This is a genomic window from Amycolatopsis sp. PS_44_ISF1, assembly GCF_032335455.1.
Classification (GTDB): domain Bacteria; phylum Actinomycetota; class Actinomycetes; order Mycobacteriales; family Pseudonocardiaceae; genus Amycolatopsis.
In genome coordinates, this window is the sequence record NZ_JANUXO010000001.1 from 2,969,676 (window position 1) to 3,026,833 (window position 57,158).

At 72.5% G+C, this 57,158-nt stretch carries 49 protein-coding genes and 1 pseudogene (1 of these 50 only partly in view); 22 read left to right on the forward strand and 28 right to left on the reverse strand.

The genetic code is table 11. The features are described from left to right. Positions 1-24 precede the first annotated feature (24 nt). From NYF13_RS13440 to NYF13_RS13450, 3 genes are all read left to right on the forward strand, one after another. Positions 25-903, forward strand: a complete 879-nt coding sequence (locus NYF13_RS13440; RefSeq protein WP_315656671.1) for a LysR family transcriptional regulator — start codon at positions 25-27, stop codon at positions 901-903. Positions 904-1,018: 115 nt separating this feature from the next. Further along, positions 1,019-2,359 (forward strand): M14 family zinc carboxypeptidase, encoded by a 1,341-nt coding sequence (locus tag NYF13_RS13445; protein WP_315656672.1) that lies wholly within the window; start codon positions 1,019-1,021, stop codon positions 2,357-2,359. 113 nt (positions 2,360-2,472) lie between these two features. Beyond that, the gene (locus NYF13_RS13450; protein ID WP_315656673.1) at positions 2,473-3,315 is read left to right on the forward strand and encodes a DUF1932 domain-containing protein; all 843 of its coding nucleotides are present in this window, start codon (positions 2,473-2,475) and stop codon (positions 3,313-3,315) included. Between the two features lie 95 nt (positions 3,316-3,410). On the opposite strand, the gene NYF13_RS13455 is transcribed toward NYF13_RS13450, so the two are convergent. From NYF13_RS13455 to NYF13_RS13470, 4 genes are all read right to left on the reverse strand, one after another. Next, complete coding sequence (locus NYF13_RS13455) at positions 3,411-3,704, reverse strand: hypothetical protein (RefSeq protein ID WP_315656674.1); 294 nt, start codon at positions 3,702-3,704, stop codon at positions 3,411-3,413. A gap of 569 nt (positions 3,705-4,273) precedes the next feature. Beyond that, positions 4,274-5,002, reverse strand: a complete 729-nt coding sequence (locus NYF13_RS13460) for an SDR family oxidoreductase (RefSeq protein WP_315656675.1) — start codon at positions 5,000-5,002, stop codon at positions 4,274-4,276. A gap of 59 nt (positions 5,003-5,061) precedes the next feature. Beyond that, positions 5,062-5,922, reverse strand: coding sequence for a helix-turn-helix transcriptional regulator (locus tag NYF13_RS13465; protein WP_315656677.1), 861 nt, complete (start codon positions 5,920-5,922; stop codon positions 5,062-5,064). Between the two features lie 127 nt (positions 5,923-6,049). Further along, positions 6,050-6,799 carry a LysR family substrate-binding domain-containing protein gene (locus NYF13_RS13470; RefSeq protein ID WP_315656678.1) on the reverse strand — a complete coding sequence of 250 codons (750 nt, stop codon included), beginning with the start codon at positions 6,797-6,799 and terminating at the stop codon, positions 6,050-6,052. A 58-nt stretch (positions 6,800-6,857) separates the two neighbouring features. On the opposite strand from NYF13_RS13470, the gene NYF13_RS13475 reads away from it, so the two are divergent. Beyond that, positions 6,858-7,247 (forward strand): DUF5997 family protein, encoded by a 390-nt coding sequence (locus tag NYF13_RS13475; protein WP_315656679.1) that lies wholly within the window; start codon positions 6,858-6,860, stop codon positions 7,245-7,247. A gap of 136 nt (positions 7,248-7,383) precedes the next feature. Here the strand turns inward: NYF13_RS13475 and NYF13_RS13480 are convergent, their stop codons facing one another. Further along, entirely contained in the window at positions 7,384-7,779 is a 396-nt protein-coding gene (locus tag NYF13_RS13480; protein WP_315657334.1) for an Lsr2 family protein, read from the reverse strand. A 639-nt stretch (positions 7,780-8,418) separates the two neighbouring features. Here NYF13_RS13480 and NYF13_RS13485 point away from each other — a divergent pair. Together NYF13_RS13485 and NYF13_RS13490 are read left to right on the forward strand one after the other, a co-directional pair. Beyond that, positions 8,419-9,306, forward strand: a complete 888-nt coding sequence (locus NYF13_RS13485; RefSeq protein ID WP_315656680.1) for a TIGR03560 family F420-dependent LLM class oxidoreductase — start codon at positions 8,419-8,421, stop codon at positions 9,304-9,306. A 106-nt stretch (positions 9,307-9,412) separates the two neighbouring features. Continuing rightward, positions 9,413-10,285 (forward strand): alpha/beta hydrolase, encoded by an 873-nt coding sequence (locus tag NYF13_RS13490; RefSeq protein WP_315656681.1) that lies wholly within the window; start codon positions 9,413-9,415, stop codon positions 10,283-10,285. 124 nt (positions 10,286-10,409) lie between these two features. Here NYF13_RS13490 and NYF13_RS13495 read toward each other — a convergent pair whose 3' ends face one another. Continuing rightward, a complete protein-coding gene (locus tag NYF13_RS13495; protein ID WP_315656682.1) occupies positions 10,410-11,546 on the reverse strand; it encodes an erythromycin esterase family protein in 1,137 nt (378 codons plus the stop codon). An 81-nt stretch (positions 11,547-11,627) separates the two neighbouring features. Here NYF13_RS13495 and NYF13_RS13500 point away from each other — a divergent pair, with 81 nt between their 5' ends. Next, positions 11,628-12,326: a TioE family transcriptional regulator gene (locus NYF13_RS13500; RefSeq protein WP_315656683.1), complete on the forward strand. Its 699-nt coding sequence runs from the start codon at positions 11,628-11,630 to the stop codon at positions 12,324-12,326. Positions 12,327-12,433: 107 nt separating this feature from the next. Here the strand turns inward: NYF13_RS13500 and NYF13_RS13505 are convergent, their stop codons facing one another. Beyond that, a complete protein-coding gene (locus NYF13_RS13505) occupies positions 12,434-13,507 on the reverse strand; it encodes a YncE family protein (protein WP_315656684.1) in 1,074 nt (357 codons plus the stop codon). 113 nt (positions 13,508-13,620) lie between these two features. Between NYF13_RS13505 and NYF13_RS13510 the strand changes: the two genes are divergently transcribed. Further along, positions 13,621-14,574, forward strand: coding sequence for a LysR family transcriptional regulator (locus NYF13_RS13510; RefSeq protein WP_315656685.1), 954 nt, complete (start codon positions 13,621-13,623; stop codon positions 14,572-14,574). Here the strand turns inward: NYF13_RS13510 and NYF13_RS13515 are convergent. The 6 genes from NYF13_RS13515 to mgtA form a co-directional block, all read right to left on the reverse strand. Continuing rightward, complete coding sequence (locus tag NYF13_RS13515; protein WP_315656686.1) at positions 14,552-15,064, reverse strand: HtaA domain-containing protein; 513 nt, start codon at positions 15,062-15,064, stop codon at positions 14,552-14,554. The genes NYF13_RS13510 and NYF13_RS13515 overlap by 23 nt on opposite strands. Positions 15,065-15,126: 62 nt before the next feature. Next, a complete protein-coding gene (locus NYF13_RS13520; RefSeq protein ID WP_315656687.1) occupies positions 15,127-15,933 on the reverse strand; it encodes a DNA-formamidopyrimidine glycosylase family protein in 807 nt (268 codons plus the stop codon). A gap of 10 nt (positions 15,934-15,943) precedes the next feature. Beyond that, positions 15,944-17,266: a nitrate/sulfonate/bicarbonate ABC transporter ATP-binding protein gene (locus NYF13_RS13525; protein ID WP_315656688.1), complete on the reverse strand. Its 1,323-nt coding sequence runs from the start codon at positions 17,264-17,266 to the stop codon at positions 15,944-15,946. 16 nt (positions 17,267-17,282) lie between these two features. Continuing rightward, a complete protein-coding gene (locus tag NYF13_RS13530) occupies positions 17,283-19,022 on the reverse strand; it encodes an ABC transporter permease subunit (RefSeq protein ID WP_315656689.1) in 1,740 nt (579 codons plus the stop codon). 5 nt (positions 19,023-19,027) lie between these two features. Then, positions 19,028-19,750 carry an MgtC/SapB family protein gene (locus NYF13_RS13535; RefSeq protein WP_315656690.1) on the reverse strand — a complete coding sequence of 241 codons (723 nt, stop codon included), beginning with the start codon at positions 19,748-19,750 and terminating at the stop codon, positions 19,028-19,030. 62 nt (positions 19,751-19,812) lie between these two features. After that, positions 19,813-22,425 carry a magnesium-translocating P-type ATPase gene (mgtA, locus tag NYF13_RS13540; RefSeq protein WP_315656691.1) on the reverse strand — a complete coding sequence of 871 codons (2,613 nt, stop codon included), beginning with the start codon at positions 22,423-22,425 and terminating at the stop codon, positions 19,813-19,815. A gap of 557 nt (positions 22,426-22,982) precedes the next feature. Between mgtA and NYF13_RS13545 the strand changes: the two genes are divergently transcribed. Both NYF13_RS13545 and NYF13_RS13550 read left to right on the forward strand, forming a co-directional pair. Beyond that, positions 22,983-23,291, forward strand: coding sequence for a metalloregulator ArsR/SmtB family transcription factor (locus tag NYF13_RS13545; RefSeq protein WP_315656693.1), 309 nt, complete (start codon positions 22,983-22,985; stop codon positions 23,289-23,291). A gap of 215 nt (positions 23,292-23,506) precedes the next feature. Further along, positions 23,507-23,863 (forward strand): hypothetical protein, encoded by a 357-nt coding sequence (locus NYF13_RS13550; RefSeq protein ID WP_315656694.1) that lies wholly within the window; start codon positions 23,507-23,509, stop codon positions 23,861-23,863. A 134-nt stretch (positions 23,864-23,997) separates the two neighbouring features. On the opposite strand, the gene NYF13_RS13555 is transcribed toward NYF13_RS13550, so the two are convergent. Next, positions 23,998-24,942, reverse strand: coding sequence for a glycoside hydrolase family 43 protein (locus tag NYF13_RS13555; protein WP_315656695.1), 945 nt, complete (start codon positions 24,940-24,942; stop codon positions 23,998-24,000). Positions 24,943-25,242: 300 nt separating this feature from the next. On the opposite strand from NYF13_RS13555, the gene NYF13_RS13560 reads away from it, so the two are divergent. The 3 genes from NYF13_RS13560 to NYF13_RS13570 all read left to right on the forward strand — a co-directional run bounded on the left by NYF13_RS13560 (position 25,243) and on the right by NYF13_RS13570 (position 27,395). Continuing rightward, positions 25,243-26,091 carry a hypothetical protein gene (locus tag NYF13_RS13560; RefSeq protein ID WP_315656697.1) on the forward strand — a complete coding sequence of 283 codons (849 nt, stop codon included), beginning with the start codon at positions 25,243-25,245 and terminating at the stop codon, positions 26,089-26,091. A gap of 293 nt (positions 26,092-26,384) precedes the next feature. Next, positions 26,385-26,726 carry a hypothetical protein gene (locus NYF13_RS13565; protein ID WP_315656699.1) on the forward strand — a complete coding sequence of 114 codons (342 nt, stop codon included), beginning with the start codon at positions 26,385-26,387 and terminating at the stop codon, positions 26,724-26,726. A 321-nt stretch (positions 26,727-27,047) separates the two neighbouring features. After that, positions 27,048-27,395, forward strand: coding sequence for a hypothetical protein (locus tag NYF13_RS13570; protein WP_315656701.1), 348 nt, complete (start codon positions 27,048-27,050; stop codon positions 27,393-27,395). A gap of 303 nt (positions 27,396-27,698) precedes the next feature. Here the strand turns inward: NYF13_RS13570 and NYF13_RS13575 are convergent, their stop codons facing one another. From NYF13_RS13575 to NYF13_RS13590, 4 genes and pseudogenes are all read right to left on the reverse strand, one after another. Next, positions 27,699-28,136, reverse strand: coding sequence for a hypothetical protein (locus NYF13_RS13575; protein ID WP_315656703.1), 438 nt, complete (start codon positions 28,134-28,136; stop codon positions 27,699-27,701). 120 nt (positions 28,137-28,256) lie between these two features. Further along, on the reverse strand, positions 28,257-28,976 hold the full coding sequence (locus NYF13_RS13580) for a 2OG-Fe(II) oxygenase (RefSeq protein ID WP_315656704.1): 720 nt from the start codon (positions 28,974-28,976) through the stop codon (positions 28,257-28,259). Positions 28,977-29,171: 195 nt separating this feature from the next. Further along, positions 29,172-29,759, reverse strand: a pseudogene (locus NYF13_RS13585) (isocitrate lyase/phosphoenolpyruvate mutase family protein); the annotation flags it as partial. A 13-nt stretch (positions 29,760-29,772) separates the two neighbouring features. Beyond that, positions 29,773-29,943: an isocitrate lyase/phosphoenolpyruvate mutase family protein gene (locus NYF13_RS13590; RefSeq protein WP_315656706.1), complete on the reverse strand. Its 171-nt coding sequence runs from the start codon at positions 29,941-29,943 to the stop codon at positions 29,773-29,775. A 216-nt stretch (positions 29,944-30,159) separates the two neighbouring features. Here NYF13_RS13590 and NYF13_RS13595 point away from each other — a divergent pair, with 216 nt between their 5' ends. Continuing rightward, positions 30,160-30,612: a very short patch repair endonuclease gene (locus tag NYF13_RS13595; RefSeq protein ID WP_315656707.1), complete on the forward strand. Its 453-nt coding sequence runs from the start codon at positions 30,160-30,162 to the stop codon at positions 30,610-30,612. Beyond that, on the forward strand, positions 30,609-31,193 hold the full coding sequence (locus NYF13_RS13600; protein ID WP_315656708.1) for a methylated-DNA--[protein]-cysteine S-methyltransferase: 585 nt from the start codon (positions 30,609-30,611) through the stop codon (positions 31,191-31,193). Before NYF13_RS13595 ends, NYF13_RS13600 begins: the two co-directional genes overlap by 4 nt. On the opposite strand, the gene NYF13_RS13605 is transcribed toward NYF13_RS13600, so the two are convergent. The 4 genes from NYF13_RS13605 to NYF13_RS13620 form a co-directional block, all read right to left on the reverse strand. Next, entirely contained in the window at positions 31,171-31,935 is a 765-nt protein-coding gene (locus tag NYF13_RS13605; protein WP_315656709.1) for a MerR family transcriptional regulator, read from the reverse strand. The two genes, NYF13_RS13600 and NYF13_RS13605, sit on opposite strands and share 23 nt — an antisense overlap. 151 nt (positions 31,936-32,086) lie before the next feature. After that, positions 32,087-33,352 (reverse strand): hypothetical protein, encoded by a 1,266-nt coding sequence (locus NYF13_RS13610; protein WP_315656710.1) that lies wholly within the window; start codon positions 33,350-33,352, stop codon positions 32,087-32,089. Next, complete coding sequence (locus NYF13_RS13615; RefSeq protein ID WP_315656711.1) at positions 33,349-33,684, reverse strand: type VII secretion target; 336 nt, start codon at positions 33,682-33,684, stop codon at positions 33,349-33,351. Before NYF13_RS13615 ends, NYF13_RS13610 begins: the two co-directional genes overlap by 4 nt. Further along, positions 33,681-34,352: a YbaB/EbfC family nucleoid-associated protein gene (locus tag NYF13_RS13620; protein ID WP_315656712.1), complete on the reverse strand. Its 672-nt coding sequence runs from the start codon at positions 34,350-34,352 to the stop codon at positions 33,681-33,683. Before NYF13_RS13620 ends, NYF13_RS13615 begins: the two co-directional genes overlap by 4 nt. A gap of 691 nt (positions 34,353-35,043) precedes the next feature. On the opposite strand from NYF13_RS13620, the gene NYF13_RS13625 reads away from it, so the two are divergent. Then, a complete protein-coding gene (locus tag NYF13_RS13625; protein ID WP_315656714.1) occupies positions 35,044-35,643 on the forward strand; it encodes a LuxR C-terminal-related transcriptional regulator in 600 nt (199 codons plus the stop codon). Between the two features lie 52 nt (positions 35,644-35,695). On the opposite strand, the gene NYF13_RS13630 is transcribed toward NYF13_RS13625, so the two are convergent. After that, complete coding sequence (locus NYF13_RS13630) at positions 35,696-36,457, reverse strand: GNAT family N-acetyltransferase (RefSeq protein ID WP_315656715.1); 762 nt, start codon at positions 36,455-36,457, stop codon at positions 35,696-35,698. A 249-nt stretch (positions 36,458-36,706) separates the two neighbouring features. Here NYF13_RS13630 and NYF13_RS13635 point away from each other — a divergent pair, with 249 nt between their 5' ends. The 3 genes from NYF13_RS13635 to NYF13_RS13645 all read left to right on the forward strand — a co-directional run bounded on the left by NYF13_RS13635 (position 36,707) and on the right by NYF13_RS13645 (position 41,568). Next, on the forward strand, positions 36,707-39,736 hold the full coding sequence (locus NYF13_RS13635) for a BTAD domain-containing putative transcriptional regulator (protein ID WP_315656716.1): 3,030 nt from the start codon (positions 36,707-36,709) through the stop codon (positions 39,734-39,736). A 170-nt stretch (positions 39,737-39,906) separates the two neighbouring features. Next, entirely contained in the window at positions 39,907-40,104 is a 198-nt protein-coding gene (locus NYF13_RS13640) for a hypothetical protein (protein WP_315656717.1), read from the forward strand. A gap of 279 nt (positions 40,105-40,383) precedes the next feature. Continuing rightward, positions 40,384-41,568 carry a cation:proton antiporter gene (locus tag NYF13_RS13645; RefSeq protein WP_315656718.1) on the forward strand — a complete coding sequence of 395 codons (1,185 nt, stop codon included), beginning with the start codon at positions 40,384-40,386 and terminating at the stop codon, positions 41,566-41,568. Positions 41,569-41,570: 2 nt separating this feature from the next. On the opposite strand, the gene NYF13_RS13650 is transcribed toward NYF13_RS13645, so the two are convergent. From NYF13_RS13650 to NYF13_RS13660, 3 genes are all read right to left on the reverse strand, one after another. Then, entirely contained in the window at positions 41,571-43,046 is a 1,476-nt protein-coding gene (locus NYF13_RS13650) for a carboxylesterase family protein (protein ID WP_315656719.1), read from the reverse strand. Positions 43,047-43,145: 99 nt separating this feature from the next. Next, positions 43,146-46,676 carry a DNA polymerase III subunit alpha gene (gene dnaE, locus NYF13_RS13655; RefSeq protein WP_396287287.1) on the reverse strand — a complete coding sequence of 1,177 codons (3,531 nt, stop codon included), beginning with the start codon at positions 46,674-46,676 and terminating at the stop codon, positions 43,146-43,148. A gap of 341 nt (positions 46,677-47,017) precedes the next feature. Further along, entirely contained in the window at positions 47,018-47,680 is a 663-nt protein-coding gene (locus NYF13_RS13660) for a DUF4232 domain-containing protein (RefSeq protein WP_315656721.1), read from the reverse strand. A 596-nt stretch (positions 47,681-48,276) separates the two neighbouring features. Between NYF13_RS13660 and NYF13_RS13665 the strand changes: the two genes are divergently transcribed. Continuing rightward, positions 48,277-50,352: a phosphocholine-specific phospholipase C gene (locus NYF13_RS13665; protein WP_315656722.1), complete on the forward strand. Its 2,076-nt coding sequence runs from the start codon at positions 48,277-48,279 to the stop codon at positions 50,350-50,352. 106 nt (positions 50,353-50,458) lie between these two features. On the opposite strand, the gene NYF13_RS13670 is transcribed toward NYF13_RS13665, so the two are convergent. Continuing rightward, positions 50,459-51,235 carry an SGNH/GDSL hydrolase family protein gene (locus NYF13_RS13670; protein WP_315656723.1) on the reverse strand — a complete coding sequence of 259 codons (777 nt, stop codon included), beginning with the start codon at positions 51,233-51,235 and terminating at the stop codon, positions 50,459-50,461. 195 nt (positions 51,236-51,430) lie between these two features. On the opposite strand from NYF13_RS13670, the gene NYF13_RS13675 reads away from it, so the two are divergent. Continuing rightward, a complete protein-coding gene (locus tag NYF13_RS13675; protein ID WP_315656725.1) occupies positions 51,431-53,764 on the forward strand; it encodes a penicillin acylase family protein in 2,334 nt (777 codons plus the stop codon). 63 nt (positions 53,765-53,827) lie between these two features. Here the strand turns inward: NYF13_RS13675 and NYF13_RS13680 are convergent, their stop codons facing one another. Continuing rightward, a complete protein-coding gene (locus NYF13_RS13680) occupies positions 53,828-54,409 on the reverse strand; it encodes a phosphotransferase-like protein (RefSeq protein ID WP_315656726.1) in 582 nt (193 codons plus the stop codon). A gap of 327 nt (positions 54,410-54,736) precedes the next feature. Between NYF13_RS13680 and NYF13_RS13685 the strand changes: the two genes are divergently transcribed. Further along, positions 54,737-57,158, forward strand: partial view of an AAA family ATPase gene (locus NYF13_RS13685; protein WP_315656727.1) — the 5' portion only. 449 nt of this gene lie beyond the right edge of the window; only the first 2,422 of its 2,871 coding nucleotides appear in the window; it begins with the start codon at positions 54,737-54,739; the stop codon falls past the right edge of the window.

A 57,158-nucleotide genomic window follows, 5' to 3' on the forward strand; every position in this document is an offset into this window, starting at 1 on the left:
CTGCTGATCCTTAGCATTACCCTCATGCATCTGGACCTGAATCTGCTGGTCGCGCTGGACGCTCTGCTCGACGAGCGCAGCGTCGGCGCCGCCGCGGACCGGCTCCACCTGTCGCAGCCGGCCATGAGCCGGACCCTGGGGCGGATCCGGCGCGCGACCGGCGACGCGATCCTGGTCCGCTCCGGCCGCTTGATGCTGACCACGCCCTACGCCGAGCAGATCCGCGACGAGGTGCACCAGCTCGTCGTGCGGGCCGAGACCATCTTCACCGCGGACCGGGAGCTGGATCTGGCCACAGTGGACCGGACGTTCACCTTGCTGTGCAACGACATCGTCGCCGGTGCGCTGGTGCCGCGGCTCACCGCGCGGCTGGCCGAGGCCGCGCCGGGGATCGGGCTGCGGGTGCTCGGCGAAGCGGGTACGACCGTCGACGAACTGCGCCGCGGCCACGTCGACCTGCGGCTGAGCGACGAGACCACGCACCCCGCCGACGTGCGCTCGACGACCGTGCTGACCGACCGCCTGGTCGCCGTCGCCCGCCGGGACCTGGACGGAACTCCGGCCGGGTTCACCGCGCTGCCGCACGTGGTCGTCTCCCGCCGGGGGCGCCGGCGCGACCGCGTCGACGAACTCCTGGAAGCGCGGGGGTTCAGCCGGCGCGTGGTGCTCACGGTGCCGACCTTGGCCCTGGCGGTGCAGGCGGTCACCGCGGCCGACCTGATCACCGTCGTCCCGGAGCGGCTGGCGGCCCACCAGCTCGGACCGGACCTGCGGAGCCACCCCCTGCCGGTGCCGGCCCCGGAGGTCCCGGCGGTGATGGCCTGGCACGCGCGCCACGACCGCGACACCGCGCACCGGTGGCTGCGGGCGAGCGTCCGCCACGTCCTCACCTCGGCGGAGTGAGCCGGAGAACCGACTTTCGGGGGTATGGCCGGTTTGTCCAGCGCGGCCACACTGGGCGCAGCAGCAGGTAATCGCGTGAACACGTTCTTCGCCCCTGCGTCCCCGAGGAGTGCCGATGACGTCCAGGTCCCTGTTCCGGATCGCGCTCGCCGCCGGGCTGGCGCTGAGCGGGGTGCTCGCCGGCACCGCCGCCGCGCAGTCCGCCGCCGCGCAGCCCACTGCCGGGGCGGCCCCGGTGTACTGGCGGGTGCCCGCCACCGGCGCCCAGGCCGCCGAGCTGGCCCAGGCGGGCTTCGACGTCGCCGATGAGTCCGCCGGCTCCGCCTACGTGGTCGGTGACCAGTCGGTCGCCGGGAAGCTGCGGGCGCTGGGCTACCGACCGGAGTTCTCCGACACCGTGTACAAGGACCTGTCCGCCGCCTCGCCGAACACGGCCGCGGCGGACACCTTCTACGGCGGCTACCGCACGGTGGCCGCCCACGAGGCGCACCTCAAGCAGGTCACCGCCGCGCACCCCGACCTGGCCACGGAGTACACCATCGGCCAGTCGTGGAAGAAGACGAAGGGCCAGGGCGGGCACGACATGCAGGCGATCTGCCTGACCAAGAAGCAGGCGGGCGACTGCACGCTCAGCACCACCTCGCCGAAGCCGAAGTTCGTGCTGATGGCGCAGATCCACGCCCGTGAGCTGTCCACCGGCGAGCTGGCCTGGCGCTGGATCGACTACCTGGCCGACGGCTACGCCACCGACGCCACGGCCAAGTCCATTCTGGACACCACCGAGGTCTGGGTGGTCCCGATGGCCAACCCGGACGGCGTGGACATCGTCGCCTCGGGTGGGAATTCGCCGAAGCTGCAGCGCAAGAACGCCGACAACGCCCGCGGCAACTGCTCCGGCACGAACATCGGCATCGACGTGAACCGCAACTCCACCTTCCGCTGGGGCGGCGATTCGAACTCCCCGTGCGCCGAGACCTACCAGGGCGCGAGCGCGGGTTCGGAGCCCGAGACCAAGGCGCTCGAAGGGCTGTTCCGGTCGATCTACCCGGTCCAGCGCGGCACCGGTGACAACGACCCCGCGCCGGCCACCGCGCGGGGCACCATGATCACCCTGCACAGCTACGGCAACGACATCATCATCCCCTGGGGCTTCACCCCGTCGAAGTCGCCGAACGACGCGCAGTACCGCAAGCTCGGCGCGAAGTACTCGGCTTCCAACGGCTACCTGGTCGGCACCAACGAGGACACCGTCGGCTACGCGACCAGCGGCACCACCGACGACTTCACCTACGGCGCGCTGGGTGTCGCCAGCGTCACCTTCGAGGTCGGCGGGTCGAGTGGTTCCTGCGGCGGCTTCCTGCCCAAGTACAGCTGCGTGGACAGCACCTTCTGGCCCAAGAACAAGCCGGCCTTCATCGCCGCGGCGAAGGCGGCCGCGGCGCCGTACCAGCAGTGATCCCGCGCTGACCGGGCCCGGTTTAGGATGGACCCGCGCCGTTCCCCGTCCGGGACCGGCGCGGGTCCGATCCACGGTGGATCGCCGGGTGACGGGAAGACGAGGCGGCGGAGATGACGGATCCGGTGCGCCCGACCGTCGGCCTGCTGCACCCCGGGGACATGGGCGCGGCGGTCGGCGCGCAGCTGACCACGCGGGGCGTCCGGACCCTGTGGGTGTCCGAGGGCCGGGGCGCGGCGACGCGCAGCCGGGCGCGGGAGGCCGGGCTGGTCGAAGTGCCGCGGCCGGCCGATCTGGCCGAGTGCGGGGTCATCCTCAGCGTCTGCCCGCCCGCGTTCGCCGCCGAGGTGGCCGGGATGGTCGCGGACACGGCGTTCCGCGGGGTCTACCTCGATGCGAACGCGATCAGCCCACGCCACACCCAGCAGGTCGAGGAGCGGTTCGGTGACCGCGCGACGGTCGTCGACGGCGGCATCGTCGGCCCCCCGCCGAGGCGGGAGGGCGTGGCGCGGCTGTACCTGTCGGGTGCGAGAGCGCCGGAAGTGGCGGGGTTGTTCGAGGGCACGTTCCTGGAGCCGGTCGTGCTGGACGGGCCGGTGGGGCGGGCGTCGGCGCTCAAGCTGGCGTTCGCTGCGTACAACAAGCTGACCTACGCGCTCGCCGCGCAGTCGTACGCGCTGGCCGAGCGATACGGAGTCGGCGAGCAGTTGCGGGAGCTGGCGGGGGCGAAACTCGCGGGTACGCCGCTCGGGCAGCCGGCCGGGATCGTCTCCGCGGGTCAACGGGCCTGGCGCTGGGAGGGCGAGATGGCGGAGATCGCCGACGCCTGCGTCGACAGCGGGCTGCCACCGGACCTGCTCCGCGCGGCCGAGGCGTTGTTCGCCCGGTGGTCGGCTCACCGCGATGATCCGCGGGTCAGTGTCGAGCAGCTCTTGGCGTCGCTGTCGGACGGCTAGAGCGGGTGCCGCGGGTGATCGTGTCGCGGTGAAGGTGCGGGTGAGTCAGAACACCAGGCCGGACGCCGTGGTTTCCGACCGCCGCGGCGGCCCCGTCAGCTGGGCGCGGCCCCCGGAGCCGGCCGCTGGGCGCAGTGCTGGGCCCGCCCGATGGCCTCGGCGGCGGCGGTGGCCAGGCGGGCGATCTCCTCGCTCCAGCGGCGGGCCTCGGCCAGTGCCCGCGCGCCTTCGCCGGCCTGTTCCAGCTCGCGCCAGCCGGTCACGGCGACCGAGCGGCGGCCGGCCAGGGCCTCGTCCAGGACCGCGCGCATGCGGCCGGTCAGCTCGCCCAGGGCGTCGTAGGCCCGCCACACCGCTGTCCGGTCCGCATCAGGCGTCGGGTCGGGCATGGTGACCTCCTCGGAGACCGGGCCGCTGCGGAATTCTCCCGGCGACGCGAAGGGGCGACCGGAGGATCCGGACCACGGGCACCATCGTGACGCCGTTGAGGTGAGCATACCGAGCGCGTCCGCCTCGGACCAGGCACCGCGCGGCGGGCCCCGGGTGGTCCCCGGCACCCCGAACGCCTCGACCACCCGGTTCGGACCGCCCCCTTCGGCCGGACCGGGCCGCGCCGCCGCCGAACGGGCCCAGCTCCGGGACCGATGGCTCGGCCGTTGCGCCGAACCGGCGGATCGCGTCCTTCGCCGGATCGCCCGCCGCCCGGGGCCCTTCTCGGCCCGGTGATGAACCACACCTTGCCGGTCATGACGTCGTTCCGGCGGGCGCACAGCGAGGAGCAGCGGGAGTCCCGCCGCCGGGCGATCCTCGGTGCGGACGCCGCGCCGCCCCGCCGAGGGGCCGGTCGCCCAGGTCACGTCGAGCGAGCTGAGCCGCCACGCCGGGCAAGTCCACCACGTCGCCGAGCTGGCCGGACTGCCGCGCAAACGTTTGCCAGGGCCGGCCGAGACCGCGGGGTTCAGCGCTGCCGGACCGGGCGGACGATCATCTCGTTCACGTCGACCTCCGGCGGCTGGCCGAGGGCGAAGGCGATGGCGTCGGCGATCGCGCTCGGCGGGATCGAGTGGGCGCGGTAGGTGCGCATGGCCTCCTGCGCGCCGGGCTCGGTGATGGTCGACGCCAGTTCCGACTCGACCACGCCGGGGCTGATCGTGGTGACGCGGATGCTCGGATCGACCTCCAGGCGCAGGCCCTCGGTGATCGCCCGGGCCGCGTACTTCGTGCCGCAGTAGACCGCGGCCGTGGGCACGACCTCGTGCGCGCCGGTGGAGGCGATGGTGACGAAGTGCCCGCGGCCTCGCTGCTGGAAGATCGGCAGCACGGCGGCGATGCCGTGGAGCAGGCCGCGGATGTTGACCTCGAGCATCCGGTCCCACTCGTCGACGAGCAGGGAATCCAAGCGGGACAAGGGCATCACGCCCGCGTTGTTGACGAGCACGTCGACGCGCCCGTGCTCGCGCAGTGCGCGGCCGGCGAATTCGGCGAAGTCCGCGCGGTCGGTGACGTCGAGGCGGCAGACCTCGATGCTGCCTCCGTCCGCACGGACTTCGGCGGCGAGTTCGGCCAAGCGGTCTTCGCGGCGCGCGCCGGCCACGACGTGGTGACCGTCGGCCGCCAGGCGTCGTGCAGTGGCCTCACCGATGCCGCTGCTCGCGCCGGTCACCAGGATGACTTTGCCGGTGTTCATGACTGCTCCTTTTCGGGCAAGGCTCTGCCCCGGTGGGAATTGCTGATATCGGAAAAAAATCAGTTCTCGGTGAGCACGGTCTTCCCGGCCGGGCGCGGATCTTCCGCGGCGGCCAGGCTGCCGAGCAGCGTCAGCGCCTCCGCCGAAGGGCTGCCCGGATCGGCTTGGTAGACCACGAGCTGCTGCCCGGGCGCGCTGTTCACGGTCAGGGATTCGTAGTGCAGGGTCAGCTCGCCGACGAGCCGGTGGCGGAACCGCTTGGTCTCCCGGGCTTTCTGCCGGATGTCGTGGCGGGCCCAGAGCCGGCGGAATTCCGGGCTCTTCACCGAGAGCTCGCCCACGGTTTCAATCAGCAGCGGGTCCTCGGGGTCGAGGCCCGCCGCCGCGCGCAGTCCGCCGACCGTGTTGGCCGCGACGCGCTCCCAGTCCGGGTAGAACTCGCGCGCCCCAGGGTCGAGGAACACCAAGCGGACCAGGTCGCCGCCGTGCGGGTGGCCGCTGAACAACGCGTGGCCGAGGGTGTTGCCGGCCAGCACGCTCAGGCAGCGCCCGAGCACCAGCGCCGGGGTCTGCGGCCAGGCGTCCATCAGCTGCACCAGGTGGCGGCTGACGCGTTCCCGTGGCCTGGCCCGCCGCCGCGACGGCCGGGGCCGGGCCAGCTCGTGCAGGTGCGCGGCCGCTTCCCCGTCCAGTTGCAGGGCCTGGGCCAGGGCGTCCACCACCTGGGTGGACGGGTTCCGCTCGCGACCCTGCTCCAAGCGCACGTAGTAGTCGGTGCTGACCCCGGCCAGCAGCGAGACCTCCGCCCGGCGCAGCCCCGCCACCCGCCGCCGCGGCCCGGCCTCCAGACCCAGCGCGGCGGGGTCCAGGAGTTCGCGACGGGCCCGGAGGAACCGGCCGAGGGGGTTCTCGCTGTGCATGAGCCCAGGCTAGGGCGGCGAACCGGGCGGTGGGGTGGTCAAGGTGGCCGCCGCACACCCACCCTCCGGCGCGGTCGGCGGCCCGAATCCGGACCCGGTGCGCCCACCACCTCCGGGCGGGGAGTGGTCACGAGCGGCGGCGGGGCTTCCCGCGCTTGGGGGCGCCCGAGCCGCGTGGCCCGCCCCGGCCGTTCGGCTTGCCGCCCCGGACCGGTTTGGCCCCGGATCGGCGGTCCGGCTTGGCCGGCTCTCCGGCTTGGGCCACCGGCCGGCCGCGGGTGCTGTTCACGGTGCGGCCGCGGACGATGCCGATGAACAGCTCCATCAGATCGCTGGTCTCCTCGTCCGGCCAGGACAGGGCGACGCGGGATTCCGGGGCGTCGGTGAGGGTCCGGTAGGTCAGGTCCTTGCGGTGGTGCAGCCGGGCGAGCGACTGGGGCACGGCCACCAGGCCCACGCCCGCGGCCACCAGCTCGATCGCGTCCGCCGTCGTGGCCGGGCGCGCCCGGGCGGGCCGGCCGGGCGGCTGCGCCCAGTCCAGCGGATCGTCGAGCGGGTGCAGCACGACGTCCTCGGCCAAGTCCGAAACGGACACTTCGTCGGCGGCCGAGAGGAGATGGTCCTTCGGCACCACGACCACCGTCGTCTCGGTGTAGAGGGGGATCGCGTGCAGTCCGGTCCGGTCGATCGGCAGGCGGAGCAGGACCGCGTCGGCCTCGCCTTCGCGGACCAGCGCCGCGGCTTCGGCGGCGGGCGTCGCCACGAGGACCAGCGGGACGCGCGGCGAGCGTTCCTGCCAGATCCGCACCCACTTCGACGGCGTCACCCCGGGCACGTAGCCGAGCTTGAACGACGGGGGTTCCTCCGAGCCTGTCACGAGGCCAGATTACCGGGCGTGATCAGAGGTGGCGCACGCGCTCGTTACCCTGGTCGCCATGACGTCGCCCAAGTCCCCCCAGACGATGAAGCCCGCGACCGCGGCGAAGAAGCTGGACGTGTACCTCGAAGCCACTCCCGCCGAGTTCCAGGCGGGTGTCGTTTCGCGCGACGAGCTGAACGCCCTCCAGGCCGATCCGCCCGGGTGGCTGCGCGAGCTGCGCCGCGACGGGCCGCACCCGCGCTCGGTCATCGCGGCCCGGCTGGGGGTCTCGATCGGCGGCCTGGCTCGCGGCGGGGTCACCGAGGCCCTCACCACCGAGCAGATCGACCAGCTCAAGGCGGCCGGGCCGGACTGGCTGCGGCGCGAGCGCGACACCCAGGCCGAGGTCCGCCGGGAGGCCGCGCGGATCAAGGACCAGGGCGGACCGCGCCGTCCACGTTCCTGAGCGGCGGGAAAAGCGATTCCCGGCGGCGGAAAGCTTTTTCACCAGCGGTGTTCCCGGTCCGGGTGGACTGAACCGGAAAAGCGAGGGGTTCAGCCCACCCGGGCCGGGAAGAATTCCCGGGCGCGCACGCCGGACTTCAGGATTTCGCGCCGGCTTTCTTCGCCCGGCCTCGCCGGCGCGGGGCGGCGGCTTCGCGTTCGCTCTCTTCGAAGGCGGCGATGACCTCGCTGGGAATGCGCCCCCGCTCGGAAACCGACCAGCCGTTTTCGATCGCCCAGGCCCGAACCTGGCGCGAGCGCTCGCGGTCGGCCGGGGTCACGGTCGGCGAGGTCCCGCCCGTCGGCCGGACCTTCCGCCCGCCGGTGCGCCGGGAAGCCGCGATGTACCGGGCGAACTCGTCCCGCAGCGAGTCCGCGTTCTCGTCGGAAAGATCGATTTCGTACTGAACGCCGTCGAGAGCGAACGGCACGGTCTGGTGGGCCACGCCGCCATCGATGTCGTCCACCATCTGGACGAGGACTTTCTGGGCCATACCGGGTTTTTCCTCCTCGGTCATTTCGCCAGTAGCGCGGATCCGCGCGACTTCAGGCGAAGAATAACAGAAATCCACAGTGGTAGATGAGTCCAGCTCTGGAATCCACAGTGGATGCCCATATCGGCAACCGAGCTCGCGCGGTGGGGGCGGCGCGGGTGTCGGTCGGAAGTCCACTCGGTGAGAAGTCCACTGTGGATCTGCTCACGGTGGTCCGGGGAATCCGGCGCGCTCACCCTGGTAACCGTCGCCTCCGTCCGGCCGGTTGCTCCATTCGGCCCAATCCGCGGTCCGGCCGAGCGGAAGGACCGCCGCGCGGCGGCCCGTGAGCGTCCACAGTGGCCGGACTCCGGGCTCCGGGCCGGGCCGGGAGAAGGGACCCGGCCGCGCAGGGGTCGGACACGGGGAGGAGACCTCGCATTCGGGGGCGTGCGGGACACCGGGCCCTGCGGCGGTGGCATCGATCCCGGGGCTCACCCGGAGTTGTCGTCCGTACCGGCCACGTCGAACTCCTCGTCAGCGGTTCTCCCTTCCCGCACGAAAACCGGGAGTGCGCCCGCCGATCTCCGGAATTGTCGGTCCCCCGTGGCAGGCTGGGGACCAGGCGCGCGACCCGCGGGCCGAGGAGAGGAGGACTTCGTGGCGGAGTTGGCGGTCGGGGCGTGGCTGAGCCCCGGGTGGTCGACCGAGGACGTGCTCGCGGTGGCGAACGAGGCCGAGCAGGCCGGGTACGACAGCGTCTGGATGGCCGACCACTTCATGACGAACTCCGGGACCGACGAGGTCGCGGAGCCGGCCTTGCACGAGTGCTTCAGCCTGCTGGCCGCGCTGGCGGCGGCGGTGCCGAGGGTGCGGCTGGGCAGCCTGGTCGCCGGCATCACCTACCGGCACCCGGCGGTGCTGGCGAACATGGCGGCGACCATCGACAACGTCAGCGGGGGCCGCCTCGTGCTCGGGGTGGGCGCGGGCTGGCAGGCGAACGAGCACGCCGCCTACGGCATCGAGCTCGGCACGGTCCGCGAGCGGATCGATCGGTTCGAGGAGGGCCTGAAGGTGCTCCGCGGCCTGCTGAGCGAGTCGCGGACCACGGTCGAGGGCCAGTACTACCGGGTCACCGGTGCTCCGCGGACACCGGTGGTCCGGCCGCGGGTGCCGATCCTGATCGGCGCCGCCGGGGAGCGCCGGATGCTGGGCCTGGTCGCCGAGTACGCCGACGAGTGGAACTGCTGGTCCGACCCGGAGGTGTTCGCCCGCAAGTCCGCGGTGCTCGACGAGCACTGCGAGCGCGTCGGCCGCGACCCGAGGTCCATCCGCCGCACCACGCAGGCGGTGCTGACCGCCGGCGACGTGCGCGCCCAGCCGGGCCGGTTCGTCGTCGGCGGGTCCGTGGCCCAGCTCGTCGACGCCATCGGCCACTGGCGCGAGGCGGGCCTGGACGAGCTGATCGTCCCGACCTTCGGCCCGGTGGAGCAGGCCCGGGAGCTGTACGCGTTGCTGCAGCAGGAGGTGCTGCCCCAGATCGGCTGACCAGCGGGAGCACCGCCTCATCCTTTCTAACCTCTCGATGCCACTTGACAAGTTAGAGGCAAGCCTGCTTGTCTCTAACCGTCAAGTTGCGACGAAGGGGTTAGAAATGGCAGCCGTGCACCACCGCTACGCCACTGTCCGGGGCCAGGAGCTGTTCTACCGGGAGGCCGGACCGGCCGACGCGCCGGTGATCGTGCTCCTGCACGGGTTCCCGACCAGCTCGTTCATGTTCCGGAACCTGATCCCGGAGCTGGCCGCGCGCTACCACGTGATCGCGCCGGACCACCTGGGCTTCGGGCTGTCCGCCGCGCCGCCGGCCGGGGAGTTCGACTACACCTTCGACGCGTTGACGGAGCTGACCGCCGGGCTGCTGGGGCAGCTGGGCGTCGAGCGGTACGCGATCTACGTGCAGGACTACGGCGCCCCGATCGGCTGGCGGCTCGCGCTGGCCGACCCCGGAGCCGTCACCGCGATCGTCACGCAGAACGGCAACGGCTACGAAGCGGGTTTCATCGAGGACTTCTGGAAGACCGTCTGGGAGTACCAGCGTGAGCGCAATCCCGTCACCGAGGCGAACATCCGCGGCGCCCTGAGCCGGGAGAGCATCCGGTGGCAGTACCTCACCGGCGAACCGGAGCAGAGCCTGGTCAGCCCCGACACCTGGAACCACGACTTCGCGCTGGTTTCGCGGCCGGGCAACGACGCCGTGCAACTGGCCCTGTTCCGCGACTACGCGAGCAACCCGCCGCTGTACCCGGCGCTGCACGAGTACCTGCGCACCACCCGACCGCCGGTGCTGGCCGTGTGGGGCCGCAACGATCCGATCTTCGCGCCCGAAGGCGCCCGCGCGTTCGCCGAAGACGTCCCGGACGCCGAGATCCACCTGCTCGACGGCGGGCACTTCGTGCTGGAGAGCGCGGGCGACGAGATCGCCTCGCTGGTCCTCGGCTTCCTCGACCGCATTTCGATCCGAAACTAGGGGGCCGAGGTGATCGGCCCGGCTCTGATCGTCGGCCATTCCGGTTCCGTGGCGTCGGTGCGCGCTCGCCGCCGGATCGGCGCGGCGCCTGGCCCGGCGGCCGGTACGACCGCCGGGCGAGGCTTCAGACCCGGCTCGCGTCGCTGATGTGCAGCACGGCGTCAGCTCCGTCCACAGTGGCCGGATCGAGCGGGAAGTACCCCGTTTCCGGCCGGATGTCGCTGCGGGTGCCGGATTTCGGTATCGCGTCGGCCCTGGTGAGGGACCAGGTGGCGTCGGTCTGGAGCGCGCCCTCGTAGGTGTCCGCGGCGGGGGAGTCCAGGCCCAGCGCTTCGCTGCGGCCGATGCTGCCGGCGATGAACGCGTACCGGTCCTCCAGCAGGGACGAACCGATCGAACCGGCGCCGAACCAGGTGAGCCGCAGCTCCGGTAGCTCCCAGTGGCTCGGGCCCCGCTGCAGGTGCAGGTTGTGGGCGAAGACCAGCGTCGGACCGCGCCGGGCCTCGAGTTCGCGGATCTCGAGCAGGTTCCGGGCCATCAGCGCGTCCCGGAGGGCGGACAGGCGGGAGATCCGCTCGTCGCGCTCCAGCGGTTCGGCGGACTGCTTGTGGTAGCGCAGCAAGCCCAGGCCGCCGGTCAGCCGGGTCCGGGCCCGGACCCATTCGGTGCGCGAGGTCGCCGCGATCAGCTCCGGCGCCCGGGCGTACAACCGGGTGAGCAGGTCGTCGGCGATGGTGCGCAGGCGTTCGGCCTCCGGGGTGGCTCCGGGGGACATCGCGGGGTCCAGGATCGCCTCGGTACGGCTCCACCGCTCGTCTTCGCCGGTCAGCATCGCGAGATCCAGGTCCAGGCCCAGGTAGTCGCGGGCGTGTTCGAGGTAGCTCCGGGGGCTGGGCGCGTTCATCGTCTCGGTGGGGGTGTCGAAGCCGTGGAAGGCCAGCTTTCCTTCCGGTGGCCGGGTTTCGTTGTACTCGCGCATCCAGGAGACCAGGGCCCGGTTGGGTTCGAGGTCGCCGAAGCCGTGGGAGAAGCCTTCGCCCAGCACGGCGTCGAGGGTGCCGGTGCCCTGGTGGACGAAGTCCTGCACGGCCAGCGCGGCCACCCGGTCGGTCTCCAGGGCGATCGACCGGAACCCGAGGCCGGTCAGCCGGTCGAACAGCTCGTTGCGGACCCGGGCGAAGACCGGCTCCGAGTGGGCCGGCTCGCCGAAGGCCAGCAGTTCGCAGGAAGCGGGGAGGAAGGTTGCGAGGTCCGGATTCATGAGATTCAAGCGTATCCTTGAAAGCTCGGTTGAGACTTTCGCCGAGCGGACCAGGACAAGATGGGGTGAAGCTTCAAACCGGTGACAACCTTCAGACCCGTCGTCCTCGCCCGCGGGCACGGCATCTCGGCCCAGGCCGTCCGCAATTACGAGCGGGACGGCTTCCTGCCGCCCGCCGAGCGCACCGCCGGCGGTTACCGGATCTACACCGAGGTGCACGCGGCCGCGCTGAGTGCCTTCCTGGCCCTCATCCCGGCGTACGGCCGTTCGACGGCCGGCCGGATCATGGCCGCGCTCACCGGCGGCGACCTCGACGGCGCCCTGACCGCCATCGACCACGGCCACCACCGGCTGCTCCGGGACCGGGAAACCCTCACCACGGTGCGCCGGGCCGTGGGCCACCTGACCGCGGAGCCGGTTTCGGACCACCGGACCCGGACCGTCGGCGAGCTCGCGCGCCGGCTCCGGGTCACCCCGGCGACCGTGCGCAACTGGGAGGCGGCCGGCATCCTCGGGCCCGCGCGGGACCCGGCGACCGGCTACCGGGTCTACCGCGCCGCCGACGTCCGCGACGCCGAGCTCGCGCACCTGTTGCGCCGCGGCGGTTACCCGCTGGAGCACATCGCCACCGTGGTCCGGCAGGTCCGCACGGCCGGTGGCACCACCACCCTGGCCCGGGCCCTGGACGACTGGCAGCGCAAGCTCACCGCGCAGGGCCGGGCCATGCTCGACGCGGCCACCCGGCTCAGCGCCTACCTCGACCGGCTCGGGCTCGGCTGATCCTGACGCCCCCGCGGGAAAACATCCGGCTCGGGCGAACCGGTGCGCGGACCCTGCGGCGAGCCGGACCGGCGCCCGTCGAGCGAGGGGCGCCGGTCTCGCCGGGCTCAGGCGTGGGGGCCGGTGATGTAGGCGAGCCCGTGCGCACCGGGTTCACCGGCGCGCGCCACCTCCAGGGTGTCGAGCACGGCCGGCCGCGCCGGATCGGCCAGGTCGACCACGGTGACGGTGGAGGAGCCGATGGCCGCGAGGTAGGCCCGGGACCCGTCGGGGGACGAGGTCAGCGTCAGCGGCAGGGAACCGACCTCGGCCGTGCCCACCAGTTCGACCTCGGCCGCCGTCGGGCCCGCCCACACGGTCAGCCGCCCGCCGGGCACACCGGGACCGAAGATGCCGCCTTCGAGGGGGGTGCCGAGGTCGGCCGGGGTCCGCACCTCACCGGCCAGCAGCAGCCCGGTGGCCGTCCAGTGCACCGGGATCACGGTGAACTCCGTGGGCAGGGTGGCCGTGATCCGGCCGCTGCCGGTGTCGATCAGCAGCAGCGACGGGTCGGTCGACCGGCGGGAGAAATCGGCCTTCGGCGCGGCCACCGCCAGGGTCGAACCGTCCGGGCTGACCGAAATGCCCTCGCTCCCGGACACGGGGATGCGGCCGGCCAGTGCGCCGGTGGCCAGCTCGACCACGGTCACGAACGGCGCCTCCTTGTTGGCCGCGTAACCGAGCTTGCCGTCCGGGTCGATGGCGAACCAGTGCGGTCCGGGGGCGAGGGTGTCGATGCGGCGCAACACTTTCCGCGTGGTCGTGTCGAGCACGACCACCCCGCCGGGGCCCGCCGGACCGGCCTCGACGCTCACGTAGAGCCGGCGCCGGACCGGGTCCAGGGCCAGTCCGTGCGGGCCGTGCTCGGGCGACAGGTCGATCACCTCGACGATCCGGCCGGTGTCCGGGTCGATCAGGGTGAGCTGGTGGGCGCGGCCGGCGTTGTGGTCGTAGTAGCCGTCGGTGTAGCTGCTGGTGCAGTAGAGCAGGCGGTGTTCGGCGTCGAAGCACAGCTCGTGCGGCTGCGCCGGTACCTCCAGCACGCTTTCGGCCCGGTGCGTGACGGCGTCGAACAGGGTGACGGTCGGTCCGCTCTGGCTGACCACGGCCAGCCGGTCGCCGGGTTGGGGTCGGGACACCACGATTTCTCCTTCATGGTCGATGATCGGGTCCGGCCCCCACGGTCACCCCGGCCCCGGTGCCGCCACAATGGGAATGTCGGCACGCAATAGTTGTCCAGAACGGAAGAACGCTGGTGAACAGGCAGATCATCGACGCCAACCTGGTGGTCGCGCTGGACGCGCTGCTGGCCGAGCACAGCGTCACCCGGGCCGCGGAACGGCTGCACACCTCTCCGGCGGCGATGAGCCGCACCCTCGGCCGGCTGCGACGGCTGCTGGGCGACCCGTTGCTGGTGCGCGCCGGCCAGGCCATGGTGCCCACCCCGCGGGCCGAGGAGATGCGCGAGGAGGTGGCGGCGGTCGTGCGGCGGTGCGGGGCGCTGCTCGCCCCGGGCACCGACGTCGACCCGGGCACGCTCAACCGCACGTTCACCCTCCAGGCGGCCGACCTGGTCGCCGCCGCCGTGGCGCCGCGGCTGCTGGCGGTCGCGGCCGAGGAGGCGCCCGGGGTGGCGGTGCGGTTCCGCGCCGAGGACCTGGAGGGCGGCCCGGCGCTGCGGGAGGGTCAGGTCGACCTGGAAATCGGCGCGCTCGACCACGTCGACCCCGAGATCCGCAGCGAACAGCTCCTCGGCCTGCGGATGGTGGCCGGGGTGCGCGCGGGCCATCCGCTGACCGCGGGAAAGCTCACCCCGGCCCGGTTCGCGGCCGCTTCGCACGTGGTCGTGAGCCGTCGCGGCCGGTTCACCGGACCGGCCGACGCCGCGCTGGCCGGGCTCGGGCTGAACCGGCGCGTGGTGGCCGTGCTGCCCAGCCATCTGGCCGCGATGACCCTGGCCACCCGCAGCGACCTCGTCTGCCTGGTCCCGGTGACCGATCCCGGGGCCGCGGCCAACCCGATGACCGAGGTGGCCCGCTCGCTGGGCCTGCGGCTGCTGGACCTGCCGTTCCCGTTGCCGCCGCTGGCCATCGGCATGGCCTGGCATCCCCGCCAGGCCGCCGACGGCGGGCACGGCTGGCTGCGCTCGGCCGTCCGCCGGGCGCTGGCGCAGGGGCCGGCCCCGCTCAGTCCTGGTGCGGCACCGTGATGGTCAGCTCCTCCAGCGGCTCGCCCGGCTGGTAGCTGCCGCCGAACAGGTCCACCGACTCCGGCGCCAGGCGCACATCCGTGGCGTGCCAGTGGTCCAGGCCGTCCGCGGTCTCCGGCCCGGTCAGGGTGAAGGTGGCCAGCCGCAACCGCTGCGGCTCCTTCGACTCCGGGTCCACCACGGTCAGCTCGGCCGCGCCTTCGCGCAGGTACACCCGGGGCTCGGCGATCTGCACGAACAGCAGACCGTAGTGCCCGCTGAACCGGACGTCGCCGCCGAAGGCGAACTTCAGGCCGGGTTCGGCGGCCGCGTCGGCGTCCAGCGGGAACAGCAGCTCGTTGCGATCGTTCACGGCGGCGCCGCGGCCCAGGTAGGCGCGGCCGTCCGGCATGCGCGCGACGTACCCGAGGAAGCTGCTCTTGACCGCCCAGCGCAGGCAGTGGATCGGGGGAGCGGCGGCCTCGGGCGCGGCGCCGGCGTCTTCGGTCATGAGGGAATCCTTCTGCAGCACGGGGGGACTGTCCAGGGCGGGGTGCTCACGGTGCGGGGTGCTCACGGTGCGGGTTGCTCGGCGCTGCACCACCAGCTCGTGCGCCCGCCGACCTTGCCCCGCGCCATGGGCGCCTGGTCACGGGGGCAGCGGGCGCCGGGCCGCCGGAACTCGACGACGGTGAGCGTGTGCACCCCGCCGTTCTTCAGCGCGGCGGTGACCGACGCGCGGGTGGCGCGCAGCAGCCGCGTCACCTCGGGCGCGGTCAGCTCGTCGACCGGGCGGGCCGGGTTGAGCCGGGCCCGCCACAGGATCTCGTCGGCCAGCAGGTTCCCGATCCCGGCGATGGCGTGCTGGTCCAGCAGCCGCGCCTTGACCGGTGCGGTCCCGGTGGCCACCGCGGCCCGGAACTCGGCCGGGGTCACCGTCGCGGCGTCCGGGCCGAGCTGCTCGATCGCCGGGTCGAGCACGATCCGGCCGAGCCGGCGCGGGTCGACCAGCATCAGCCGGCCGCCGTCTTCGAAGGTGAGGGCGAACCGCAGCCACCGGTGGTCGCCCGCCCCGCGGCCGCGCTTCCAGTAGTCGCCGCCGTCGACCTCGGTGCCGTCCCCCTCGGCGATCACGATCTTGCCGGACATGCCGAGGTGGAGGCCGAGCACCGGCCCGCCCTCCCCGGTGTCGCACCACAGCGACTTGCCCTGGCGGTGCGCCGCTCGCAGCTTCGTGCCCAGCAGCGCCCCGCGGATCTCGCCGGGTCGATGCGGACGGCACACGTAGCTGTCGGTGTCGTCCACTTCGACGATCAGCCGCCCGAGCGCGGCTCGTTCGATCACCGATCGGGCCGACTCGACCTCTGGCAGTTCCGGCATGATCACCACCTTACGACGGCCGCGGGCTCCGGTGGGCCGGGTCGAGGGTGATCTGGCCGGCGTCGGTGTCGTAGTCGAACAGCTCGGCGTAGCGGCCCCAGTCGATCGCGGTGTCGAGCTGCTGACGGGCGTCCTCGGCGGAGAAGCCGCGGCGGAGCAGGTCGAGGAAGAACGCGGCCCGCAGGGTGCCGTCGCTGCTCGCGGCCAGCGCCTTGAAGATGGTCCGGACCAGCGGGGCGCGGTGGCGGGCCTGCTCGGCGAAGATCTTCTTGCGGTCCTGGATGCCGGCGGTGGTGAACGCGGTGCCCATCGGGGTGAGGTTGAGGCCGGCGCCCGCGACGAACAGGAAGTCGAGCATGGCCGCGGCGTCGACCAGGGGCAGCAGGTCGTCGATCTCGAAGCTCAGCTCGGCCGCGATGTCGGGCAGGTCCACGCGCCCGCCCTGCGCGTGCACGATCCCGGCCAGTCCGGCCAGCCCGCCGACCGAAGCCATCGGCAACGGCCGCGCGGTGGGCGTGGCCTCGGTCGGCTCGGGCCCCCCGTGGTCCGGCTCGCGGCCGGTGAGCAGGTCGTAGAGCCGGTCGACCAGCGCCGCGAACGCCGGGGCGCGCCGGTCGCGCGGGCGCGCCGGGCCGACCGCGACCTCGGCGCTGATGTGCCCGGGGTTGGTGCCGAGCACGATCACCCGGTCGGCGAGCAGCACGGCCTCCTCGATGTTGTGCGTGACGATGCAGATGCCCCGGGTCGGGAACCGCTCGCCGTCCCACAGGCCCATCAGCTCGGAGCGGAGGTTCTCGGCGGTGAGCACGTCGAGCGCGGAGAACGGCTCGTCCATCAGCAGCAGGTCGGGTTCCAGCACCAGCGCCCGCGCGAAGCCGACGCGCTGGCGCATCCCCCCGGACAACTCCTTGGGGTAGGCCGATTCGAAGCCGTCCAGGCCGATCAGGTCGATCGCCTCGAGCGCGCGCTCGCGCCGCCGCGCCGGCGCGACACTCCGGGCGGCCAGTCCGAGTTCGACGTTGTCCTGCACGGTCAGCCACGGCATCAGCGCGAACGACTGGAACACCATGGCGGTGCCGGGGTTGGCGCCGTTCAGCTCGGTCCCGCGGTAGCGGACGGTGCCGCTGGTCGGCTCGATCAGCCCGGCGATGGTGCGCAGCAGGGTCGACTTGCCGGAGCCGGACCGGCCGAGCAGCGCGACGATCTCGCCGGCCCGCAGCTCGAGGGAGACCGTGTCGAGGACTCGCAGCTCGTCCCCGGCCGCGCCGGTGAAGCTCTTGGACACCTTTTCGACGCTGACCAGCACGTCGCCGGTGCGCGCAGAAGCGGACATGGGGGTTCCTCCGGAATCAGGTGAGGGAGAAGCGGCGTTCGGCCAGGGCGTAGAGCCGGCGCCAGAACAGCCGGTTGAGACCGACGACGTAGAGGCTCATCACCGCCACGCCGATCAGGATCCGCGCCGCGTCCCCGGCCCCGGTGGCGTCCTTGATGTAGGCGCCGAGGCCGGTCGCGGTGAGGGTGGTGCCGTGGTAGGAAACGACTTCCGCGACGATCGAGGCGTTCCAGGCGCCGCCGGCCGCGGTGATGCCGCCGGTGACGTAGGCGGGGAAGACGGCGGGCAGGACCAGCCTGCGCCACCACAGCTTCCGGGGCAGCCGCAGGCTCGACGCGACCTCGCGCAGGTCGTTCGGGATGGCACTGGCCCCGGCGATGACGTTGAACAGGATGTACCACTGCGCGCCGAGGGCCATCAGCAGGATTCCGCCCCAGTCCAGGCTGATCCCGGTGGCCAGCAGCACCCCGGTGACCAGCGGGAACAGGAAGTTCGCCGGAAAGCTGGCCAGCACCTGCACCACCGGCTGGGCCAGCCGGGCCACCCGCGGGTTCAGCCCGATCCACACCCCGGCCGGCACCCAGGCCAGCGTCGCGGCCGCGACCAGCGCGAGCACCCGGGCGAAGGTGATCAGCCCGAGCCACAACGCGTGCCCGACTTCGCCGAAGCCGGTGGTGCCCGCGATGAAGGCGGCCATCCGCACCAGCCCGTAGCCGATCAGGGCGAGCACGACCACGGTGAACGCCACGTCCCCGGCCCGGCGGCGCACCGGCGAGGTCCGCAGCGGGTGTTCGGCCAGTCCGAGCCCGGCCATCACCCGGTCCAGCGGGAACACCAGCCGGCCGAAGAGGCCGCCGAGGAACGCTGGGATGCGTGAGCGCCGCAGCAAGGTGAGCACGACGCTTCGGGGTGCTTCGGCCGTTTCGGAGTCTTCGACCCGGAAGCGCTCGGCCCACGCGGTGAGCGGACGCCAGAACAGCACGTTCACCCCGACCACCATCACGATCATCACCGCGATGGCCAGCAGCACTTTGCCGAGGTCGCCCTCGTCGGTGGCGGTCGCGACGTACGCGCCGATACCGGGCAGCGCGTAGTCGTGGTTGTCCACGCTGAGTGCTTCGGACGCGGTGAGGAAGAACCAGCCGCCGCCGAAGCTCATCATCCCGTTCCAGACCAGCCCGATCATCCCGCTGGGCGCGTCGACCCGCCAGAACCGCTGCCACCGCGAGAGCCGCAGCAGCCGCGACGCCTCGTCGAGCTCCCGTGGCTGCGACACCAGCGAGTGGTAGAAGGCGAAGGCCATGTTCCAGGCCTGCGAGGTGAAGATCGCGAAGATCGACGCGGACTCCAGGCCCAGCTGCGAACCCGGGAACAGCGCGATGAACCCGGTGATGGTCACCGACAGGAAACCGAGGACGGGCACCGACTGGAGGATGTCCAGCACCGGGATGAGCACCTTCTCCGCGCGCCGCAGCCGGGCCGCGGCGGTGGCGTAGACGAAGGTGAAGACCACCGAGAAAGCCAGTGCGATGAACATCCGCAGCAGCGAACGTCCGGCGTAGTAAGGGAGTTCGGCCGGATCGGTGGACACTGTGGACGGTGCGGTGGCCGCGTCCCACGGGAGGGTGGTGCCGTGCGCGAGCCGCACGACCAGCCACAGCAGCGCGGCCGCGCCGAGGAACACCAGCACGTCGGCGGCGACGGCCCCGGGCCGGGTCGCCGCGCCGCGGGTGGGGAAGGGGCGAAGCAGGGACATCGGGCTCAGCTCTCGTCTTCACGGCCGGTGAAGGCCTCGGTCTCCCAGCGCACGCTGGTCACCGACGGCTCCATGGACAGCCGGCTGACCGCCGACTCCATCTGCTTGTCGTCGCGCTGGCCGGCCGAGAGCTCGGCGCGCACCTCGACCCGCCCGCTGCCCTCGCCGCCGACGTTGGTGCTGGTCACCGAGCGCAGCGCGAACTCGGTGCGGGTCAGCGCCTGCACCAGCAGGCTCCGCACGTGCGCCTCGGCGTCGTCGGTGGTCACGGCCAGGAACGTGTAGGACGCCGGGGTCTCCGCGCCGGTGTCCGGGCGGCGGTCCACCACCCGCCCCAGCGGGCGCAGCGCGACGTTGACGGCGACCACGACCACCGTGCCCGCCACCGCGACCCCGTACAGCCCGGCCCCGCACAGCGAACCGACCGCGGCCGAGCACCACAGCGTCGCGGCGGTGTTCAGCCCGCGCACGGTCAGGCCCTCGCGCAGGATCACCCCGGCGCCGAGGAACCCGATCCCGGACACGATCTGCGCGGCCACCCGGGTCGGGTCGGCGGCGGCGCCGCTGAAGCCGTGCGCGGAAAGCAGCACGAACAGGGTCGCGCCCGCGGCCACCAGCGCGTTCGTCCGCAGCCCGGCCATCCGCGCGCGGTACTGCCGCTCGAACCCGATCACCGTGCCGAGCCCCACACCGCTGCCCAGGCGCAGCACCATCTCCGCAGTCGTCATCTGCGCTCTCACTTTCATCGCCGAAATTCGGGAGGTCGTCGCTTACGGGAGGCTCGACCGGGTCACCACAACGCCGGGGCGCGCCGCGCGTACCAGCGCCGGACCGCGAGCACGGCCAGTCCGTAAGCGACGAGCACGAGCGCCAGCCACAGCAGGTAACCGGCGGGCAGCGGGTGCATCCGCAACCCCGGGGCCAGCGGTGAAAGCGGCAGCAGCAGCCCGGCCAGCCCGGCCGCCGCCGCGGCGAGCACCAACGGGCGCGCCGGGCGGCCGCGGCCCCGCAGGAGCAGCACCACGGCCAGTTGCGAGAGCAGTCCTTCGACGAACCAGCCGGTCTGGAACAGCAGCGGCTGCGAGCCCACGTCGAACACCCACCACAGCACCGCGAAGGTGGACAGGTCGAAGATCGAGCTGAGCGGGCCGAACACGAGCATGAACCGGGTCAGCCCGCGCGCGTCCCACCGCCGCGGCCGGCGCAGGTAGTCCTGGTCGACGCGGTCCCAGGCCAGCGCGATCTGGGCGGCGTCGTAGAGCAGGTTCGCCACCATGAGCTGGATCGGCAGGATCGGGAGGAACGGCAGGAAGGCGCTCGCCGCGAGCACGGTCAGCACGTTGCCGAAGTTCGAGGCGGCGGTGATGTTGACGTACTTCTGCGTGTTGCCCAGCGTCCGGCGGCCTTCGACCACCCCGCCGGCGAGCACCCCGAGATCGCGGTCCAGCAGCACCAGGTCGGCCGCGTCCTTGGCCGCGTCGGTCGCGGTGTCCGGGGCGATGCCGACGTCGGCGGTGCGCAACGCGGTCACGTCGTTGACCCCGTCGCCGACGAAACCGACCGCGCGGCCGTTGGCCCGCAGCGCCGCGACCAGCCGGGCCTTGTGCGCCGGGGTGAGCTTCGCGAAGACCGTGGTGCGCTCGACCAGCACGCACAGGTCGGCCTCGTCCGCCTCGTCGATTTCGCGGCCGAGCACGACCTCACCGGCCGGCACGCCGACCTGGTCCGCCACCTGGGCCGCGACGTACGGGTTGTCGCCGGTGAGGATCTTCACCGCCACCCCGTGCCGGTCCAGCTCGCGCACGGCGGCGGCCGAGCCGTCGCGGACCGGGTCCACGAAACCGACGTAACCGACCAGCACCAGCTCGTTCTCGTCGCCGGCGTCGTACCCGCCGAGGTGTTGGTGGAACTCGCGCGCGGCCACGGCGAGGACGCGCAGTCCGTGCCGGGCGTACGCGCGCACGAGGTCGGCCGCCGCCGCCCGGACGTCCGCGGTCAGCTCGGCCACCTCGCCGTCGCGGCGGGCGTGCGAGCAGCGCGGCAGGACCTCGTCCGGATCCCCTTTGCAGATCAGGATCTCCTGGCCGGCCGGGTGGCTCACCACCACGGTGGCTCGGCGCCGTTCGTGGTCGAAGGCGATCTCGTCGACCGGTTCGAACAGGGCCTCGGTGACCAGGTCCTCGTCCGCGTCGGCGAGCTGTTCGGCGATGGCCTGGTCGAGCCGGTCGTGCCGGTCGGACTGGAAGTGCACGGCCAGGTAGGCGTATTCGGCCGCCTCGCCGTCCGGGCGGCCGGAGAGGTCGATGCTGTGCGCGTAGGCGACGCGGTCCTCGGTGAGCGTGCCGGTCTTGTCCACGCACAACACGTCCATCGCCGCGAGGTCCTGGATCGCGTTGAGCCGCTTGACGATCACCCGCCGCCGCGAAAGCCGGACCGCGCCGCGGGCCAGGTTCGTGGTCACGATCACCGGCAGCATCTCCGGGGTCAGGCCGACCGCGACGGCCGCGGCGAACATGCCCGCCTGCGCCCAGTCCCCGGTGACCACGCCGTTGACCATCAGCACGATCGGCGCCATCACCAGCATGAACTTCAGCAGCGTCCAGCCGACCCGGCGCACCCCGAGGTCGAAGCTCGATTCCCCGCGGGGCGCGGCGGACTGCGCGGCCAGCGAGCCGAAGTAGGTGGCCGCGCCGGTCGCGACCACCACCGCCGTCGCGCGGCCGCCGACCACCGCCGTGCCGGCGAACCCCAGCGCGGGCGAGTCGATGAGCTCCGGCCGGGCGGACCGCCGGCGGTGCGGCCGCTGCCCCTCCGGCCGCCGCTTGGCGACCGGAAGCGCTTCCCCGGACAACGCCGACTGGTTCACCACCAGGTCCCCGGCCGCGACCACCCGCACGTCCGCGGGCACCACGTCGCCGGGACCCAGCTGCACCACGTCCCCGGGCACCAGGTCGCTCGTCGGGATTTCCCGGTCCTGGGCGGGAAATCCCTCGGCCGCCCGGCGCCGCACGGTGACGGTGGTGCTCACCCGGTCGCGCAGTGCCCGCACCGCGCGCTCGGACCGGGTGCCCTGCCAGAAGCGCAGCGCCACGCTCAGCACCACCACCGCGCTCACGGTGAGCGCGCCGCGCAGGTCGCCGACCACGGCGAACACCACACCGAGCCCGGTCAGCAGCGCGACGAACGGGCTCCGCACCGCCGCCCAGACCTGGACGGCCCGGCCGGGCCGGGCGGCCGTCGCGACCTGGTTGTCGCCGTGCCGCCGCAGCCGGTCGGCCGCCTCGGCCTCGGTCAGCCCCTTGGGCGTGCTTTCGAGCCGCTGGAAGACGGTGAGCACCGGGGCGTCGGCGAGTTCGGCGGTGCACCCCCGGTCGGCGGCGGGCAGCGTGGGAAAACGGGGCATCGGGGGTCCTGTCCGTGGAGGCCGGAGCGGAGTGCGACGACAGCGGCCCGGATCGAGCCCGGATCAAGCCCAGACGAGCGCTCACGAGCACTGACTGGCCCCGACTGGCCCCGACTGGCCCCGACGGGCACTGACTGGCGCTGACGGGCACTGGCTGAACGCTGATGACAGCGGCACCGATCACGCGGACCCGGCCGTACCTACCCCGGTTGGTGCCGGGTGGGCCGGTGCTCCGCGCGATCGCGACTACTACTTCCTTCGCCGGTCACCCGGCTCACCTCCTCCCCACGACAGGCCGGTCCCGCCCGGGACCGCCGGGTTCCAGTAGAGCGCACCCGGACCGTAACAGTCAAACGCTTGTACAAGTATCGGTCGTAGGTCACGCTACGAGGGCGAACCGAGAGGATGGACCCGTGCCCACCCCCACCCCACCCGGCCCCCGATCGCCCGGCCCCCGATCGCCCGGACCGCGGCCGTCCGAGCCCCCGCCGTCCGAAGCTCTGCCGCTCGAACCGCGGCCGCCCGAGCCACTGCCACTGGAACCGCTGCCACCCGACTTGCTCCAGTCCGCCGCCGGCACGTTCGCCCTGCTCTCGGCCACCGTGCGGCTGCACATCCTGTGGCTGCTGGCCGAGGGCGAGCGCGATGTCGGCACCCTCGCCGAGGGCACCGGCCAGAGCGTCGCCACGGTCAGCCACCACCTGGGCAAGCTGAAGCTGGCCGGTCTGGTCCGCTCCCGCCGGTCCGGCAAGCGGCAGATCTACCTCGCCGAGGACCCGCTCGTCGCGGAGGTCGTCCAGCTCGCTATCCGTTACCACAGTGAGGCGCGGGGCGCATCGGGACACCGTCGCGCCCGGGGGGCCTGAACGGGTGATCGCGGTTGGATTGGTGTCCCCGCCGATCGCCCGATAATTCCCCCATCGGGTTAGCAAAAACCCGGTCAGAGAAGCGCGAACTGACACGATGGTGGAACGAACTGGAAACCACTCGCCGGTGTCCGTAGCTTTCTCGGCGGCAGCACGGTGTGGCCGAACGCCGCGGCTGCCGAACCGTTCGTCAATTCTCACTAGGAGTTACCCGCATGTTGAAGAAGATCGGCTTCCTGACCGCGGCGATGGCCGCCGGCGCCCTGCTGTTCGGCGGCATGGCCTCGGCCAGCACCCAGAGCCACGGCTGGGACAACGACGGTTGGGACCAGAGCGGCCAGGTCGGCCTGGTCAACCTGAACAACATCGACGTGGCGCACAACGTGGACGCCACCCTCGGCCTGTGCGACAACGACATCAACGTCCTCGGCGTGCAGGTGCCCGTCCGCGACTCCGCGAACGGCGTCGGCCTGCCGATCCTTTCGCCCGGCAAGAACACCGCGGCCGGCGCGACCCCGAAGAACTGCGCCTCGGGTGGCGTGGCCGACGGCGGCAGCATCCAGCACAACTGAGTACCCACGTCCGCGCCGTGACGGCGCCGGGACCGGGGTCGATACCGACATTCCCGGTCCCGGTTCCGGTGCCCCGCGGCGTGTGACCACGGCCGTCGCGCTCTTTCCGAGCGCGGCGGCCGTTCTCGTGCGCCTCACCCGAGCCGGGGGAGGTCGTCCGGGAAGGTGATCGGCAGCCGGTACAGGCCGCGGGCCTGGCGCCGGCCGTCGAGCCAGCCGTGGAAGTAGATGCTCCCGTCGACCACGTCGGCGCCGCCCGGTCCGTCGACCCGGCCACCGAGCAGTTCCGTGAACAGCAGCGGGGCGTCCGCCTTCACGAACGGGCCGGCCAGAGTGGGCGCCGAGGCGTAACTGGTGTGATAGCCGGAGCTCTGGAACGTGTCGGCCGAATAGAACAGCAGGTACCTCGAAGGCGTCTTCACCATCGAAGGCGCTTCGACTACCTTCTTCTCCGCGTTGAGGTCCGCGCGGAGCAGTTCGGTGCGGGGGCCGGTGAGGGTGCGCCCGTCCGGGCCCAGCTTCTGCGACCAGATCGCCGCGGGCGGGCCGACGGCCACGCCGTCGGACTTGTACAGCAGGTAGCGAGTGCCGTCGGAGTCGACGAAGGCCTGCGGATCGATGTCGCCGCCGTCCTCGGGCCGGCAGACCAGCGGCCGGTCACCGACCGGCTGGTACGGGCCCGTCGGCTTCGTGGCGGTCGCCGTGCCGAGGCACATCGGGCCCTTCGGCGCCAGCGGCGCGGCGAAGTACAGCAAGAAGGTTCCGTCCGCCAGCGCGGTGACGTCCGGGGCCCAGAACCCGCCGCCCGGCTTGGCCCACTTCGGCCCGGCGGCGAGCGCGTCGCCGACGACCCGCCACGGTCCCTCCGGGGCGGGCGAGCCGGCCACCGGCACCTTCCCGGAGCCGGTGCCGGTGGAGAACGCGAGGTAGCCCGAACCGGTCTTGAAGATGTCGGGATCCGGGAAGTCCTGCCGCAACAGGAGCTGGGGCGCACCGGCGGCCGACGCGAGCGGGCTGTGGGAGAGCAGCAGGAGGGCGGCGGCGGCGAAAGCGCCACCGGCCCGGCGGAAAGAGCGCATGCCACCGATTCTCGCCGTCGCGTAACCCCGTCAGCGAATCGGAAACCTGGTGTCACCCTGGCGTGCATCCCGGTTTACCGGGGCGGAAAAGGGATTGCCCAGGTGGACCGGAGTTTTTCCGGGTTTACTGGACGGAAGTCAGGAACACAGCTGGGCGGATCGCCTTTCACCAGGGCAGATCCGGGGCGCAGCCGGAGTAGGGTCGGTTCGGCGGGCAAGACGCCCGACAATCCCGGCGCTCGCTCGCGACACCACGTTTTTCATCTCGGGCGCCTTTCCCTTGAGAGGAAAAGAACTGTCATGTCGAAAAAACGGACGCTACTGTCCGCCTTGCTGTTCGCCCCGCTGTGCCTCGCGCTGCCCGGAACCGCGCTCGCCGCGGGTGGGCCCACCGACCATAACGAGGTGCTGCCGGCCACCATCGGCTGGTGGCCCGGCGGGTCCAGCAGCCAGGAGGATTCGGTCGTGTTCGCCGGCATCGGCGGAGCGGGGGCGCTGCACCACAAGTCCGGCACCGACGGCTGGGGCAACCACTGGAGCGAGGGCGGCGGCGCCGTGGCCGGGATCGGCGGTGCCGCGGTGCTGCACAGCGAGCGCCACTCGCACTGGGGCGGCCACCGCCCGCAGTGGCCCGCGGGCGACGATCTGCGGACCCGGGCCCAGCTCCCGGCACCCGCGCGCAAGCCGGTCGTGACGGCGGCGCCGGTGAAGGCCGCGGAGCCGGTGGCGACAAAGACGGAGCAGGCCGAGGCGGCCCCGGCCGAGACGATGCCGGCCAGGACGGTGTCGGCCGACCGGGTCGCGGACACCTCCGCCCGCCCGGCCCGTGACGTCACCACGGACCGGGGGCTGCGGGGCCACCGCCACTCCCGTCCGGTGCACCACGATTCGGACGCTTCGTTCCACGAGGGAACCACCATCGCGGGTCCGACCGGGGCCTCTTCCTGGGACGTGGCCAGCGCGGCGGGGCGTGATCACGCCTGGTACAGCGCTTCCGCGCTGACCGCGGGCCCGCAGGGTGCGGCCTCGAACGGCACCGTCGCCGTGGCCGTCCCGGAGGCGGCGGGGTACAAGTCCTGGAACGTGGCGGCCGGTCCGACCGGGTCCTACAGCCACTCGACCGAGGCGTCCGCGCACGTTCTCGACTGACCCTGGCTGAACCCGGCTGAACGAACACGGCGAAGGGCTGACGCGGATGCGTCAGCCCTTCGCCGTGTTGTCCGTACGGGGTGCAATCGCGGCGCGCGTGCCTCCAACTGGAGGTTTTCCGCTGGGGCAGGGCGGTTGCCGCCGCTTCCGGCGAATCCATATCATGGGTTGGCGGTTCAGCCAGCAGCCGAGGGAGGACGGGGTTTCCCGGATGGGCCCGCCGGCTGTGGTTCTTCCTGAACGACTTCGTGCGCGGGCGGTTTCCACGTCCACGCGGTGGACTCGGGGGAGGAATGGAAAGTCATCTGCTGATCGGCGCCCCGGGCGCCATCTACACCGCGCGCCTGGTGGCCATCACCGGGGACCGGCTCATCCACCCGGCCGACGCGCAGAACGACCTCGCGCGGATCGTGCTCCGGTGGGCCCGGGCCTGGGTCCCGGAGACCTGGGCCGCGCGCCGGCACTTCGACGCGCTGGGGATCGGGGACGGGGAGTCCCCGCAGTACGCGGACCGGGACGTGACCGGCTGGCTGCTGCTGCGGCCGCAGCCGGAATCGCTGGCCGCGCAGGTGCGTTCGAACCGGCTGGACGTCGCCACCGCGCTCGCCGCGGAAGCGGAAGCCTGGCCCGGGTAGGCGCAGTTCCAGCCCGGTCCCGTGCCACCTTCGCCGGTGGTGCGGGGTTCGCCGCTATCCGGAATATTCTGTCCTGCGACGCGGCCCAATTCTTCTTGGTCCGATGCGCAATAACTGGACCGAATCCCCTGAACGGGGCATCAAGTGCCGGTCACGGGTCGGGCCCTTCACACGATGGTGGAACCGGCTGGAAACCGTTGCAGGTTTTCAGTACGTTTCACTTACGGTTCGGATAACACACCTTCATTGCCGAAACCGCTGATGCGGTCGTCCCACCCGACCGATGAAGTCTTGTTTACCGGAATTCCTGAGGAGATTCACATGCTGAAGAAGATCGGTCTCGTGACCGCCGCCCTGGCGGCCGGTGCTTTCCTGTTCGGCGGCGTCGCCTCCGCCAGCACCGCGGACTACCCGCACGGCGGGGACCAGAGCGGCCAGGTCGGCCTGCTCAACCTCAACAACACCGACCTGCTGCACAACGTCAACGTCACCCCGGGCATCTGCGGCAACGACGTGAACGTGCTCGGCGTGCAGGTGCCGATCCGCAACTCGCTGAACGGCATCGGTGTGCCGATCCTGTCGCCGGGTGAGAACACCGCCGCCGGTGTTTCCCCGTACAACTGCGCCTCGGGCACCATCGTCGACGGTGGCAGCGTCCAGGGCAACTGACCTCTGAGCCGCGGCCGCCTGCTGTGTGTGCGGACTGCCGGCCGAGGCACGGAGTACGACGGTTCGCCTCGGTGTCATGATGCGCGCCCGGAGCGTGGGGAAGTACTGGATCCTTCCTCGCTCCGGGCGCGCACGGCGCCGTGCGACGTCGGCACGGGTGGGATCGGCTACCTGCCCAGGTTTGACCCGATCCCACCCGGTGTGCTCGACACCGTAACTCACCCTCAGAACCCCGGCCACCGGAAACGGCGACCGGGGTTTTCTGGTGCGCGCCCCCGGATGCCCGGCCGGTAGTCCCCGATTTCAGTCGCCGGGCCGGAGCACGGTCCGCCGGACCGTCCACAGACGACCGTCCGGGTGGGCCCCGCACAGCCCGTCGAAGGTGCCGATTCCGCCCAGGGCGATCAGCTCGTGGTCAGCCAGCGAAGCGGTGACGAAGGTGCGTTCCGGTGACCAGCCGGTGTCCGTGACGAGCCGCCGTCCCATCGCCGCCCAGCCCGGCACCGTCGCGGCGACCAGCCACACGTCGGGTTCCGGACCGGCGAACCGGTGCGACGGCCGCCGCCACGAGGCCGCTGCTTCCGGCCAGCGGACGGTGTCCAGCACCATTCCGCCACCCTCGGCCCAGGCCGCGGCGAGCAGTTCGCCGTTCGCCCGGGAGATCTCGTCCGAAGCCGTGCCCACGACCGCGCTCACCGGCGCGGGCTTCAGCGAGCGGGCGGCTTCGACCAGTGCCGCCACCTCCTCCGGGCGGCAAGGACGGGGCGTGGGAACCACCGCTGCCGGCCGGAACGGCAACGGGGAGAACCCTTCCGGGACGGGACCGGGCGTGAACGGCATCAGCCGGCACCGAGCCCCGGCTCACCCGGCATCGTGGAACACCAGGCCCAGGGTGTGCCGAATTCCGCTGCGCACCAAGGAAACCCCGTGTCGTACCGGTCCCTTCGACCAGCCGCGAACCGAGGGCACCGGCTTCTCCCGCGTGGTGAAAACCAGCCCGTGCCCCTGCGGGATGAGCGTGGCCGTGCCGCGGGACTGGGCTCGCGGCCGTTGCTCGGTCAGCAGGAATTCGCCACCGGTGTGGTCGGTGCCCGGCTCGTTCAGGTTCACCACCACCTGCAGCGGGAAGACCTTGTCCCCGTAGAGGTCGCGGTGCAGCGCGTTCCAGCCGCCGGCCTCGTAGCGCAGCAGGATCGGTGTCGGCTTGGCCTGGCCCGCGCGGTGGCAGACCTCGAGCCACTCTTCGAGGGTTTCGGGCCATTCGGCCGCCCAGCGCAGTTTCTCCGACCAGTCCCGGGCGATCGGCAGTAGCCGGGGGTACAGGGCTTCGCGCAGTGCCTGTACCGGCTCCGGGAACGGTTCGGTGAAGTACTTGTAGTCCCCGTGGTCGCCGAAGCGGTGGCGGCGCAGGTTGATCGTGGCCCGGAACCGGTCCGGCTGGTCCCACAGGGCGATGATCCGCCGGCATTCCGCCGGGGTCAGCAGCGGTGGGGGGAGCAGCGCGCAGCCGACGTCGTCGAGTCCGGTCTTGACCGCTTCCCAGTCCGCGGCGGCCACACGGCCGGCGTAGGTCGTACCCATTGGGTGAGGCTCCTTCGTCGGGGGTTCACCAGGGAGACGGTGGCCGCGACCGGAACGTGAGGTCGTCACTGGGACGAGACGAGCCGTCCGAGGGCCAGTTCGGTGCGGTGGTGGTCTCTTCGCTGCCGGGCGGCCTTGGTGGCGGGCGATCACCTGGAATTCGGGCCTAGGTCTTCCCCTCGGATACGGCCGCCGTCACCGTGCGGTGCGGCTGTGGCCGGTGAGCTGGTCCTGCATCCGCCGGTAGTCGAGGGCCGGGGGGACCTGTGCTCCGTCCCGCACCGCGCGGGCCGCGGCGACCGCGGGGTGCAGCGCGGCCCGGTACGGCAGGGATCCGGTGCTCACGCGGCGGACGCCCAAGCGGCCCAGCACGCTCACGCTGAGCCCGGGCACCGGCAGGGTGTTCACCGGCACGGGCAGGTTCTGCGTGAGCTCCCGCAGCACCGCGGGCTCGGTCGCGCCGGGCACGAAGATCCCGTCCGCGCCGGCCTCGAAGTACGCCCGCGCGCGGTCGAGGGTCGGCTCCAGCCCGGCGTCCTGGCGGAGCCAGTAGGTGTCGACCCGCGCGTTCACGAACAGCTCCGGGTTCCGTCGTTTGACCTCGGACACCTTGGCCGCGGCCAGCTCCGGCGCGATCAGCCGCTCCGCGGTGCTGTCCTCGAGGTTGATCCCGGCCACCGGGAGCCACGCGACGTACTCGGCCACCTCGTCCGGGTCGTCGGAGTAGCCGTCCTCGACGTCGACACTCACGAACACCGGCAGCTCGCGCACGGACAGCGCGAGGGTGGGGTTCGCGTCACGGCTCGCCCGGCCGCCGTCCGGGTGCCCGTGGCTCGACGCGACCGGCGAAGCTGGTCGTGCCGAGGGCGGGGAACCCCGCCGCCACCATGGCCAGCGCGGAGGGCAGGTCCCAGGCGTTCGGCAGCACCAGCGGTTCGGGACCCTGGTGCAGTTCGGCGAAAGTCATGCGGCTCCTTGGTTCCGGGACGCACCCGAGCCGGGTTCGCCGTGGTCACGTCGGGGAGAGCAGCTCGGCGGTGCCCTCGATGCGGGCCCGGGCGGCGGTGAGCCCGCGCTCGATCTCGGCCCTGCGCCCGACCGTAACACCGAAATGGCCGGCCGAACCCGTCGCCGGGGTGGCGGCCGGACCTCACAGCCCGGCGGGGGCCGGCGTCTACCGGGTATGACCGGAAAGACCACGGACCGGCCCCCGTCCTGGGCCTCGACGCCGGCGGTGCGGCGTTCCATGCAGGGCAACCGTTCCCGCGACACGAGCCCGGAGCTGGCTCTCCGGCGGCTGGTGCACGCGGCCGGCTTGCGCTACCGCGTGGACGTGCGGCCGGTCGCCGCGCTGCGGCGGCGGGCGGACCTGGTGTTCACCCGGGCCAAGGTCGCGGTGTTCGTCGACGGCTGCTTCTGGCACGGCTGCGCGGACCACTACACCGAACCGGCCACCAACCGGCCGTACTGGGCGCAGAAGATCCAGGCGAACCGGGCCCGTGACGCGGACACGACCGCGCGCCTGCGTGAAGCGGGCTGGGCGGTCCTGCGCGTCTGGGAGCACGAAGCCCCGGCCGTGGCCGCGGCCCGGGTGGTCGGTGCCGTGCGTATCCCTGATGGAGGAGAACGAACATGATCGCGGTCAACAATGCGTCCACTGTGGACATGACGATCCTGCGCACCAGGCTGACCGGTTCGGCGCAGGCGGCGGGGGTGCTCGACGTCGCCTACCGCACCTTCGATTCACCGGTCGGCCCGCTGTTGCTGGCCGCCACCCCGGAGGGACTGGTGCGGGTGGCTTTCGAGGGCGAGGACCACGAAGCGGTGCTCGATTCGCTGGCCACCACCGTCAGTCCGCGGGTGCTCGCCGCGCCGAGCCGGCTCGACCCGGTCGCGCGGGAACTGGAGGAGTACTTCGCGGGGGAGCGGCCGCGGTTCGGGGTCGCGGTCGACCTCCGGGCGGTGCGGGGGTTCCGGCGCGCCGTGCTGGACCGGCTGGCCGGCATCCCGTTCGGCCACACCCGGAGCTACGCGCAGGTGGCGGCCGTCGCGGGCCGCCCCCGCGCGGTGCGGGCGGCCGGCACGGCGTGCGCGACGAATCCGGTGCCGGTGATCGTGCCCTGCCACCGCGTCGTCCGGTCGGACGGGACGCCCGGACGGTACCGCGGTGGCGAGGCGGCGAAGCTGGCCCTGCTCACGATGGAGGGTGCCCGCTGACCGGCCGGGGCAGCTCAGTCTTCCCGGTTTCCCGGCTCCGGAGGGCGATGCGGCGGATCACGTCGATCTGCGCCGGGTTGTACAGGTCCCCGATGGCCTGGACCACGGTCTGCGCGGCGAACCGCGGGCCGCCGGGGGCGTCACGGTGCACGCCCTCCGGCGTGGAGCTGCCGGAGAGCAACGCGTGGACCTGGGGGAACAGCCGCCACGCCAGTTCCGCGCGGGCCGGCTCGCCGGCGTCGGCGGGCAGGTGGTCGAACGCGTACATCTCCGGGCTCGTCCGGTGGTTCTGGAGCACTTCGGCGTAGGCCTGCAAACCCTGCGGGCCGAGCACCCGGGCCAGCACGACGACCAGTGAGCGGTCGTTCCCGGAGAGTCCGCCGGTGGCCGGGCCCAGTTCCAGCGGCAGGTCGGCCGGTGCCGCCTCCCGCAGGATCAGGGCGAGCTCGACCCGGATCCGCTGCAGCCGTTCGATGGTCGCGGACAGGTCGTCGTCCAGCGTGCGCAGCGCCTCTTCCGGGTGCTCGTCGGTGTCGCCCATGGCCGAGATCTGGGCCAGCGAGAAACCGAGGTCGATCAGTCGCTTGATCCGCAGGATCCGCACCAGGTGGGCGACGCCGTACTGCTTGTACCCGTTGGCCCGGCGTTCGGGCTCCTCCAACAACCCGATCGTGTGATAATGGCGGACCGCTCGCAACGTCGTGCCGGCGAGCTCGGCGATTTCCCGGGTGCTCCAGGCCACGACTACCCACCTCTTCCGGAACTGCGGCCGATCCCGGCGCGCTCGCGCCGGAGTACTCCAGTCAAAACCGTGACGGTGCGGCAGGGTCAACAGCTGCTTGGACGCGGACGGGAGTGGCCTGTATCACAGTAAACGGTTCGATCGGGGCCGGCTACTTCGCCTCGTCCTGGGCGTCGTCCTTCGGGCCGTCCTGAATGGCCGGGGGGAGGGCCTTGGTCAGGTCGACGATGGACTTCCCGCCCAGGCCCTGGGCGCCGTAGGTCGGATCGCTGATGATCTTCACCACCTTCTCGATCCCCTCCGCGGCTTCCTTGGCCTGGTCGTTCTTGATGAAGGTGATCGGCGCGCCGGTCCAGAATTCGAACCGGTCGAGGATCTTCTTTCGCTCCTTGGCGTCCGGGACCCGCTCTTCCAGCGTTTTGACCAGCTTGTCCTTCACCACCCGGGTGACCTTGTCGCCGATCTTCTCGTACGGCTTCCCGCCCGGCGGGGTGTCTTCGGGCGGCTTCGTGCCGGGGGTGTCGCCCGGCTTTCCCTCGATGGGCTTGGGCCCGGGGGGCGGCTCGGGGGTGAACGGCTTCTTCGGCACCTTGATCTTGTCGAGGTTGCCGCCGACCACCTTCTTCACGACCTCGTCGGCCGCGCCGCGCGTCTTGGCCAGGAGCTTGATCATCTCGGCGAGCTTCTTGGCCATGTCGGCGATCTTCTCGCCGATCCGCGCGATGGCCAGCCCGACCTCGATGATCGTGTCGCCGACCGCCGCGACGATCGAGGCGCCGAAGGTCCACGGCGCCAGTGCGACCGCGATGATCGCGGCCTTGACGATGCCGGCCAGCGTCATCGCGATGAGGTCGCGGATGACCCCGCGGACGGTGCCGACCAGCGCACCGGCGATCGACATCTGCTTGCCGGCGAAGTTGACGTAGCCGGCCAGCGCGTCGAGCTGGGCGGTGACGCCCTCCATGTCGGTGCGGAACTGGTCGGCCGCCTTGCCGGTCCAGCCCTTCAGGACGTCTTCGGTGGCGGTCTTGTGCTTCTCGGACTCCTGCGCGACCTTCTTGCCCTCGTCCCAGATCGCGTCCTTGGCCGCGTCGATGCCCTTCGGGTCGCCCATCAGGACGTCCAGCGGCCAGCGGAAGATGACAATGTGCTCGATCAGCCAGCCGATCCCGGCGGTGAGCAGCGAGCCGAGCGGGTCGAGGACCATGCCGAGGATGTCGACCGCCATGCCGACCGAGGCGATGGCGATGCTGGTCGAGTCGCCCTCGTCCACCGCCTTCTTCAGCCCGAACGCCGTGTCGAAGAAGCCGGCGCCGGCGGTGTCACCGCCACCGGGGTTCTCCGGGTCCCTGAAGTCGTCCGCGCTGATGCCGGCGTTGTTCCCGACATCACCGCGGTGGTACTCGCTGTCGCTCACTTGACTTCGACCTCTCCGAGCCCGTTGGCCGCGGTGGTGATCGCGTCCTTCGCGGCTTCGTCGCCTTCCTGGTAGTGCTTCGCGGCGTCACGCACCTTGTCGGAGAAGTCCTTCACCTTCGCCGAATAGTCGTGCAGGTGGTCCCGCGCCTTCCCGCAGTGCATGCTGGCGCCGGCCCCGTAGAGCTGACCGGCGACGATGCCGAAGATGCCCGGGTCGCCGACGCAGCTCCCCACCATGTCCGCGCTCTTCTGCAACTGCTCCTCGAGCTGGTCGAGGTGGGTGGCGAACGCGTCGAACGCCTCCTTTTGCGCCTTGATCCCGTCGCTCACCACGGCCTCATCTCTTCGTCGTCGGAGGGTTGTGGCCGGCGGGGCCGCGGTGACGCGGGGTTGGGCGGCGGCGCGGGCCGTCCAGGCGGTGGCACGGCCCCGCCCGGCGGGACGGCCCCGCCCGGCGGGACGGCCCCGCCCGGCGGCACGGCCCCGCCGGAGGGCGGAGTGGAGTAGCCCGGCGGCGGATAACCCGGCTGCGGCGGCATCGGGCGGCCCGGCATCGGGCGGCGGGCGGGCGGCGGCTGCTCCTCGTGCGCCTCCGGGGCCCACTTGTCCGGCTCGGGGTGGTCCGGGGCGTCTTCCCCGGTCTCGTCGACCTTCGGCAGGAAGGTGCGGACCAGCGCGGCGGCCTGGTCCTCGCCGTTGATCTCGGTGTAGGACTCGGCGATCTTGCCCGCGGTCTTGCGCTGGGCCTCGCGCACGGTCTTCATCACCAGCGCGGAGAGGTTGGCCGGGCCCAGGGTGCAGGCCCGGTGGCCGAACTCGATGGAGTCGAGCGAACCGTTCGCCTCCACCTTCACCGTCACCGAGCCGTCCTGGGACCGCACCGTGGAACCGGCGGCGGCGAACGCCGCGGCCAGCGCCTCGCCCCGCTCCTGGAGCTTCCTGGCTTCCCGCTCCAGGAGAAGGGCGAAGTCCTCGCCTGGCTGAAGATGGGGTTGCATGCGCCGCCTCGCCTCGGGTCTGGATGGGTGGCCGCCAGGGCACCGGATGGACAGTTCGAAGAGGTCTTCCGGTCGGGTGCCGTTTACCTCGTCTTGGGCTAAAAGCGGTATAGAACACCGTGCCGTCCGGGCATACTCAAGAGTTAACCGGTGTAATCTGCGTCATAGTCTGACCGGCGGCTCGGTCGGCCGGGCCGGGTGAGGTCGAACCGTTCGGCCGGGGAATGAACTCCCGCCGGGGCCGGAGCCGTTCTTCGTGCGTGAACACTTCGGCGTTGCGGCGCGGTGCGGGTCGTGCCGTCCGGCGGACCGAGAATGTGGTTTGCGTGGCCGAAAACGAGGCTTGGCCGTGAATGGCCTTGTGGTGCGGGGCCGCGGAGGGGGGCCGGGACGGGCAACTCCGGAGTCTGCGGGCTTTGTTACACAATCAGCACTTGAGTGTGCCGTAGCGGCACGGTGTTGACTGGGGGCGAGGTCTCCTGGTCTGTACCAGCGGGGGAAAGAAGAAGAACCGTTACGACGCTTGAATTCCGGGAACGGCAGCAACCGCCGGCCGGTCCGGGCGTCTCTTTCCAAGAGGCCGGCTCGGAAGTTTTTCCCAGCGGGGCCTCGGATGGCCCGCCCGGTAGCGGCGGACGCGATGCCCACCTGGACCTGACGGTTTCGCGGTGGAAAGGTGAGGGAGGATCCCGTGGAGGACGTACTGGTGGCGGTGCACGCCCTCGATCCCCTTACGGGGGCGGGCCTGGTGGCCTGCCTGAGTGGGCGCAACGGTGTGGTGGTCGGCCGGGGGGAGACCCGGAAACGGGCCGACGTCATCGTCGCCGCGTTCGACGAACTGGACCCGGCGGCGGTCGCCGAACTGGAGGCCGCGCTCGGTGCGGAGACGAAACCCGTTGTGCTGCTGATGGATCCGGCGGAGGAGGTGGAACTGCCTTCCACCCTCGAACCTTCGGTGGTCGCGGTGCTACCGCGGGCCGCGGTGACCGACGACCGGCTGCCGCGGTGCGTGCGCGCGGCCGCGGTGGACACCGACTCGCTGCGATTGCTGGACCAGGCCAGGAAAACCCGGCGGAGCGGGACGGTCGCGTCCCGCAAGCACGTGCTCTCCCAGCGCGAGGTCGCCGTGGTCCGGTTGATGGCGGAAGGCTGTGACACCAACGAAATCGCCCGCCGGATGCGCTACGCCGATCACACCGTGAAGAACATCATCTACTCGCTGACCCACCGGCTGGGGCTGCGCAACCGTTCGCACGCGGTCGCTTACGCCCTGCGGGCCGGGATCATCTAGGCGGCACCGGGTTATCGGCCGGTGTCGTCCCCCGGCCGGTTCCGGTGCTGGATCAGGCGCCGGGGCGCACCCTCACCCAGAGTTCGCCGTCCGGCCGCCCGGGGTCGGTGCCGAATCCGGCGCCGGGGCGGGGCGGGACTTCGCGAAGCCGGGCCCCACGCCGGAAACCGGTGGCTTCCGCCAGATGCCGGCTGGGCCCGTCGCCGGTCCGGATGACCAGTTCGACCCGGTGGATGCCCCGGGCGAAGCACAGTTCGCCGAGCGCGCGCACCACGCGGGTGCCGACGCCCCGGTCTCGGACATCGGCGCAGACCCAGAAACCGAGCTCGGCCGAGTCGCGGTGGCGGTGCCGGTGGACGACCGCGCCGGCCAGCAGTTCGTCGGTGGCCGGGTCCGCCACCGCGTAACCGGCCCGGCCGGGCTCGGCCGGGGGCCGGGATCCGTTGTCCCGCACCCACTCCAGCATTCCCCCGGTGCTCGGGTCGGCCGGGGAGCTCGCCATGAAGGCGCGGGTCGACGGGTCGCGGGCGTTGGTCACCAGGCTGGGCACGTCCGCCACCCGGTACGGGCGCAGCAGCAGCCCGTCCGCCGCGGCCTCGTAGACGGCGGGGAAATCCACGGTGGTCTCGATCCGCGGCGCCGGCCACGACGTCCGGCCCGGGTGCTTCGCGGCCCTCCGCGACGGAGACCGCACCTGGCCCGGTCCTCCCGCGACCGCGCCGGCGAGTTCGGCCGGGGTCAGCGAAAGAGCCGGGTGCGCGAACGAACGCGAGCGGGCGCCCGGCCGGTGGACGGTGTCGCGGCTCGTCGTCACTCTGGTCGCCTCCGTGGTGGTGAGCCGGAGCGGCCGCGGCATCCGGGACCGGGCCGTCGGCGTTGGCCGCACCTCGTCCGATGTCCTGTATGGTGCCTTCGATTGACGTTTTCCCAGTCTGGCGAACCGCGCTCCACGCGCGGTCAGCGTCCGGTCAACACCGGCGTTGACCGAGCCCCGGACCCGGCCCGGCCGGACTGGCCGCGGGGGGAATGGGGGCGCCCCAGATCGCGACCGCAGGGGTGGCAAGTGGGAGAGCCGGAAGAAGACGCGTCCGTCCGGCCGGGCGCCGTCGGACCGGACGACCCGGGCGGTGACCGCGCCGGGCCGGTGCGGTTCGGGGTGCTCGGCGCGATGCGCATCCACCTCGGCGGACGGGAGATCAGCGCCGGGCCACCCCAGCAGCAGGCCATGCTCGCCTACCTGCTCCTGCGCTCCGATCACGGCCTCTCGGCCCGGCACATCGTCGACGCGGTCTGGGAGACCCCGCCCACCGGCGGCGGCGTCCGCACCCTCCGCACCTACGCCTGGCGGCTGCGGAAGCTGCTGGAGCCCGACCCCGCCCGGCCCCGGGTCCTGGTCTCCCACGGCGACGGCTACCGGTTGCTCGTCCCCCCGGACGCCCTCGACGGGCAGTGCGCCGAAACCCTGATCCGCGACGCCGGGGCGGCGCGGGGCCGGGGGGACCTCGAACTGGCGCTGACCCTGCTCACCGAGGCGCTGGGGCTGTGGCGCGGCGAGCCGCTGACCGGGGTGCCGGGCCCGTTCGCCGAGCAGCAGCGCGAACGGCTCGGCGAACTGCGGCTGGTCGCCCGGGAAGAGCAGCTCGACCTCCGGCTCCGCCTCGACGGCGAACTGCTCGCGACTTCGGCGCTGACCGAGCTCACCTCCGCCCACCCGCTGCGCGAACGCCCGCACGGACTGCTGATGCGCGCCCTGCAGCGGGCCGGGCGCCAGGCGGACGCGCTGGCCGTGTACGCCCGGTTCCGCCGCCGGATCGTCGACGAGCTCGGCGTGGGGCCGGGCCCGGAACTGGCCGCCGTGCACGCCGCCGTCCTGGCCGGGGAGACCGGTCCCGGCGCGCCGGCCGAGCCCGCCCCGGCCGGACCGGACCGGCCCGCGGCGACCCCCCGGGAAAAGCCGGTGCCCTTGCCCGTGCCGCGTCAGCTACCGCCCACCCTGCCGGACTTCGTCGGCCGCGGAGCCGATCTGGACCGGCTGGTCCGGCTGCTGACCGAGACCCGGCGGGACACCCCGGCCGTGGTCGCGGTGGTCGGCATGGGCGGCATCGGCAAGACCTCGCTCGCGCTGTGCGCGGCCCACCGGGTCCGCTCGGCCTACCCCGACGGGCAGCTGCACGCCGATCTGGGCGGTGAGGGGGAGAACCCGGCCGGGCCGGGCACCGTGCTGGCCGGGTTCCTGACCTCGCTGGGCATCGCGCCCGAAGCGGTGCCCGAGCGGCTGGAGGACCGGCGCGCCCTCCTGCGTTCGCTGGTGGACGGCCGCCGGATCCTGCTGGTGCTGGACAACGTCCGCGACGCGGCGCAGGTCCGGGACATGATCCCCAGCTCGCCCTCGTGCGGGGTCGTGCTCACCACCCGCTCCGTCCCGGTCGGGCTGCCGCTGACCACCCACCTGGCGCTGGACCCCTTCACCGCCGAAGAGGCGCTGGACCTGCTGACCGCGGTGGTCGGCGGCGCACGGGTGGCGGCCGAGCCGGACCAGGCCGTCCGCCTGGCCGAGGCGTGCGGGCTGCTCCCGCTGGCCGTGCGCATCGTGGCGAACCGGCTCTCGGCCCGCCCGGTGTGGACGCTGCGGGCGCTGGCCGACCGGGTGGACAACGAGCGGCGGCGGCTCAGCGAGCTGCGGGTGGGCGACCTGGCCATCGGGGCGGTCTTCGAGCTGAGCTACCACCAGCTGACGCCGGCCCAGACCTTGGCCTTCCGGCTGCTGTCGGTGCCCGGCGCGGCGACCGTCTCGCTCGATTCGGCCGCCGCCCTGCTGGGGGCGACCGAGGCCACCGCGGAGCTGCTGCTGGAGTCGCTGGTGGACGCCGCGCTGCTGGAGTCGCCGGAGCCGGGGCGCTACCACTACCACTCCCTGGTCCGGGTGTATGCCGCGCAGCGGGCCGCCGAGCGGCCGGAGGAGGCCGACGTGGCCCTGCGCGCGCTGCTCGAGCACCTGCTGGCCACCTCGTGCGCGGCGCTGGCCCACGTCGTCCCGGGCGACCCGGTGGCGAACCTGGTCGGCCCGCTGCCCGGGCCGGGGCTGACCTTCGCCGACATCCACGAAGCCCGGAGCTGGGCGAACGAGGAGTTCGAGATCGTCACGGCGGTCGCGCGCCGCGCCGCGGCCTCACCGGGCGCCCGCGATCCCGGACGGTTGCGCGTCGCCGCGGACCTCCTGCTGTGCCTGAGCCCGCTCAGCCACGACACGCGTTACCGTCGGCTCGCCGAAACCGCGGCGGTGGTGCGCGAAGCCGCGAAGAGCTGCGCCGACGAGCCCAGCGAATCCCGGGCGTTGCTGATCCTCGCCATCGCGGCGCTGCGAGCCGCCCGGCCGGCCGAAGCGGCCCGGCACGCCCGCTCGGCCGTCGAAATAGCGCGCCGCACGGGGGAGCGCGACATCCTGCGCCAGGCGCTCAACGACCTCGGCGTGGCCTGCCAGTACCTTCGCTGCTTCGAGGAGGCGCTGGCCTGCTACGACGAGTCCGTCGCCTTGGCCCGCGCGCTCGGCCACCTGTCGGCGGAGGCGGCGACCACGTTGAACAGCGGGCTGGCCCGGATCCGCAGCGGGCGGGCGGCCGAGGCCGTGCCGTTGTGCGAATCCGCGCTGGCCCTGGCCGACAGCCTCGACGACCGTCCGGGCAAGGCTTCCGGGCACTACGTCCTGGGCCTGGCCCTGCACGAGCTCGGGCGCTACGACGAGTCCGTCGCGCACTTCACCGCCTGCCTGGTGACCAGCCGCGCTTCGGGGCTGCCGGACCGGGCGTCGCAGTCGCTGTACCGGCTCGCGGAGACCCTGCGGATGATGGGCCGGTACGACGAGGCCGAGCAGTACGCCACCGAAGCCGTGGCCCGGTGCGAGGAGCTCGGTATCGAGCGGGACCTCGGCCACGCACTCACCGTGCTCGGGCGGACCCTGCGCGCCCGCGGCGACACCGACGCCGCGCTGGCCTGCCTGCGCCGGGCCCACACCGTCTTCGTCCGGCTGGGCCTGCCCGAGGCCCAGGACGTGCTGGCCCTGCTCAACTCCGGGGACGACCGGCTCGCCGGCTGAACCCCGATGAAATTCCGGGCGCGAATGCGCCGGCCGGAGGGTATCGGGCAGTCATTCCTGCATTTCCGTACCCCGTCGCTGGAAACGCACTGCGGGTATGGGCATCATCGGGGTTGCGGGACTGGGGGCCGCGACAGTTACCGGTGAAATCACAGAAGAGGGTGGGAATGGTGTCCGAAACCAGAAGCGGGGCATGGCGGTACCGGATCGTGGCGGGGGCGGCGGCCTTCGCGCTGATGGGCCTGGCCGGGGGGACCTGGTACGCGGCCGCCGGTGCGCCGATGCACCAGCAGCAGAGTGCGGACGGCCCGACGGGCAGCACGAAGGACACCTACGTCGGTTCCGACACCGGGCCCGCCAAGTCCTGATCCAGCCGGGTCGAATCCCGGGCGAAACTGCGGAATGAACCGGCCCGGCGCGTTTTTTCGTGAAGTGCGGACTTCACGGAACGCGCCGGGCCGGTCACTGTGGGCGGAGATTTCCGCGCGCATTCTCTTCGGCGGAGTTTCCTCGAGCCCGAACGGGCCCGAGCCGCCGGGTCACCCGATCCAGCGAGACCGAACCCCGTTCCCGGCCCCGGCGAAGCCCGCTAACTACGCTTCGAGCGTGCCGACTCCGTGCACACCTGACGAGAGCGAGGAGTGCCGGTGATCCCCAGCGTGATTGCTGCCACAGTGGTCGTGCTGCTCTGGGCGTTGACCGCCGGGCGGCTGGAGCGGTGGCGGGTCAGTGCGCCGATGGCGATGGTCGCCGCGGGGCTGGCCATCGGGTTCACCACGCGGAACCTGCTCGGCAGCGGGCTCAACACCGAGATCGCCCAGCACATCGCCGAGCTCATCCTCGCGCTGCTGCTGTTCGTCGACGCCACGGCGGTGAAGGGCGGGTACCTCGGGCACGACGGGCGGACCGTCATCCGGCTGCTGCTGATCGCGCTGCCGCTGGCCATCCTGGTCACCATGGGGGTGGGGCTGCTCGCCCTGCCGGGGCTGGGCTGGGCGGCGACGCTGCTGATCGCCTGCATCATCATGCCCACCGACTTCGCACCGGCGACCTCGGTCGTGCGGGACTCGCGCATCCCCGAGCGGATCCGGCACGTGCTGAACGTGGAGAGCGGCTACAACGACGGCATCGTCGCCCCGGTGTTCATCTTCGCGCTCACCCTGGCCGGCAGCCACGACCAGGCCGAGACGGCCGGAGAGGCGCTCCAGACGGCGATTCCCGCGGCGGCGCTGGCCGTGGTCGTCGGCCTGGTGGTCGGCGGGTTGTCGGCGCTGGCCATGAACGAGGCGAGCGCGCGCCGCTGGGCCACGGAGCACTCCACGCGGGTCGCGACCGTCGCCATTCCGCTGCTGACCTACGGGGTCGCCATCGCCGTCGGGGGAAACGGGTTCGTCGCGGCGTTCCTCTGCGGAATCGCCTACAAGGCCGCCCGCAAGGACGCCACCGAGGCCGAGTTCGTCCTGGTCGACGACGTCAGCGCGTTGTGCGGGCTGGCGATGTGGTTCGTGTTCGGCAGCGCCGCGCTGCTCCTGCTCGACTTCGGCGTGACCTGGGGGGCGATCGCCGTCGCCGCGGTCGCGCTCACCGTCGCCCGGGCCGCGCCGGTGCTCACCGTGCTGCTGGGTTCGGACCTGTCGTGGCGGGACCGGATGACCGTCAGCTTCCTGGCCCCGCGCGGGGCCGCGTCCATCGTGTTCGGCCTGCTGGCGTTCAACTCGCTCGACAACGAGGCCGCCGACCTCGCGCTGGCCATCATGGTCATCACGGTGCTGGGCAGCGTGCTGGTGCACGGCGTCGGCACCTCCGTGCTGACCAACCGGAAGCGCCCGTAGCCTCAGCGGCGGCCGTCCCAGAGCACCCGCTCGGCCGCGCGATCGTCCACAGTGGTGGCCGAGTCGGTGTCGAACCGCATGACCACGCGGTGGTCCGCGGCGTAGGCGGGCCAGCCGGGGTCGCCGGTGGTGGCGAAGCCGACCCAGGCCCGGTGCATGGCGTCGGCCAGCGGCTGCGGCGGGTGGTCGCCGAGCAGGGCCCGGACCGCGGGGTCGTCGAGGCGGTCGAAGACGAACGGCAGCTCGATCGCGTGGCAGGCGCCGAGCCGGTGGCCGAACGCCGGTGAGCGCCAGGCGCATTCGTACACGTGGGTGCCCGGGCGGGCTTCGGCCAGGCGCAGCGCGGGAATCCAGTAGTACCAGTCGGTCATGATGGCCGCGAGCAGGTCGCCCGGGGTGGCCTCCGGGCGGTGGGCGCGATAGGTGCGCACTCCCCGCAGCGGCGGCAGCCGGTAGCGCAGTGCCGCCGCGTGCACGACCAGGTTCTTGATCTTCGCCGCGGCTCCGGTGGGCACGAGGAACAGCCGCGCCTCCTCGCTGTTGGTGCCGATCAGCAGGTCGACCTGCGGGTTCACCCCCGCCTGGAGGCGGTCGACCGGCGCGGCCGGCAGCACTTCACCGTCCACGACCGGTTCGAACGGCATCAGGTTGCGGGCCACTTCGCCCCAGCGCCGCGGGCTCTGGCTGGCGACGACCTCTTCGGCGATCTGCGACTGCGCCGCGAGCAGCTTCTCCATCGGCACGCCGGCGATCGCTTCGCGAGTGGGCTCCACGCCCAGGACGGCGGCCAGCCGGGTGCCGACCAGCCGGGCGGTGGCCGGGCTGATCGTGCTGTGGCCCGCGCCGGACTGGGCGATGGCCCGGTGGAACAGGCCGTTCGCGGCCGGCATGGCCAGCAGGCTGCACACGCTCATCGCACCGGCCGACTCGCCGAAGACGGTGACCTGGCCCGGGTCCCCGCCGAAGCCGCCGATGTTGTCGCGCACCCAGGTCAGCGCGGCGACCTGGTCGAGCAGGCCGAGGTTGGGCGCGCCCTCGCCGAACCAGAGGAAACCGTCCGCGCCGAGCCGGTAGTTGATGGTCACCAGCACGACCCCGTCGCGGGCGAAGCGGGTTCCGTCGTAAGTGGACAGTGCGCCGGAGCCGCTGGTGAACGAGCCGCCGTGGACGAACACCATGACCGGCGCCCGCCCGGCCGGGTCCGGGGTCCAGACGTTGAGGTTGAGGTAGTCGTCACCGGGGATGACCGGGGGCGAACCCAGTTCGCCCAGCGGTCCGTCCTCAGTGGACTTCTGGGGCGCGGTGGGACCGTACCTCGTGGCGTCGCGCGGACCGGTCCACGGCTCGGCCGGGCGCGGCGGCCGGAAGCGGTCCGGGCCGACCGGCGGCGCGGCGTAGGGGATGCCCAGGAAGACCTGGATCCCGGTGCCGGTGGTGAACCCCCGGACCTCGCCCTGCCGGGTGGTGACGCTGGTCAACGGTCCTCCAGGGGTTTCGTACGGTCGGCTCGGAGCCGGTATCGCCAGGATCGGCACGCCTGCGCCACCCGGGCGGATCGCCACCCGGGCGGGCCCGGCTCAGGCCCCGACCGAAATCCCCCGGATCCCCTTCAGCTCACCGGTCAGCGAGGCGGTGGCGTGCACCGAGTAGTCGTCCAGCACGAACACCGTCTCCCGGCTGCCCGCCAGGACCAGGTGCACGGGGGTCTGTCCGCGGTGGGCGGTGAGGGTGCCGCGCAGCTCGGCGACCACGTCACGGTCGAGCTTGACCGCCTCGGCGCGGATGACGAACGGGGGCGGGCCGGCGGCGGGGTTGCGTTCGGCGTCGCTGATGTCGAGGGTGATCACGTTGCCGCCGAAGACCGACATCTTGTCGTCGCGCCAGTTCACCCGGCCCTTGATCGCCACGGCGGAGTCCTGCACCAGCTCGGCCTGCCACATCGAGTAGGACTTGGCGAAGAACAGCACCTCCATGGACGCGTCGAGGTCCTCGACCGCGACGATCGCCCAGGGCTCGCCCTTCTTGTTGACCCGGCGGTCGACCACGGAGATCATGCCCGACAGCACGACCTCACCCTCCTTGGGCGCGTCGTCGATCAGCTGCGCGATCGGCTTCGGCGCGTGCTGGCGCAGGATGCGCTCGGCGCCGTCGAGCGGGTGGGCCGAGACGTAGAGGCCGAGCATGTCCCGTTCGTAGGCCAGCAGCTGCTTGCGCGGGTACTCCTCCTCCTCGAACTTCAGGTGGGCCAGCGGGGACGAGGAGGCGGCGACCTCGGCGTCGCCCTCGTCCTCGCCGCCGAAGCCGAACAGGTCGAACTGGCCCATGGCCTCCTGGCGCTTGAGCGGCACCACGGCTTCGACCGCGTCCTCGTGCACCTTGACCATGGACAGGCGGGTGGTGTCGAAGGAGTCGAACCCGCCCGCCTTGATCAGCGATTCCAGCACCCGCTTGTTGCAGGCCACCAGCTCGGACTTGTCCAGGAAGTCGCTGAACGAGGTGTAGGAGCCCTTGGCCTTGCGGGTCTTGACGATCGAGTCGACCACGTTCGCGCCGACGTTGCGGACCGCGCCGAGGCCGAAGCGGATGTCCGAGCCGATCGCGCGGAACTGCAGGTTCGACTCGTTCACGCACGGCGGGAGCACCTTGATGCCCATCCGGCGGCACTCCGCGAGGTAGATCGCGGACTTGTCCTTGTTGTCGCCGTTGGAGGTCAGCTGGGCCGCCATGAACTCGGCCGGGTAGTTGGCCTTGAGGTAGGCGGTCCAGTACGACACCAGCCCGTACCCGGCGGTGTGCGACTTGTTGAACGCGTACCCGGCGAACGGGAGCATGACGTCCCACAGGGTCTGGCACGCCTGCGCGGAGAAGCCCTTGCCGAGCATGCCGGCGCGGAACTGCTCGAACTCCTTCTCGATGATCTCCTTCTTCTTCTTGCCCATCGCGCGGCGCAGCAGGTCGGCGCCGCCGAGGCTGTAGCCGGCGAGCTGCTGGGCGATGGCCATGACCTGCTCCTGGTAGACCAGCAGGTGGTAGGTCTCGCCCAGGATCGGCTCGAGCGCGTCCTTCAGCTCGGGGTGGATCGGGGTGATCCGCTGGCGCCCGTTCGAGCGCTCGGCGTAGTCGGTGTGCGCGTTCGCGGCCATCGGTCCCGGCCGGTACAGCGCGAGGACCGCGGCGATGTCACCGAAGTGCGTGGGCGCCATCGCGCGCAGCAGGCTCCGCATGGCCGCGCCGTCCAGCTGGAACACCCCGAGGGTGTCGCCGCGGGCCAGCAGCTCGTAGGTCTTCTTGTCGTCGAGCTCCAGGGTGGCCAGGTCGATGTCGCGGCCGTGGTTGTCCTTCACCGCGCGGACGGTGTCCTCGATGATGGTGAGGGTGGACAGCCCCAGGAAGTCCATCTTCAGCAGCCCCATGTCTTCGCACGAGGGGTAGTCGAAGCCGGTGATGGTGGACCCGTCGTCGCGCCGCCACAGCGGGATCACGTCCAGCAGCGGCTCGGAGGAGAGGATGACCGCGCAGGCGTGCACGCCGGCGTTGCGGATCAGCCCCTCCAGGCCCCGGGCGGTGCCCATGATCTGGGAGACCTCGGGGTCGGTGTCGGTCAGCGTGCGGACCTCGGTCGCTTCCTTGTACCGCTCGTGCTGCGGGTCGAAGATGCCCGAGAGCGGGATGTCCTGCGCCGCGATGGGCGGGGGCAGCGCCTTGGTGATCCGGTCGGCGATGGAGAAGCCGGGCTGGCCGAAGTGCACCCGGGCCGAGTCCTTGATCGCCGCCTTCGTCTTGATCGTGCCGAAGGTGATGACCTGGGCGACGTTCTCCGCGCCCCACTTCTCGATGGTGTACTGCAGGACCTCGCCGCGGCGGCGGTCGTCGAAGTCGAGGTCGATGTCGGGCGGGCTGACGCGCTCGGGGTTGAGGAACCGTTCGAACAGCAGGCTGTGCTCGATCGGGTCGAGGTCGGTGATGTGCAGGATGAACGCGACCAGCGAGCCGGTGGCCGAGCCCCGGCCGGGACCGACCCGGATCTTCTCGTTCTTGGCCCACCGCACCAGGTCGCCGACCACGAGGAAGTAGGCCGAGAAGCCCATCTTCGCCATGATGCCCAGCTCGCGGTCGATCCGGTCGGTGTACTCCTGGGACAGCCCGCCCGGGAACCGGCTGGGGACGAACTTCTCCACCTCGTCGCGCAGCAGGTCGTCCTCGGTCTTGCCCTCGGGCACCGGGAACCGCGGCATCCGGTCCTTGAAGTCGAACACCTCGGCGTAGGACTCGACCCGCTCGGCGATCAGCAGGGTGTTGTCCGAGGCGCCCGGGACCTCCTTGTCCCAGTACTCGCGCATGGCGTCGGCCGACTTGAGGTAGTAGCCGTCGCCGTCGAACTTGAACCGGGTGGGGTCGTTGAGGGTCTTGCCCGCCTGCACGCACAGCAGCGCCGAGTGGGCCTCGGCCTGGTCCTGCGTGACGTAGTGCGAGTCGTTGGTCGCCACCGGCTTCAGGTCGAGCAGCCGGCCGATCTCGAGCAGGCCCTCGCGCACCGACCGCTCGATCGGCAGCCCGTGGTCCATCAGCTCCAGGAAGAAGTTGTCCGCGCCGAAGAGGTCCTTGTAGTCCGAGGCGGCCTGGATCGCCTGCTCGCGCTGGCCCAGCCGCAGCCGGGTCTGCACCTCGCCGGACGGGCAGCCGGTGGTGGCCATGATGCCCTCGTGGTGCTCGGCCAGCAGGTCGCGGTCCATCCGGGGCTTGCGGTAGTAGCCCTCGAACGAGGCCAGCGAGGACATCCGGAGCAGGTTCCGCAGGCCGTCGGCGTTGCGCGCCCACATCGTCATGTGCGTGTACGAGCCGGCGCCGGAGACGTCGCCGCCCTCACCGAACTCGTCCGAACCGCGCTGGTTGCGCTGCCCCCAGAACACCGGCTTCTTGTGGAACCGGCTCTCCGGCGCCAGGTAGGCCTCGACCCCGATGATCGGCTTGACCGGGCTCTTCTTCGCCACCCGGTAGAACTCGGCCGCCGCGGACATCGTGCCGTGGTCGGTCATCGCGATCGCCGGCATCTCCAGCCGCTCGGCCTCGGCCAGCAGGGGCTTGACCTTGGCCGCGCCGTCCAGCATGGAGTACTCGGTGTGCACATGCAGGTGGACGAACGAATCGGACACGGTTGACTACTCCCTGAGCTCGCGGCGCCGGTACTGCGGTCCCCACGTTAGTGACTCGGGGGCGGCGGTCGGCACACCACGCTGGTTGTCACCCAAAGTTACCGACCGGCACCGCGTGGGTGTCCCGGCGGCCGCGGCGACGCCGGGCCGGGAGCCTCCGCACCCCGTCGGCGGTGGTGGCGCGGCGGTGTTCCCGGCCGGTCCATCGTAGCCGGGCGGCCCGCGCCGGGGATCAGGGCACGGCCGTCGCCGGGGTGCCCGGACCGGGTCCCGGCGACGACTGACCCGACCCCGGCTCAGGAGCCGTCGAGCGCGGGGCCGATGCCGGCGGCCACGAGGCCGGCGCTCGCGTCCTGGTAGAACGGCGTGCCCGCGGTCCACGCCACGCTCAGGTGCTCGGTCTCGTTCGGCGGGGTCACCGACAGGTGGGTCGGGGTCCACGTCTTGCCGCCCGGCGAGCCGCTCGGGTCGATGTAGCGGATCGTGGTGTGCGCGGTCCGGCCCGGCGCGAGCGTGACCTTCTCCGGGGTGAGGGCCGCGCGGGGCAGTGAATACGTCGGGCTGCCGCCCGCGCCCTGGTCCGGTCCGTCCACGTCGACGCCGCCGAAGCCCTGCATGGAGCAGGACCGATCGGACTTGTTGGTCCAGACCAGGTTGACCGTGTAGTGCGTGCCGGCCGCGCCGAGCTGGCCCTGCACGTCGGTGGGCGCCTCCTGCTTGTCCGCCAGCGCGGCCTTCAGGTCGGCGGCCCGGCAGGCGCCGTCCCGGTGGGCCGTCTCCTCCGGGGACCGGCCGCCGGAGGACGGGGCCGGGCTCGACGAGGGTGTCGCGGTGGGAGCGGCGCTGGGCGAGCTGCCGGACGCCGTCGGGCTGCCCCCGCCGCAGGCGGCCACCGCCGCCACGGCCAGCGCTCCCGTCGCGAGCAGAGCCGCCCGCCCTCCCGCCTGTCGAATCTTCACCGCAGTCGTCCCTTCTTCGTGAACTCTTCCCGTCAACCTGCTCGAAGGATCAGACGCTCGATCGGATGAAGGGTTGCGGCTCCGGCCCACGGCTTCCCGGCCGTACCCCGGGGACTTCACGAAAGGCACCGGCCCGCGACACGGCGACGGGCCCGCCCCCTACGCGGGCCCGGCACCGTGTGCACTGGTGGAACTGCGCGGGCCCGGGCTCATGACGGGACCACCGGTCACCGACCCCCGTGCGGGGGATGCGGCGGCGGCCGTCGCGCTGGTGGAGGGGCGGGGAGGCGCACGGACGGGCCGAACGGCCCGGTGGCGTTCTCGACGCCGGACCGGATGAGCACGGGCGTGCGGGTACGGGCGGCGCAGTCGCAGTCCGACGCCGTGGCGACCGGGCGGGTAAGTCCACTGTGGATGGTCGAGGACCGTTCGAAGACGCTTTCGCCGAGGGGCTGGACCGGGCCCGGGAGCCCGCCACGGCGCCGGTTGGGTCCGATCGTCGGTTGACACGGCCAGGGGCGTCCTTGCATCCTACGAAGTCGGAAATCCGTGGGGAGACAACGGATCTCGCGGTCACCGGCAGCGAGGAGACAACGATGTCCACCGTGAACCGCCGCAGATTCCTCCAGCTGGCCGCGGCCACGGCGGCCGCTTCGGCGATACCGAGCATCGCCCGCGCCGCCTCGATCCCGGCGGCGATCCGCAGCGGCACGCTGGCCGACGTCGAGCACATCGTGGTGCTGATGCAGGAGAACCGCTCGTTCGACCACTACTTCGGCACGATGAACGGGGTCCGCGGCTTCGGCGACCCGCGGCCGGTCCACCTGCCCGGCGGGGCGCCGGTCTGGCACCAGCCCGGCTCCGGCGGGCAGCCGATCCTGCCCTTCCGCCCGGACGAGGACGACCTCGGCCTGACCTTCTTCACCGACCTCAACCACGACTGGAACGGCACGCACGACGCGTGGAACCGGGGTGCCTGGAACGGCTGGGTCCCGGCGAAGGGGCCGCCGACCATGGCCCACCTGGACCGGCGGGACATCCCCTTCCACTACGCCCTCGCCGACGCGTTCACCGTGTGCGACGCCTACCACTGCTCGCTGATGTCCTCGACCGACCCCAACCGCTACTACCTGTACTCCGGCTGGGTCGGCAACGACGGTGCGGGCGGCGGCCCGGTGCTGGGCAACGAGGAGGCCGGTTACGGCTGGTCGACCTTCCCGGAGGTGCTGGAGCGGGCCGGGATCTCGTGGAAGGTCTACCAGGACGCCGGTCACGGACTGGACTCCGGCCACGACTGGGGCTGGACCAGGGACAACGCCTACATCGGCAACTACGGCGACAACTCGCTGCTCTACTTCAAGCAGTACCAGGACGCCCAGTCCGGAACCCCGCTGTACGACAAGGCCCGCGTCGGCACCAGCGTGGAGAACGGTGACGGGCTGTTCGACCACCTGCGCGCGGACGTGCAGTCGGGTGCCCTGCCGTCGGTGTCCTGGATCGCCGCGCCCGAGGCCTACTGCGAGCACCCGTCCTGGCCCGCCAACTACGGCGCCTGGTACATCTCGGGCGTCCTCGACGCGCTCACCTCGAACCCGGACGTGTGGAGCAAGACCGTCTTCCTGATCACCTACGACGAGAACGACGGCTTCTTCGACCACGTGGTCCCGCCGTTCCCGCCGCTGAACGCGAACTGGGGACTGTCCACAGCGGACACCACCGGCGAGGTCTACCAGGGCGGCGCCGCGGCGGTCTACAAGACCGACAACCCGTACGGGCTCGGCCCGCGGGTCCCGCTGCTGGCCCTCTCGCCGTGGAGCGTGGGCGGCTGGGTCTGCTCCCAGACCTTCGACCACACCTCGGTCATCCAGCTGATCGAGCAGCGCTTCGGCGTGCACAGCCCGAACGTCTCGCCGTGGCGGCGCGCGGTGTGCGGCGACCTGACCCGCGCGTTCGACTTCACCGGGGCGAACAGCACCGTCCCCGGACTGCCCGACACCGGCGGTTACGCGCCGCCGGCCGACCACAGCACCCCGCCGGTCTACACCCCGGTGCCGCCGGCTTCCGGAGCGCTGCCCCGGCAGGAGAGCGGGCTGCGCAAGGCCCGCCCGCTGCCGTACCAGCTCGCCGTGGACACCGAGGCGAAGGACGGCCGGATGCACCTGAGCTTCATCAACTCCGGGGCCGCCGGGGCGTCCTTCTACATCACCTCGAAGGTGCGCACGGACATCCCGTGGGTCTACACCGTCGGCGCCGGCGGCTCGGAGACCGACAGCTGGGCCCTGCCGGGCGGTGACGCGGCGCAGTTCCAGCTCTCGGTCTTCGGCCCGAACGGCTGGCTGCGCGAGCTGGGCGGCACGGTCGGGAAGGTGGGGCCGGAGGTCGTCGCGCGGGAAGACGCGGCGAGCGGCCAGGTCACCCTGACCTTCGTCAACCCCGGTGGCAGCGCGGTCCGCTTCGTCGGGACCGACGCCTACGACCCGTCGCACAGCTACACCTACGACGTCGCGGCCGGCGCCTCGCGGACCGTGCCCGGCTGGGGGGTCGGCCAAGCGAACCAGTGGTATGACATCACCGTCACGACCGACGCCGACCAGGCCTACGTCCGCCGCTTCGCCGGCCACGTCGAGACCGGGAAGGCGTCGACCAGCGATCCGGCCACCAGCACGGAGTGACCCGGCGGACTGCACCCTTTCCGTCCACTGTGGCCGGTCGTGGACCCGGGCCGCTCCGGGCCGCCGACGCCGTCCCGGGAGCGCTGAGGCGTCCCCGGCGGACGCCTCAGCAGATCGAGGCGATCGAGGAGGCCCAGCCCCAGTAGGCGCCGTACTCGGCGAGGTTGCCGGCGTCGTTGAGGTGCATGTTGTCCGACAGCCACGGCGAGGGGCTGGGCAGCGTGGCGGAGGCGGCCGGCGGGATGTACTGGCGCAGGTCGACCAGCGCGACGCCCTTGTCCACGGCGGTGCTGTGGATCTTCGCGGCGTACTCGCTCCAGGTGTGGGTCTGGGTGGCGGGTGACGACGGGGTCTTCGCCCACTTGAGCTCGGCGTAGATGGACAGCAGGATGGTCGCGTCCGGCCGGGCGGCGCGCACGTTGTCGATCACCTTCGCGAAGTCGGCGGCGAACTGCGCGGGGTCCTTCTGGATCAGGAACTCGTTGCCGCCGAGGTCGATGACCACGAGATCGGGCTGGGACCCGGCCATGTCCGCGGTGGCCGAGGTGGTGTCGCTCCACCGGCCGCCGGGCAGGAAATCACTGGCCATCGCGCCGTTGTGGGCCCGGTTGTCGACCTTGGTGCCCCACTCCGAGTGCAGGTCGTTGGTGAACTTCGTGGTCCAGCCGTACGGGGTGGGCGCCGGGAGCTCCCGGCCGGCCGGGTAGCCGGTGGTGCCGTACCCGGTGTCGGCGGAGGTGCCGAGGATGGAGACGTTCGCATGGCCGGTGCACCAGGCGGGTTTGCCCGAAGTGTCGGCCTGGGCCGAAGGAACGGTTCCGATCCCGGCGGTCAGCCCGGCGAGGAGCAGGGTGACGGCGGCGTACTTGGCACGAAGTTTCACGCTGGCGCTATCGCCACCGGGTTTCCCGGCGTTAGCGGGTTTCCGCGGTCGAGACCTGGGCGTCACCTGGCGTCTACGCCGACGGCGGCCGGTCCGGCTCACCCGAGGTGCTATCGGGCAGAGATCGGGCAATTCTCCCGGCCGGTCTCGTTAGGATCGCTTCGACGGTTCTGGCCGGAGTGATCGGGGACGGGTATGCGTGGGTTCGGGCCGATGGTGCTGGCGGTCGTCGCGGCCGCGGGGCTGGTGGCCGCGCCGCCGGCCGGGGCCGCGCCGGGCGGGGGAACCGGGGACGGCCGGTTCTCGGCGGTGGTGCGCCGCACCGAGTTCGGGATCCCGCACGTGCTCGCGTCCGACTTCGGCGGCTTGGGCTACGGCTACGGCTACGCGTTCGCGCAGGACAACCTGTGCGCGCTCGAAACCAGCGTGCTCACCGCCGGCGGCGGCCGGTCCGCGGTGTTCGGCCCGGCCGCGGACTCGGGGGACGCGCTGGCCGCCCAGCCGGTCTCGAACCTGGACAGCGACGTCTACTACCGCGCGGTCGCGAACGACGAGCGGATCGGCCGGCTCGTGGCGCAGCCCGCCCCGCTCGGGCCGTCGGCCGACGCCCGGCGGCTGGTCAGCGGTTACGTGGCCGGGGTCAACCGCTTCCTGCGCGACACCGGCGCGGCGCGGCTGACCGATCCGTCCTGCCGGGCCCAGCCGTGGGTGCGCCCGATCACCGACCTCGACGTCTACCGCCTGATGTACGGCTTCAGCCAGTTCGGGGGCACCGACGCGGTGAAGCCGCTGATCGCGAACGCCGCCCCCGGTGCCGCGGCGCGCCTGGACGCGCCGGCCCCGCCGCCCGCCGGCAGCAACGCGATCTCCGTGGGCCGGGCCGGGACCAAGTCCGGCGACGGGGTGCTGCTGGCCAACCCGCACTTCCCGTGGGTCGGCGCGCAGCGGTTCTACCAGGTGCAGCTGACCATCCCGGGCCGGATGGACGTGAGCGGGGCGAGCCTGTACGGCAGCCCGCTGGTCGAGATCGGCCACACCCGCCACCTCGCCTGGTCGCACACCGTCTCCACGGCTCAGCGGTTCACGCTCTACCAGCTCGCGCTCACTCCCGGCGACCCGACGACCTACACCGTCGACGGCCGGCCGGAGGCCATGACCCGGCAGACGGTCACGGTCCCGGTCGGCGGCGGGGCCGAGGTGACCCGCACGCTCTACTCCTCGCGGTACGGCCCGATGATCGCCTCCGGCTGGACCGCCGCCTCCGCGCTGTCCATCAAGGGCGCGAGCGCCGACAACATGCGCTCGCTCGACGAATGGCTGGCCATGGACCAGTCGGACAGCGTGGCGAAGCTGCGGGCCGCGCAGGACCGGTACCAGGGCATCCCGTTCGTGAACACGATCGCGGCGGACTCGACCGGGGTCTCCTACACCGCGGACGCCTCCGTGGTCCCGCACGTGACCGACGAACTGGCGGCCCGCTGCGTCGACTCCCCGCTGGGCCAGGCCCAGTACCCGGCGCAGACCGTGCTCGACGGGGCCAGGTCGGACTGCGCCTGGGGCAGCGACCCCGACGCGGTCGAGCCCGGGATCTTCGGCCCGCGCACGAATCCGGCGCTGACCCGCGAGGACTTCACCACCAACAGCAACGACAGCACCTGGCTGACCAATCCGGCCCAGCCGCTGTCCTACCCGCGGATCTACGGCGACACCGGCACCCCGCGCTCGCTGCGGACCCGGCTGGGCCTGCAGCAGATCTCCGAGCGCCTGCAGGGCACCGACGGGCTCGGCCCGGCCAGGTTCGACCTGACCACCATGCAGCAGCTCTGGTACGGCGACCGGAACTACAGCGCCGAGCAGGCGCGGGACGCGGTGGTGGCGCTGTGCCGGGCGAACCCGCGGCTGACCACGGCGGACGGCCGCACGGTGGACGTCGGCGCGGCCTGCCCGGTGCTCGCGGCCTGGGACCTGCGCGGCGATCCGGACAGCCGGGGTTCGTTGCTGTGGCGCCAGTTCTGGACCGGCGCGGCCCGCGCGTCGGACCTGTGGAGCGTGCCGTTCGACCCGCAGCACCCGGCCACCACGCCCGCCACGCTGAACCAGTCCAGCCCGGTCGTCCGGCAGGCCCTCGCCGCGGCGGTGGCGAAGCTGACCGGCCTCGGCGTCGCCCTCGACGCCCCGCTTTCCGCCGCGCAGCGGACCACCGTGGGCGGACCCGCGGTGCCGGTGCCCGGCTGCTCGGGCGCGGAGGGCTGCTACAACGTGGTCGGCAAGGGCGAACCGCTCGGCGCGGACGGCCGGTTCCCGCCGGTCGTCTTCGGCTCGAGCTTCGTGATGGCCACCGAGCTGACCCCGGACGGCCCGCGCACGAGCACGCTGCTCACCTACTCCCAGTCCAGCGATCCGACCTCGGCGCACCACAACGACCAGACGGAGTTGTTCTCGCACAAGCAATGGGTGACCGACCGCTACACCGAGGCGCAGATCTGCGCCTCGCCCCGGCTGCGGGTGAGCGTGCTGAACGGACGCTAGGCGCGAAGCCCGGACGTGGTCCTGGGGGCCGGGGTGGTTCGAGAAGGGACCGGGCCACCGCGGTCACCCGGCCCGGGGTGGTCGCGCAGTCCTAGCCCGGAGCCGGTCGAACGCCTTGGGCCGGCTGAGCCCGTCGAGGCGGCGGACGATCTCGCTCGCGCAGTGTCCGGCGCCGTGGTGGGTGGTGTCCACGACGATGTCGTGGTCGTCGTGGGCGAAAACCTGCGTCTGCGAGGCGGCCAGCCCGAGCGGGCGGTCGCCGCGCACGCGTTCACGCCGCTCGAGTTCCGCGGCGGAACACCGGACGTGGGCCAGAGTCACGTCGTAACCGGTGAGGACGTCGAGCAGATCTTCGAGGCGCCAGGGCTCGCTGAGCGGGTAGTCCATGATCACGTCGTTGCCCGCCGACGCGAGCGCCGCCACCGTGCGATGGTACCCGAGCCGGGTCCGGCGCAGCATTTCGTCGATTTCGGCCGGGCCGAGCACCCGGGTGTGCCGCGTCGAGCGCATCCCGCTGATGCCGTCGACCGGCACGAAGAACCACGGATCGGCCAGGCGGGCCAGCATGGCCCGGCCGATGCTGGACTTGCCGGCACTCGACGGCCCGTTGAGCAGGACCACTCGGCCCCGGGGTTCGGTGGACATGGGGCGGACTCTAGAAGCCCGTGACCGGGCCCGCCACGCCCACGCCGGGCCCTGGACCCGCTACCGGCGGGGTGACGGCGGTCGGCAGGGGATGGCCGATGGGGAGCGGGGTCCCGGCCACGCGGGAGGACCCGAAGCGGTGCCGCCGCACCCCTGCGCGTCACCGAGCCGATCACCGCGTCCTGACAACGCCGGGGCGGCCCTACGAAAGTTCCGGGCCGGGCCGGATCGCTTCCCGTGCCCGATCGGGCGACATAGGCTCCGTTCACCGGACCCGGGCGGTTTGGGGGCCATGCCGGATCTCCAGACCGGATCGGGGGCCAGCCGATGACCAGTCGGATCGTGGCGAGGACCAGTTCGCCGGTGCTGATCGGGCGCGTCGGCGAGCTGGCCGCGCTGAGCTCGGCCGTCGCGCGCCCCCCTTCGGTGATCATGGTCGAGGGCGAGGCCGGGGTCGGCAAGACCCGGCTGACCGCGGAGCTGCTGGCCGGACCGGCGGTGGCCGGGCGGCGGGTGCTCGCCGGCGGCTGCCAGCACCTGCGCGAGCCCTTCCCGTACGGCGTGGTCGTCGAAGCGCTGAGCGACGCCGGCCGCTACCTGCCCGCCAAGCCGCTGAGCCCGCTGACCGGCGTGCTCGGCCGCTACCTCCCGGAACTCGCGGACCGCCTGCCGTCGCCGCCCGCGCCGCTGGGCGACCGCCGGGCCGAGGCCCACCGGTTCTTCCGTGCGGTGCGGGAGCTGATCGACGCGCTGGGCCCGCTGCTGCTGGTGGTCGAAGACCTGCACTGGGCCGACGACGGCACCCGGCGGCTGCTGCGGTTCCTGATGGGCGAACCGCCGCCCGGGCTGTCCCTGCTGGTCAGCTATCGGCCGGAGGAGGTGCCGGGCGGTGTCCCGCTCGGCCGCGCGCACCGCCCGGCCCCGGGCAGCACGAGCACCCTGGTCCGGCTCGGCCCGCTCGACCCGGGCGGGGTCCGGCGGCTGGCCGCGGCCCTGCTCGGCGAGCCGGACGTCTCGGCCGGGTTCGCCGCCCGGCTGCACGAGCGCACGGCCGGGATCCCGTTCGTCGTCGAGGAAACCGTGCACGCCCTGGGCCATCCGGCGGGCGCGGTGCACGCCGGGTTCGCGGCCGCCCGGCGGTTGCTCGACTCCGCCGGGGTGCCCGCGCTGCTGCGGGAGGCGACCGTCGAACGGCTCGGCGCGCTGCCGCTCGCGGCCCGGCGGATCACCGAGGCCGCCGCCGTACTGGCCGAACCGGCTTCGGCCGGTCTGCTGGAGACCGTGGCCGGGCTGGGGCCAGCACGGGGCCGGCCCGCGCTGGTCCACGCGCTGGAGAAGGCGATGCTGGTCGAGTCCCCGGAGTGCCGTTACGGTTTCCGGCACGTGCTGGCGCAGCAGGCCGCGTACAGCACCATCCCCGGACCGCGGCGCCAGCAACTGCACGCGCGGGCCCTGGACGCGCTGCGCGAACGGAAACCGGCGCCGTTGACGCGGCTCGCCGAGCACAGCCGCAAGGCCGGGCAGCCGGCCGACGCCCGGCGTTACGGCGAGGCGGCGGCCGACCGGGCGGTCGAGGCGGGGGACCCGGCCACCGCGATCGGGCTGCTGCGGGACCTGATCGCCGATCCGGGTCTCGAACCGTCCGATGTGGACCGGCTCGCCCCGAAGCTCGCCGCGGTCTCGGCCAACGGCATCGCCCAGACCGAGGTGATCACCGCCCTGGAGGGCCTGCTCGGCGACGACCGGCTCTCCGGTGGCCTGGCCGCGCAGGTCCGGCTGAGCCTCGGACTGGTCCTGATCCGCCAGCCCGGCGGGCCGGCGGCCGCGCGGGTCGAGATCGAGGTGGCGCTGGCCGGTCTGGCCCACCGGCCGGACCTGGCCGCGCGGGGGATGGCGGTGCTGGCCCAGCCGTGGGTCGGCGCGACCCCGCTGCGCACCCACCGGCCCTGGCTCGACCGGGTCGACGCGCTGATCGCCCGGACCACCGACCGCGCGCTGCGGCTGGGCCTGATGGCCAACAACATCCCGTCCCGGATCCAGATCGGCGATCCGGGTGCCTGGGCGTCGCTCGACGCGGTGCCCGCGAGCGCCGCCTCACCCGAGGAGCAGCGCCAGCTGGCCCGGCTGTACTGCAACGCGGCCGACGCGGGCGCGTGGACCGGGCACCACCGCCGCGCGGCCGGCCTGCTGCGGCGCGGACGGCAGCTCGCGGCGGACTCGGGCCTGCCGTACGTGCTCAGCACCGCCCGGACCACCGGTGTGCACGTCGACTGGCTGACCGGCTGCTGGTCCGGGCTCGACGAGCGCGCCGGGGCGCTGATGGCCGAGTACCACGACCTGCTGCCGGTGACCAGCGAGCTCGCGCTGGTGCGGGGGTTGCTGGCCACGGCGCGCGGGGCCTGGGAGCGCGCGGCGGCGTGGTTCGCCGCGACCGGCGTCGACGAGCCGGAGAACGCGTTCACCCCGGTGGTGATCGCCGCGCACGGCGGCCTGGCGACCGCGCTGCTGGCGCAGGACGCGGTCGAAGCGGCGGTGACCGAGGCCGGGCGTGGGCTGGACCTGGTGCGGGCCAAGGGGGTCTGGGCCTGGGCCGGGGACCTGGTGCCGGCCGCGGTGGAAGGGCTCTGCCGGTCCGGGCGGCCTCGTGCGGCCGAGGCGCTGCTGGCCGAACTGGACCGGGGGACCGACGCGCTGGCCGTCCCGCTGGCCCGGGCCGCGCTGGCGGCGGGGCGCGGGATCGTGGCCGCCC

Coding starts and splice junctions, on each gene's coding strand:
- NYF13_RS13590 (WP_315656706.1), bottom strand. CDS start 29,943: ATGACTTTCGCCGAACTGCACCAGGGTCCCGAACCGCTGGTGCTGCCG.
- NYF13_RS13530 (WP_315656689.1), bottom strand. CDS start 19,022: ATGTCCCTGCTTCGCCCCTTCCCCACCCGCGGCGCGGCGACCCGGCCC.
- NYF13_RS13490 (WP_315656681.1), top strand. CDS start 9,413: ATGGCAGCCGTGCACCACCGCTACGCCACTGTCCGGGGCCAGGAGCTG.
- NYF13_RS13600 (WP_315656708.1), top strand. CDS start 30,609: ATGATCGCGGTCAACAATGCGTCCACTGTGGACATGACGATCCTGCGC.
- NYF13_RS13495 (WP_315656682.1), bottom strand. CDS start 11,546: ATGAATCCGGACCTCGCAACCTTCCTCCCCGCTTCCTGCGAACTGCTG.
- NYF13_RS13550 (WP_315656694.1), top strand. CDS start 23,507: ATGTTGAAGAAGATCGGCTTCCTGACCGCGGCGATGGCCGCCGGCGCC.
- NYF13_RS13665 (WP_315656722.1), top strand. CDS start 48,277: ATGTCCACCGTGAACCGCCGCAGATTCCTCCAGCTGGCCGCGGCCACG.
- NYF13_RS13535 (WP_315656690.1), bottom strand. CDS start 19,750: ATGACGACTGCGGAGATGGTGCTGCGCCTGGGCAGCGGTGTGGGGCTC.
- NYF13_RS13450 (WP_315656673.1), top strand. CDS start 2,473: ATGACGGATCCGGTGCGCCCGACCGTCGGCCTGCTGCACCCCGGGGAC.
- NYF13_RS13675 (WP_315656725.1), top strand. CDS start 51,431: ATGCGTGGGTTCGGGCCGATGGTGCTGGCGGTCGTCGCGGCCGCGGGG.
- NYF13_RS13580 (WP_315656704.1), bottom strand. CDS start 28,976: ATGGGTACGACCTACGCCGGCCGTGTGGCCGCCGCGGACTGGGAAGCG.
- NYF13_RS13440 (WP_315656671.1), top strand. CDS start 25: ATGCATCTGGACCTGAATCTGCTGGTCGCGCTGGACGCTCTGCTCGAC.
- dnaE (WP_396287287.1), bottom strand. CDS start 46,676: ATGCTGGACGGCGCGGCCAAGGTCAAGCCCCTGCTGGCCGAGGCCGAG.
- NYF13_RS13520 (WP_315656687.1), bottom strand. CDS start 15,933: ATGCCGGAACTGCCAGAGGTCGAGTCGGCCCGATCGGTGATCGAACGA.
- NYF13_RS13525 (WP_315656688.1), bottom strand. CDS start 17,266: ATGTCCGCTTCTGCGCGCACCGGCGACGTGCTGGTCAGCGTCGAAAAG.
- NYF13_RS13445 (WP_315656672.1), top strand. CDS start 1,019: ATGACGTCCAGGTCCCTGTTCCGGATCGCGCTCGCCGCCGGGCTGGCG.
- NYF13_RS13620 (WP_315656712.1), bottom strand. CDS start 34,352: ATGCAACCCCATCTTCAGCCAGGCGAGGACTTCGCCCTTCTCCTGGAG.
- NYF13_RS13480 (WP_315657334.1), bottom strand. CDS start 7,779: ATGGCCCAGAAAGTCCTCGTCCAGATGGTGGACGACATCGATGGCGGC.
- NYF13_RS13515 (WP_315656686.1), bottom strand. CDS start 15,064: ATGACCGAAGACGCCGGCGCCGCGCCCGAGGCCGCCGCTCCCCCGATC.
- NYF13_RS13595 (WP_315656707.1), top strand. CDS start 30,160: ATGACCGGAAAGACCACGGACCGGCCCCCGTCCTGGGCCTCGACGCCG.
- NYF13_RS13475 (WP_315656679.1), top strand. CDS start 6,858: ATGACGTCGCCCAAGTCCCCCCAGACGATGAAGCCCGCGACCGCGGCG.
- NYF13_RS13455 (WP_315656674.1), bottom strand. CDS start 3,704: ATGCCCGACCCGACGCCTGATGCGGACCGGACAGCGGTGTGGCGGGCC.
- NYF13_RS13565 (WP_315656699.1), top strand. CDS start 26,385: ATGGAAAGTCATCTGCTGATCGGCGCCCCGGGCGCCATCTACACCGCG.
- NYF13_RS13555 (WP_315656695.1), bottom strand. CDS start 24,942: ATGCGCTCTTTCCGCCGGGCCGGTGGCGCTTTCGCCGCCGCCGCCCTC.
- NYF13_RS13570 (WP_315656701.1), top strand. CDS start 27,048: ATGCTGAAGAAGATCGGTCTCGTGACCGCCGCCCTGGCGGCCGGTGCT.
- NYF13_RS13560 (WP_315656697.1), top strand. CDS start 25,243: ATGTCGAAAAAACGGACGCTACTGTCCGCCTTGCTGTTCGCCCCGCTG.
- NYF13_RS13465 (WP_315656677.1), bottom strand. CDS start 5,922: ATGCACAGCGAGAACCCCCTCGGCCGGTTCCTCCGGGCCCGTCGCGAA.
- mgtA (WP_315656691.1), bottom strand. CDS start 22,425: ATGCCCCGTTTTCCCACGCTGCCCGCCGCCGACCGGGGGTGCACCGCC.
- NYF13_RS13680 (WP_315656726.1), bottom strand. CDS start 54,409: ATGTCCACCGAACCCCGGGGCCGAGTGGTCCTGCTCAACGGGCCGTCG.
- NYF13_RS13460 (WP_315656675.1), bottom strand. CDS start 5,002: ATGAACACCGGCAAAGTCATCCTGGTGACCGGCGCGAGCAGCGGCATC.